The organism is Niallia yueguangensis (genome assembly GCF_052663115.1).
In genome coordinates this window covers 115,343-171,950 of record NZ_JBQTCX010000011.1, presented here as the reverse complement: position 1 = coordinate 171,950, position 56,608 = coordinate 115,343, and the positions used below count along the sequence as shown (strand labels likewise).

48 protein-coding genes and 1 other annotated feature (1 of these 49 only partly in view) are annotated in these 56,608 nt (G+C 36.4%); of the genes, 14 read left to right on the top strand and 34 right to left on the bottom strand.

All coding sequences use genetic code 11. The annotated features are described in order from the left end of the window. Positions 1–85: 85 nt before the first annotated feature. From cls to alsR, 6 genes are all read right to left on the bottom strand, one after another. On the bottom strand, positions 86–1,603 hold the full coding sequence (cls, locus tag ACTYA4_RS12510; protein ID WP_443481152.1) for a cardiolipin synthase: 1,518 nt from the start codon (positions 1,601–1,603) through the stop codon (positions 86–88). A gap of 148 nt (positions 1,604–1,751) precedes the next feature. After that, positions 1,752–2,408 carry an adaptor protein MecA gene (mecA, locus tag ACTYA4_RS12505; RefSeq protein WP_443481153.1) on the bottom strand — a complete coding sequence of 219 codons (657 nt, stop codon included), beginning with the start codon at positions 2,406–2,408 and terminating at the stop codon, positions 1,752–1,754. A gap of 433 nt (positions 2,409–2,841) precedes the next feature. Then, positions 2,842–3,237: a transcriptional regulator SpxA gene (gene spxA, locus ACTYA4_RS12500; protein WP_248560495.1), complete on the bottom strand. Its 396-nt coding sequence runs from the start codon at positions 3,235–3,237 to the stop codon at positions 2,842–2,844. Between the two features lie 492 nt (positions 3,238–3,729). Beyond that, complete coding sequence (locus ACTYA4_RS12495) at positions 3,730–4,305, bottom strand: GNAT family N-acetyltransferase (RefSeq protein ID WP_443481154.1); 576 nt, start codon at positions 4,303–4,305, stop codon at positions 3,730–3,732. Positions 4,306–4,329: 24 nt separating this feature from the next. Beyond that, positions 4,330–5,490, bottom strand: coding sequence for a putative glycoside hydrolase (locus ACTYA4_RS12490; protein ID WP_445505676.1), 1,161 nt, complete (start codon positions 5,488–5,490; stop codon positions 4,330–4,332). A 777-nt stretch (positions 5,491–6,267) separates the two neighbouring features. Then, the gene (gene alsR / locus ACTYA4_RS12485) at positions 6,268–7,155 is read right to left on the bottom strand and encodes an acetoin biosynthesis transcriptional regulator AlsR (protein ID WP_443481155.1); all 888 of its coding nucleotides are present in this window, start codon (positions 7,153–7,155) and stop codon (positions 6,268–6,270) included. Positions 7,156–7,303: 148 nt separating this feature from the next. Between alsR and alsS the strand changes: the two genes are divergently transcribed. From alsS to trpS, 3 genes are all read left to right on the top strand, one after another. Continuing rightward, a complete protein-coding gene (gene alsS / locus ACTYA4_RS12480; RefSeq protein ID WP_443481156.1) occupies positions 7,304–9,019 on the top strand; it encodes an acetolactate synthase AlsS in 1,716 nt (571 codons plus the stop codon). Positions 9,020–9,228: 209 nt separating this feature from the next. After that, entirely contained in the window at positions 9,229–9,996 is a 768-nt protein-coding gene (gene budA, locus ACTYA4_RS12475; protein WP_443481172.1) for an acetolactate decarboxylase, read from the top strand. A 238-nt stretch (positions 9,997–10,234) separates the two neighbouring features. Continuing rightward, positions 10,235–10,539 (top strand) — a binding site (T-box leader). A 566-nt stretch (positions 10,540–11,105) separates the two neighbouring features. Continuing rightward, positions 11,106–12,095 (top strand): tryptophan--tRNA ligase, encoded by a 990-nt coding sequence (gene trpS / locus ACTYA4_RS12470; protein WP_443481874.1) that lies wholly within the window; start codon positions 11,106–11,108, stop codon positions 12,093–12,095. Positions 12,096–12,287: 192 nt separating this feature from the next. On the opposite strand, the gene ACTYA4_RS12465 is transcribed toward trpS, so the two are convergent. From ACTYA4_RS12465 to ACTYA4_RS12450, 4 genes are all read right to left on the bottom strand, one after another. Further along, positions 12,288–13,034, bottom strand: coding sequence for a YjbA family protein (locus ACTYA4_RS12465; RefSeq protein ID WP_443481873.1), 747 nt, complete (start codon positions 13,032–13,034; stop codon positions 12,288–12,290). Positions 13,035–13,468: 434 nt separating this feature from the next. Then, positions 13,469–14,116 carry a DUF2268 domain-containing putative Zn-dependent protease gene (locus ACTYA4_RS12460; protein WP_443481872.1) on the bottom strand — a complete coding sequence of 216 codons (648 nt, stop codon included), beginning with the start codon at positions 14,114–14,116 and terminating at the stop codon, positions 13,469–13,471. 500 nt (positions 14,117–14,616) lie between these two features. Beyond that, positions 14,617–15,855: a beta-ketoacyl-ACP synthase II gene (gene fabF / locus ACTYA4_RS12455; RefSeq protein ID WP_443481871.1), complete on the bottom strand. Its 1,239-nt coding sequence runs from the start codon at positions 15,853–15,855 to the stop codon at positions 14,617–14,619. A 314-nt stretch (positions 15,856–16,169) separates the two neighbouring features. Then, a complete protein-coding gene (locus ACTYA4_RS12450; protein ID WP_443481870.1) occupies positions 16,170–17,102 on the bottom strand; it encodes a beta-ketoacyl-ACP synthase III in 933 nt (310 codons plus the stop codon). 394 nt (positions 17,103–17,496) lie between these two features. Here ACTYA4_RS12450 and ACTYA4_RS12445 point away from each other — a divergent pair, with 394 nt between their 5' ends. Beyond that, entirely contained in the window at positions 17,497–17,856 is a 360-nt protein-coding gene (locus ACTYA4_RS12445; protein WP_443481869.1) for a hypothetical protein, read from the top strand. An 85-nt stretch (positions 17,857–17,941) separates the two neighbouring features. Here the strand turns inward: ACTYA4_RS12445 and ACTYA4_RS12440 are convergent, their stop codons facing one another. From ACTYA4_RS12440 to ACTYA4_RS12425, 4 genes are all read right to left on the bottom strand, one after another. Continuing rightward, on the bottom strand, positions 17,942–18,136 hold the full coding sequence (locus ACTYA4_RS12440) for a ComZ family protein (protein ID WP_443481868.1): 195 nt from the start codon (positions 18,134–18,136) through the stop codon (positions 17,942–17,944). 16 nt (positions 18,137–18,152) lie between these two features. Beyond that, a complete protein-coding gene (locus ACTYA4_RS12435; RefSeq protein WP_443481867.1) occupies positions 18,153–19,034 on the bottom strand; it encodes a BMP family ABC transporter substrate-binding protein in 882 nt (293 codons plus the stop codon). Between the two features lie 223 nt (positions 19,035–19,257). Further along, positions 19,258–20,046 carry a hypothetical protein gene (locus ACTYA4_RS12430; RefSeq protein ID WP_443481866.1) on the bottom strand — a complete coding sequence of 263 codons (789 nt, stop codon included), beginning with the start codon at positions 20,044–20,046 and terminating at the stop codon, positions 19,258–19,260. A gap of 510 nt (positions 20,047–20,556) precedes the next feature. Continuing rightward, the gene (locus tag ACTYA4_RS12425) at positions 20,557–21,294 is read right to left on the bottom strand and encodes a lipase family protein (RefSeq protein WP_443481865.1); all 738 of its coding nucleotides are present in this window, start codon (positions 21,292–21,294) and stop codon (positions 20,557–20,559) included. A gap of 757 nt (positions 21,295–22,051) precedes the next feature. On the opposite strand from ACTYA4_RS12425, the gene ACTYA4_RS12420 reads away from it, so the two are divergent. Beyond that, complete coding sequence (locus tag ACTYA4_RS12420) at positions 22,052–22,243, top strand: YjzD family protein (protein ID WP_443481864.1); 192 nt, start codon at positions 22,052–22,054, stop codon at positions 22,241–22,243. 147 nt (positions 22,244–22,390) lie between these two features. Here ACTYA4_RS12420 and clpB read toward each other — a convergent pair whose 3' ends face one another. From clpB to ACTYA4_RS12355, 13 genes are all read right to left on the bottom strand, one after another. After that, positions 22,391–24,988 (bottom strand): ATP-dependent chaperone ClpB, encoded by a 2,598-nt coding sequence (clpB, locus tag ACTYA4_RS12415; protein WP_443481863.1) that lies wholly within the window; start codon positions 24,986–24,988, stop codon positions 22,391–22,393. Between the two features lie 363 nt (positions 24,989–25,351). Beyond that, the gene (locus tag ACTYA4_RS12410) at positions 25,352–25,531 is read right to left on the bottom strand and encodes a YjzC family protein (protein ID WP_443481862.1); all 180 of its coding nucleotides are present in this window, start codon (positions 25,529–25,531) and stop codon (positions 25,352–25,354) included. A gap of 483 nt (positions 25,532–26,014) precedes the next feature. Then, the gene (gene argF / locus ACTYA4_RS12405) at positions 26,015–26,962 is read right to left on the bottom strand and encodes an ornithine carbamoyltransferase (RefSeq protein WP_445505675.1); all 948 of its coding nucleotides are present in this window, start codon (positions 26,960–26,962) and stop codon (positions 26,015–26,017) included. Further along, positions 26,959–30,072, bottom strand: a complete 3,114-nt coding sequence (gene carB, locus ACTYA4_RS12400) for a carbamoyl-phosphate synthase (glutamine-hydrolyzing) large subunit (RefSeq protein WP_445505674.1) — start codon at positions 30,070–30,072, stop codon at positions 26,959–26,961. Before carB ends, argF begins: the two co-directional genes overlap by 4 nt. Then, complete coding sequence (locus tag ACTYA4_RS12395) at positions 30,065–31,147, bottom strand: carbamoyl phosphate synthase small subunit (RefSeq protein ID WP_443481859.1); 1,083 nt, start codon at positions 31,145–31,147, stop codon at positions 30,065–30,067. The genes carB and ACTYA4_RS12395 overlap by 8 nt, the downstream gene beginning before the upstream one ends. Positions 31,148–31,496: 349 nt before the next feature. Next, positions 31,497–32,654 (bottom strand): acetylornithine transaminase, encoded by a 1,158-nt coding sequence (gene argD, locus ACTYA4_RS12390; RefSeq protein ID WP_443481858.1) that lies wholly within the window; start codon positions 32,652–32,654, stop codon positions 31,497–31,499. Next, positions 32,651–33,424: an acetylglutamate kinase gene (gene argB / locus ACTYA4_RS12385; protein ID WP_445505673.1), complete on the bottom strand. Its 774-nt coding sequence runs from the start codon at positions 33,422–33,424 to the stop codon at positions 32,651–32,653. Before argB ends, argD begins: the two co-directional genes overlap by 4 nt. Positions 33,425–33,435: 11 nt before the next feature. Further along, positions 33,436–34,683 (bottom strand): bifunctional ornithine acetyltransferase/N-acetylglutamate synthase, encoded by a 1,248-nt coding sequence (argJ, locus tag ACTYA4_RS12380; RefSeq protein WP_443481856.1) that lies wholly within the window; start codon positions 34,681–34,683, stop codon positions 33,436–33,438. 15 nt (positions 34,684–34,698) lie between these two features. Continuing rightward, positions 34,699–35,733 carry an N-acetyl-gamma-glutamyl-phosphate reductase gene (argC, locus tag ACTYA4_RS12375; RefSeq protein WP_443481855.1) on the bottom strand — a complete coding sequence of 345 codons (1,035 nt, stop codon included), beginning with the start codon at positions 35,731–35,733 and terminating at the stop codon, positions 34,699–34,701. Between the two features lie 885 nt (positions 35,734–36,618). Further along, a complete protein-coding gene (locus ACTYA4_RS12370; RefSeq protein WP_445505672.1) occupies positions 36,619–37,887 on the bottom strand; it encodes a molybdopterin molybdotransferase MoeA in 1,269 nt (422 codons plus the stop codon). 165 nt (positions 37,888–38,052) lie between these two features. After that, positions 38,053–39,069 carry a GTP 3',8-cyclase MoaA gene (gene moaA, locus ACTYA4_RS12365; RefSeq protein WP_443481853.1) on the bottom strand — a complete coding sequence of 339 codons (1,017 nt, stop codon included), beginning with the start codon at positions 39,067–39,069 and terminating at the stop codon, positions 38,053–38,055. A gap of 176 nt (positions 39,070–39,245) precedes the next feature. Continuing rightward, positions 39,246–39,554 carry a metal-sulfur cluster assembly factor gene (locus tag ACTYA4_RS12360; RefSeq protein ID WP_443481852.1) on the bottom strand — a complete coding sequence of 103 codons (309 nt, stop codon included), beginning with the start codon at positions 39,552–39,554 and terminating at the stop codon, positions 39,246–39,248. A 512-nt stretch (positions 39,555–40,066) separates the two neighbouring features. Then, the gene (locus ACTYA4_RS12355) at positions 40,067–40,843 is read right to left on the bottom strand and encodes an alpha/beta fold hydrolase (RefSeq protein ID WP_445505671.1); all 777 of its coding nucleotides are present in this window, start codon (positions 40,841–40,843) and stop codon (positions 40,067–40,069) included. Between the two features lie 373 nt (positions 40,844–41,216). Here ACTYA4_RS12355 and ACTYA4_RS12350 point away from each other — a divergent pair, with 373 nt between their 5' ends. From ACTYA4_RS12350 to ACTYA4_RS12340, 3 genes are all read left to right on the top strand, one after another. Continuing rightward, positions 41,217–42,035 carry a Cof-type HAD-IIB family hydrolase gene (locus ACTYA4_RS12350; protein ID WP_443481850.1) on the top strand — a complete coding sequence of 273 codons (819 nt, stop codon included), beginning with the start codon at positions 41,217–41,219 and terminating at the stop codon, positions 42,033–42,035. Between the two features lie 121 nt (positions 42,036–42,156). Beyond that, positions 42,157–42,312, top strand: a complete 156-nt coding sequence (locus tag ACTYA4_RS12345; protein ID WP_443481849.1) for a hypothetical protein — start codon at positions 42,157–42,159, stop codon at positions 42,310–42,312. Continuing rightward, the gene (locus tag ACTYA4_RS12340) at positions 42,313–42,510 is read left to right on the top strand and encodes a DUF3813 domain-containing protein (RefSeq protein WP_443481848.1); all 198 of its coding nucleotides are present in this window, start codon (positions 42,313–42,315) and stop codon (positions 42,508–42,510) included. It abuts the gene before it with no gap. A gap of 272 nt (positions 42,511–42,782) precedes the next feature. On the opposite strand, the gene ACTYA4_RS12335 is transcribed toward ACTYA4_RS12340, so the two are convergent. Both ACTYA4_RS12335 and ACTYA4_RS12330 read right to left on the bottom strand, forming a co-directional pair. Next, positions 42,783–43,517, bottom strand: a complete 735-nt coding sequence (locus tag ACTYA4_RS12335; protein WP_443481847.1) for a BsuPI-related putative proteinase inhibitor — start codon at positions 43,515–43,517, stop codon at positions 42,783–42,785. Between the two features lie 18 nt (positions 43,518–43,535). Next, on the bottom strand, positions 43,536–44,360 hold the full coding sequence (locus ACTYA4_RS12330; RefSeq protein WP_443481846.1) for a YitT family protein: 825 nt from the start codon (positions 44,358–44,360) through the stop codon (positions 43,536–43,538). Positions 44,361–44,555: 195 nt separating this feature from the next. Between ACTYA4_RS12330 and ACTYA4_RS12325 the strand changes: the two genes are divergently transcribed. Both ACTYA4_RS12325 and ACTYA4_RS12320 read left to right on the top strand, forming a co-directional pair. After that, positions 44,556–45,416 carry a DegV family protein gene (locus ACTYA4_RS12325; protein ID WP_443481879.1) on the top strand — a complete coding sequence of 287 codons (861 nt, stop codon included), beginning with the start codon at positions 44,556–44,558 and terminating at the stop codon, positions 45,414–45,416. Between the two features lie 96 nt (positions 45,417–45,512). Next, a complete protein-coding gene (locus tag ACTYA4_RS12320; RefSeq protein ID WP_443481845.1) occupies positions 45,513–45,644 on the top strand; it encodes a DUF3941 domain-containing protein in 132 nt (43 codons plus the stop codon). A gap of 630 nt (positions 45,645–46,274) precedes the next feature. Here the strand turns inward: ACTYA4_RS12320 and ACTYA4_RS12315 are convergent. The 3 genes from ACTYA4_RS12315 to ACTYA4_RS12305 all read right to left on the bottom strand — a co-directional run bounded on the left by ACTYA4_RS12315 (position 46,275) and on the right by ACTYA4_RS12305 (position 48,608). Further along, positions 46,275–46,430, bottom strand: coding sequence for a transposase (locus ACTYA4_RS12315; protein ID WP_443481844.1), 156 nt, complete (start codon positions 46,428–46,430; stop codon positions 46,275–46,277). A gap of 317 nt (positions 46,431–46,747) precedes the next feature. Then, positions 46,748–47,353 (bottom strand): IS110 family transposase, encoded by a 606-nt coding sequence (locus ACTYA4_RS12310; protein WP_443481843.1) that lies wholly within the window; start codon positions 47,351–47,353, stop codon positions 46,748–46,750. A 385-nt stretch (positions 47,354–47,738) separates the two neighbouring features. Continuing rightward, entirely contained in the window at positions 47,739–48,608 is an 870-nt protein-coding gene (locus tag ACTYA4_RS12305; RefSeq protein ID WP_443481842.1) for a CvfB family protein, read from the bottom strand. Between the two features lie 149 nt (positions 48,609–48,757). Here ACTYA4_RS12305 and ACTYA4_RS12300 point away from each other — a divergent pair, with 149 nt between their 5' ends. The 4 genes from ACTYA4_RS12300 to ACTYA4_RS12285 all read left to right on the top strand — a co-directional run bounded on the left by ACTYA4_RS12300 (position 48,758) and on the right by ACTYA4_RS12285 (position 54,193). Continuing rightward, positions 48,758–49,249, top strand: coding sequence for a YajQ family cyclic di-GMP-binding protein (locus ACTYA4_RS12300; RefSeq protein WP_443481841.1), 492 nt, complete (start codon positions 48,758–48,760; stop codon positions 49,247–49,249). 158 nt (positions 49,250–49,407) lie between these two features. Next, on the top strand, positions 49,408–50,271 hold the full coding sequence (locus ACTYA4_RS12295; protein ID WP_443481840.1) for an SDR family oxidoreductase: 864 nt from the start codon (positions 49,408–49,410) through the stop codon (positions 50,269–50,271). Between the two features lie 672 nt (positions 50,272–50,943). After that, complete coding sequence (locus ACTYA4_RS12290; protein ID WP_445505670.1) at positions 50,944–52,704, top strand: alpha-glycosidase; 1,761 nt, start codon at positions 50,944–50,946, stop codon at positions 52,702–52,704. A 571-nt stretch (positions 52,705–53,275) separates the two neighbouring features. Continuing rightward, positions 53,276–54,193, top strand: coding sequence for a DMT family transporter (locus ACTYA4_RS12285; protein WP_443481838.1), 918 nt, complete (start codon positions 53,276–53,278; stop codon positions 54,191–54,193). A 216-nt stretch (positions 54,194–54,409) separates the two neighbouring features. Here ACTYA4_RS12285 and ACTYA4_RS12280 read toward each other — a convergent pair whose 3' ends face one another. Both ACTYA4_RS12280 and asnB read right to left on the bottom strand, forming a co-directional pair. Continuing rightward, positions 54,410–55,486: a DNA alkylation repair protein gene (locus ACTYA4_RS12280; RefSeq protein ID WP_443481837.1), complete on the bottom strand. Its 1,077-nt coding sequence runs from the start codon at positions 55,484–55,486 to the stop codon at positions 54,410–54,412. 257 nt (positions 55,487–55,743) lie between these two features. Next, a protein-coding gene (asnB, locus tag ACTYA4_RS12275) for an asparagine synthase (glutamine-hydrolyzing) (protein WP_443481836.1) crosses the window boundary here: on the bottom strand, positions 55,744–56,608 show its end. The gene runs 983 nt beyond the window's last position; the window shows 865 of its 1,848 coding nt (coding positions 984–1,848); its start codon lies beyond the right edge, outside the window; it ends in the stop codon at positions 55,744–55,746.

Genomic DNA, 56,608 nt, shown 5'->3' with positions numbered 1-56,608 from the left:
ATCAATCACCCTTTTCTAATTGCTCTAAACTAAGTTATGGCAATACATGAAGAGGAATTTATAACTGCGAAGTTTGAGTTACTATTTATAATAAAGGAGACAATAATCTTGAAGTAGATTCAAGAATCCGAAAGCCTACATGTCTTTTATTGAAAGATTCCGCTTTTAATTCTTTCGCATGGTCCATATCATTTACTAATTCATTTACTAGTTGTTTCGTGCTTTTCGTTTTATATAAAAATGCACTTACTTCAAAATTGAGATGGAAGCTGCGCATATCCATATTACAAGTCCCTATTGAAGCAATCTCTCCATCTACTACAACGATTTTGCTATGCATAAACCCTTTTTCATATTCATATATTTTCACACCAGCTTCTAGCAGTTCAGGAAAATAAGAACGAGATGCATGAAAAACAATTCTTTTATCTGGCTTATTTGGAACTAATAATCGCACATCTAAGCCACTTAATGCAGCAATGTTTATAGCAGAAAAAATATCTTCATCTGGAATAAAATAGGGAGTAGCAATCCAAATCGATTTTGTCGCAGATGTCATCATGCTAAAAAATATATTTTTAATTACGCTCCATTCATTATCAGGACCACCTGCAATTAACTGAACACCACCATGTGTATTCTCTTCTGAAATAGGTGATAAATATTCATTTGTTAAAAAACTGCTGTTTGTCATATAAAACCAATCTTGCAAAAAAATTAACTGCAGCGTTCGAACTGCTTCTCCTTTTACCATTAAATGCGTATCTCGCCAAAATCCAACTGATGCATTTCGACCTAAATATTCATCCCCTATATTTAATCCGCCAACAAAACCAATACTTCCGTCAATTACAATAATTTTACGATGGTTTCGGAAATTAAATTTGCTGTTTAAAACAGGCATTCTTACTGGACCAAATGCAACCATCTCTACCCCTGCATGCTTTAGCTGATTAATAAATTTTTTCGACAATTGCCAAGACCCAACTGCATCATAAAGAAATCGGATTTTCACCCCTTCTTTTGCCTTCTTTATTAACACAGATTTAATTTCTTCGCCAATCTTATCATGGCGCACAATATAATACTCTAAGTGAATATGATGTTTAGCCATATTTAGTGCTTGAATAATAGCGGAAAATGTTTCATCCCCATTTGTTAGTACATTCGTTGAGGTACCAAAAGAAATCGGAGTATTTCCTAATTTTTCAGCTAAACGAAAAAGATTCCGTTGGTGCACTTCTAATTTTTCTATTTTCTCTTCTGATCCATCACGCATTTCCGTTTCTATACGCAGAAACATTTCTTTATCTAAAAAATACTTTTCCCGGTAGATTCGTTCCTTTCGATAATTTCTTCCAAATAGTAAATAAAAAATAAAACCGACAATCGGAAAACTTCCTAAAACAATCAACCAAGTTAATGTTTGTGTTGGGTGTCTATTTTCAAAAAAAATAACAAACCCAATAAAAGTAACAGACAAGCTAATGACTAAGCTTAGCTGTCCATATACTCCACCTTTGATCGTAATAAAAAAGTTAGAAATATAAACAAAAAGTCCTGCTACTGCCAAAAAAATACTTAACCTAGCTGTATGATTCATTCAAAACACCCGCCCATACTTCTCTGTCTAATTTAAAAAGTTTTTTATCATCTCCAGTGAAATTATACCCGAATACAACGAATCCCACTCTACTTCACAAACTAATTTTTAGTTAAAAAATACCGATTTCAAATGAAATCGGCATTCTTTAATGAAAATACTTTTTTAATTCAGTAAATACTTCATTTTCAATTATTATATTCCCATATTCTTCTAATACATGGACCGTCATTTGTGTTTCATGACCATATTCTAAAAGAATACTTAATGCGTTATCCACATCGTCTTCTTCTATTGTTTCATCTAAGAATTCCACATATAAATAATACTGGTTTTCATAGCTGTATAATTTTGTATCCAGATCGTTTATTCCCTGAAGTTTAGAAAGGGAAATGATATCTTCAAAATCCTTAAATGCAATAATAAACTCTAATGGATCCTCAAAGTCACCATCACTATCATTTACCGTAAAATGCTCTTCCATTAATTCTTCAAAGCCATCTACCGGTAAATCTTTCAATTTTTCTTCTGGGATTGAAATTTCAAACTTTTGACCATCCTTTGATAGCTGTGCTCTAGTCACTAATATTTCTAGCCCTTTATCTAATGCTTGAACTTGTATCCATAATGGACCATCTAAAATAAAATCTTCTTCTTGATGTACTTCATCCATCATTTCCCAAAAAAGTTCTTCGCTTCTTTCCCTGTTATACCAAATTTCCTCACGCTTAAAACCGCGTTCTTCTATATCAATGTACGAAATATAAAACTTTACTGTATGATCATTAATACGTTCAATTTCCATTCTGTAACACTCCCTTCAGGCTATGATGGAAGGGACTAATACCCCCATACAGATACTCGTCTTATTGTTTACTCCTTGTACTTATATATTCTATGACAAAAGCGAATGAAATGGAATTAAAATATACTGAGAATTAGAAAAACCATTATATGCCTATTCAAAGATTTTTCACATTTGTACTTAGTAGTATTACCGCTAAAAAATATTTCAATCAAAAGAATAAGCATGCAATAAGTATTCTATTCCATTCTATATCCTGATGATAACAAAATGGATGATTACCCTGTATTTTACCATTATCCGTTTATCTGCACAAATTTTATCACTTTTTAAGCATTTTTATGCTAGTACTATATAAAAAGGTCTGACATCTCTATACCAATAATAAAAATAGGTATAGAAATAGTCAGACCTCTATAAAAATCAAGCTATATTAATTAACTAACCGCTGTGCTTCACGCAATTGGAAAGTACGTACTTTTCTTGGTAAGAAACGACGAATTTCATCTTCGTTATAGCCAACTTGAAGTCTTTTTTCATCAATAATAATTGGACGGCGTAAAAGCCCTGGATTATCTTTTATTAGTCCAAATAAATCTTGTAATGGCATTGTTTCTAAGTTAACATTCAGCTTTTGAAATGTTTTGCTTCGTGTTGAAATAATCTCGTCTGTACCATCCTCTGTCATGCGAAGTATTTCTTTAATTTCTTCGATGGAAAGTGGTTCAGAAAAAATATTTCTTTCTTTATAAGCTATATCATGTTCTTCTAACCATGCTTTTGCTTTTCTACAAGATGTACAACTTGGTGAAGTGTATAATGTGACCATTTTACAAATTCACACTCCCTTTATTTAGACATGTATTTAAGTTACTATTACAACTACTTGAGTTCATCAAATTCTTAAATTATAATTAGTTTAATCAAGTAATTTATATTGATTATTATACACTATATATTGATAATTTGGTATATGTTTTTTAAAATATCATTCTCTGTTGCATAAATTTTTTTTACTTCCTACATAATATGACTTTTTCGTACGAATCATGATTATTTTTTGTTGGTTTCTCCTCCTTTTTTTAGAATTCTTCCACAAAAGTTTAGGAATTCTATTATTTGTTGCAGGTTATTAATATAGACGATTGAAAAGCAAAAAGGTTTCATTTTTTTTATTTATTAACCATATTTCTTTTCTATTACAAGAAAATTTCAACCCGTTGCATCTTTATTTTACCTTCTATTTATTCTCAATTAAGACATTTTTATTGAAAATTCGATACAAACATACATACTATTTTTCATAAATCTACAAAATTGGTCAAATTTCATCAAAAATATTTTCTTTTTCAGGATCGTCATGTACAAAAATAACTTGTTCTGCAGGTTCATACGATTGACCATAAAATTGTTTATCATTATACGTATGTATTTTCTTATACGTTTTTATAAGAGCTTGATAAACAACTTCTTCCCCTTCATTATTTGGTGCCCAATATAAGATTTCCATTTTATTTACTGTGTTTGTAGCCAGCGATTTTCGTTTATATCCAATTGTTTTTGCATGTTGAAAACCTTCTCTTTGATAAAACTTTACCCTTTTTTGTGTATCCGTATCTTTATAGTCAACCGGCTCTACTTCTAAAATAATTGGTTTGCCTTTATCTTTTAGTTTTTGCAGCAATTTATGCCCTATTCCTTTTCCTCTTGCTTCTGTGGAAACATATAAATAATCAATAAAAATAAAATCATCTACCTCCACATACATCAAAACATGATACTTGCCTTCGTCTTTATGATAAGTATCTGGAAAATCTTTTAACAATGCTTCCATATGTTCTTGTGATTTCATTTCTTCTATTGGAAAATATTCATTTAATTTGTCATACCAATGCATATTTTTTATCACCTCAAGCTTTGTTTATTTTTTCCTTTCTGGTGTATAGTCAACATTTTTTGTATAATTGCTTGCTGCATTCCATAATAAAAACTCATTTACGCCATTATCTTGCAGTGCTCTAATTTGATCTTCCATTTGTTTTACACCATAATGCTGATAATTGCCTTCACCTAACCATGAGGCGGTAAAATCTTGCAGCCATGGTCTGGAAACAGGTGCATTTTTTCTTTTTCCTAACTTGTTTTTTTCTACTTTTATATACTCATTAACTAGTTGATATGGATGTAAATCCGGTTTATCTATACCAAAATACGCACTCCAGTGGCTAGGATAAATCATGGAGGAGATGACATCTACATGGTCGCTTATTTTTGAAAAATTCTGCCCAATCCCTGGTGCTTCCTTTAATGTTGCCGTATAACCAAAGATATCGACAGAGACTTTAACATCATATGGTTTTAATTTCTCTTTCGCATATTTTACGAAATCAGATACTGCCTTTACTCTTTTTTCCCCTTCATTACCATTTAAATGATCATAGTCGCCTTTTGAATAGCTTAACTTTGCTTCTTTTCCTTCAAACCCTTCAGGAAACCGAACATAATCAAATTGAATTTCCTGAAACCCCATTCTTGCTGCTTCTATTGCAATATTTACATTATAATCCCATACTTCTTTTTGAAATGGATTAACAAATGATTCTTGTCTGCCATTTTTCCAAACATTCTTTCCATTCATAAAGGACCATTCAGGCTTTTTTGCTGCCAATAAAGTATCTTTAAAAACGACTACCCTTGCAATTGGGTATATTTTTTCTTTTTCTAACTGCTGCAACATGAAAGGCATACTTGAAATATATGATTTCCCAATGGAATAAAAAGGCGATTCTTTTGCTGGTTTATACGTAAGATTTCCGAAATCGTCTTTAAAGTCAATCACCATTGCATTTAAATCCGTTTTATTAAGCAAGGAAATCAACTCGTTCCACTTTTCCCCTCCCGCAGAGTGTGCATTTACATATACTCCTCTTACTGCATCAGGATAGGTAAAAGAAAAGGCAGAATTTTTTAATCTCGGAAAACCATCTGGGATATTCTTTATTGACATGCTGACCTTTTTCTCTGGTTGTAAAGAATAGCTTCGCGCTCCTTCCACTCTCTTAACAAAAATGGAAGCAGGCATTATAAAAATAATCAGCAGCAAAAAAACCGTTAATCGATTGATTCTTTTTATCATAACTTTTCCCCCATTTACACAAATCTTTTTCCGTTCTATTTATCATTATTCACAAAATCAATCATTCACATTACAATTACCCGTTTCCTAATATTGTAACAAGATAATTTTATGTTGGGCATCCAATTTGCAGAAGTGGATTTAATTTTCTATTTTTTTCTTTAACTAAAGGCTATATTAAAGCTCATAGTTGATTTTGGCACGATATTGATTTTCGTCCCAGGCGTGAGACTCCTGCTGGAAAAGCGAGACCACTGAAGAAGTGTTTTATTATATAAATTATAGGTAAAACACTTATATTAAGTAGGATAAAAATGGTATAGAGTGTTTGAAAACGACCATCATGTTGGTTAGGAGAGGCGTCCCCACGACTCCTGCGGGATTAGCGAGACAGGCGAGACCCCACAGGAGCAAAGCGACGAGGAGGCTCGGCGCTCGCCCCGCGGAAAGCGTGTGGTAAGCCTCGGAAAACCGAACAAAAACATCTGATCTGATTGCTTGGATTTCCACTATCTATATTTCAGAGCATCCACTTTTTCAGTGACCTCCGTAAAGCGCCGAGGAGGCTCCCGAACCGCCCGCGGAAAGCGAACGCTATCGCTGAAATCAACAGGCAAGTTTAACAGCTCCTAACTAAAAAAAGGAGACAGAACTATTAAAAATTTACTGTCTCAGAAAATTTTTTTTACGCTCGCCTGCAAGATGTAACAACCAGCTATCTCGTTATGACGAGCTCATTTTATGTAATACATGATGAACAAAATGAAAGAGGGCTGGATTATGATTTTCCCTTTTATAAGAAATAATCCATTCCGCAATTAGTTCATCCTTTTCAATCTTTTTATAAACTACATCTAAGTTATGAGGATTTTTTGCTGTTGTTGGAATAACAGCAATACCTATTCCTGCTGTGACTAATCCAATCACCATTTGGCAGTCAGTCGACTCTTGTACAATATTCGGTTGAAATCCGTACTTTTCACATAGACTGACGAAATTGGTATACAAAGAAGGCCACGCACCTTTTGACAAAGAGATAATCGCCTCATCCTTTATATCCTTTATTGAAATGTTTTCTTGTTTAGCTAAACGATGATCTTTTGGTATAACAAAAATACTGTCACTTTGCATAAGGCTTTTGCTAATCAGCTCATCACTTGAGACTGGAGGGTGTAAAAAACCAATATCAATTTCCCCTTGTAATAATGCGGTTAATTGCTTAGGAATAGATAATTGACGAAGATCAATATCCACTGAAGGATACATACTTCTGAATTCCCTAATTGCTGGCGGTAAAATTTCATATGTAGCTGATCCAACAAATCCAATGACAATTTTCCCAAGCTCTCCCCTTGCTGTAAGACTTGCCGTTTCCACCGCCTTGTTCAGCTGATTCAAAACGGTACGGACTTGACTTAAAAACACATTTCCTGCTTCCGTCAATTCGACAAGTCGATTAGATCTATGAAACAACGGAAAACCCACCTCTTCCTCCAGATGCTTTATTTGCTGGCTAAGCGGTGGCTGCGTCATATTCAATCTTGCTGCAGCTCTTCCAAAATGAAGCTCCTCTGCTAAAGTGACAAAATATTGCAGCTGTCTAAGCTCCATAATAAGCAACTCCTTATTTATTCATTCGCAAAACATATCAAACACTCGTTAAATGTATATTGGAAATATTATCATGTTGCACGTATAGTAAATATTATCATGAAATCTACTATTTCATAAAGAATTACATTTTAAGGAGTGAAGGGTCATGAATCTTCATGAAGAAAGCTTTTATACAAAACGTGGTGCAGAGCTTGTTGTTGATACGTTGATAGCACAAGGTGTCACCCATGTATTCGCTATACCGGGTGCAAAGATTGACGCAGTATTTGATGCACTGGAGGATAGAGGCCCAGAACTAATCTTATGCAGACATGAACAAAATGCAGCATTTATGGCTGCTGCATTTGGGAGACTGACTGGCAAACCTGGCGTATGCCTTGTTACCTCAGGACCAGGAGCATCCAATCTTGCCACAGGATTATTAACCGCTAATTCAGAAGGAGATCCGGTAGTGGCAATTGCCGGAAATGTCATTAGAGCAGATCGATTAAAGCGGACTCATCAATCATTAGACAACGCTGCATTATTTAAGTCTGTTACTAAATATAGTGTAGAAGTCCAAGATGTAAACAATATACCCGAAGCATTGACCAATGCATTCCGAGCTGCTAAGTCTGGTCAATCTGGAGCAGCTTTTATTAGTTTTCCCCAAGATGTTATTACAGAAAAAACGACGGCAAAGGCTGTCTCTGCCCTTCCATCTCCAAAGCTAGGGCCAGCACAGGAAGACATCATTACTTCAGCAATCTCAAAAATTCAAAATGCTCATCTGCCGGTTGCGATTGTAGGCATGAAAGGAGGCAGACCAGCAGCAGTTAAAGCCACCCGAAAACTGCTTCACAAGCTCGGCTTGCCGTTTGTTGAAACTTATCAAGGTGCAGGCACTCTTTCGCGAGAGCTTGAAGATCAATATTTTGGCCGTATCGGTTTATTTCATAATCAACCGGGTGATCTGCTGATTGAACAGGCAGATGTTGTGCTTTCCATCGGTTATGACCCGATTGAGTATGATCCAAAATTTTGGAACGCAAACGGAAATCGAACGATTATTCACGTAGATGAAATACAGGCAGACATCGATCATTTTTATCAGCCAGAACTTGAACTAATAGGAGATATTGCATCGACAATTGAAAAGATGGAACATGATTGTTTCCATGTTAGCCTTGACAACGAGCAAAATCATTTCCTTTCAGAGCTAAAACAGCTTCTTCATGACATGGAACAGGTACCGCAAACCGACAATAAAGACCGCTCGCATCCTCTTCAGGTTATTAGTGAATTAAGAAAGCTGATCGCCGATGATGTAACGGTAACTTGCGATATCGGTTCACACGGCATTTGGATGTCACGCCATTTCCGCTCTTATGAACCGAACAAACTACTTATTAGCAATGGCATGCAAACGCTCGGTGTCGCTCTTCCATGGGCAATTGCAGCAGCTATCATTAACCCAAACGAAAAGGTCATCTCCGTATCTGGCGACGGCGGATTTCTTTTTTCTGCGATGGAACTGGAAACTGCTGTACGCATGAAGGCAAATATTGTTCATCTTGTTTGGAATGACAGCACGTACGATATGGTAGCCTTCCAGCAAATGATGAAGTATAAACGAAAATCATGTGTTGAATTCGGACAGATTGACCTCGTTAAATACGCAGAAAGCTTTGGTGCAACAGGGCTTAGAGTCGATTCTCCTGATCAGCTTTCAGAAGTGTTGAAAAAAGGGTTGGAACAAGAAGGACCGGTTATAATCGACATCCCTATTGATTACTCTGACAACAAAGATCTCGCAAGTCAAAAATGGCCAAAGCAATTTGAACAGAAATTAAGAGAGAAAACACTTTGGCATTCTAAATAAGAAAAGCAATGGCGCCCTGCTCAGCCCTGAAGAATAATGTTTTCTAAGCTCAACAAGTATTTATTGCTTATAGAGACGTTATTTTCCACAGGGGCTTGGCGACGCCGGCACTAGTACATCATGTACGTCGAAGCTAGACACTTGTCTAACTTCAAAAAGTTATACTCCCTTTAAATAAAGAATTGACAAAAGGAGTGATCATTTTGGGTATGTTAAACCCTTTACAAACAGGAATTAACCAAGATCAACAAAAAAATAACCAAGAAGTATATCAAGTTTCCACTATGACTTCATTGTTGGAAGCTGTCTATGACGGAGATTTTTCTTTAAGTGAAATACCAAAGCATGGGGACTTTGGCATTGGCACCTTTAATAAACTCGATGGAGAATTAATTGGCTTTGACGGCAGCTTTTATCGCCTTCGTTCAAACGGAACAGCCACTCCAGTAAAAGGAGAGGACAAATCACCGTTTTGCTCTCTCACTTTTTTCGAAGAAGATCTCGTCCATGAAATTAATCAGCAAATGACATTAGAAGAACTTGAGAAAGAAATAGATCGTATTTTGCCAAGTAAAAACCTATTCTACGCAATACGAATAGATGGTGTCTTCAAAAAAGTTCAGACAAGAACAGTGGAGCTTCAGGAAAAACCGTATGTACCAATGGTTGAAGCAGTAAAATCACAGCCGATTTTTGACTTCGAAGACATTAAAGGAACTATCGCAGGCTTCCGGACACCTCAATACGCACACGGAATAGCTGTTGCCGGCTATCACCTGCACTTTATTGATGACGGAAGAAAAGTTGGCGGTCATGTTTTTGATTATACAGTGGACCGAGTCACCATACGTATTTCTCAAAAGCTGAACATGAATCTACAGCTGCCTAACACAGAAGATTTTTTCATTGCTAATATTGATAACGCAGATCTTGCAAAGGAAATTGCAAATGCGGAGAGCAGTCCTACTCATAAATAAGAAAAAACAAGGCTAATCCCATGTAGATATGGAAGAGGCCTTGTTTTTTTATGATTTTTGTTATTGATATTCATATTTATATTTATGAATTTTATGACAAAATGTGATGTTAATATAGTAGTTTATTTTCATATTTCATCATCCATTCAGCAGTTCCTTTTCATTATTTTCTCAGAGTTTACTTGATTTTTTTTTTGAAATAGGATAATTTAAGACTATACTTATCCATAATATTTAAATAATTGCATTGATAAAGAGTAGTACTTATACACATGGTTTTTAGAGAGTTTGTGGCAGGTGAAAACAAACATCCATGAATAAGGAATGGACTTTTGAGCACTGAAGTGGAAATGCTTTTTTTGCAAACTATATTTCAGCGATTGCCTTTCGTTAACAAGGTGAAAGTGGCTTTTTAAGTGTGTGTTCAAAAAGGGAACAAATTAGAAGCAAGCGAACGAAGAGATTCGACGCTTATCATTTTGTGACTTTTGAACATCCTCTGTAAGCAATTTAGGGTGGCACCGCGGACCATTCGTCCCTATGTAACAGTAGAGACGTGTGGTCCTTTTTGCATTTATAAGAAAAGCGTAGGCAGGAGCTAGACAACCGTCAGACTTCAGAAGACTTATACTTTTTATCTTTTTAAAAAAGGCTGTTTTCTCAAAGTTTGTTGTTTTTTAAGTAAAAAAAGGGGAGAAAAAGTACTCATCAGACTGAATACACGTAGACTCCTATGGGAATGCGAGAAAGACGAGACCCCACAGGAGCGTATGCGACGAGGAGGCTCGACGCTCGCCCACGGAAAGCGTAGTGTATTCACGCTGCGGAACTTCTTTTCAGGGTAGACACCCATGCAACAAAATTTGCACCATGGCGCTTGGAAAGAAGCAGTCTCCACATTTATAGCGCAGAGCAGCGTGAATACACGAAGACTCCTGCGGGAAAGCGAGATAGACGAGACCCTGCAGGAGCGTAGCGACGAAGCGGCTCGGCGCTCGCCCGCGGAAAGCGTAGTGTATTCACGCTGCGGAATTTCTTTTCAGGGTAGCCATCTAAAAAAACACTGATGAACTTTTTTCAAAACATTTAATATCTGGAGGACATACTCAATGAAAACAATATTTTCTGGCATCCAGCCAAGTGGAACCATTACATTAGGAAATTATATTGGCGCATTAAGTCAATTTGTTGAATTGCAAAACGAATACAACTGTTATTTTTGCATTGTGGATCAACATGCTATTACCGTTCCACAAGATCGTCTAGTACTAAGAAATAATATTCGCAGTTTAGCAGCACTTTATTTAGCAGTTGGCATTGATCCAAGTAAGGCAACATTATTTATCCAATCGGAAGTGCCAGCACATGCACAAGGCGCTTGGATCATGCAATGCGTCTCATATATCGGTGAATTAGAAAGAATGACGCAGTTTAAAGATAAATCGGCTGGTAAAGATGCAGTTTCTTCTGCTTTATTAACGTACCCGCCATTAATGGCTGCAGATATTCTTTTATACAGCACTGATATTGTTCCTGTAGGAGAAGATCAAAAACAACACTTAGAATTAACTCGTGATTTAGCACAAAGATTTAACAATAAATACAATGACATTCTAACAATCCCAGAGGTGCGCATTCCAAAAGTTGGGGCACGTATTATGTCGCTGCAAGAACCGACAAAAAAAATGAGTAAATCAGATCCAAATAAAAAAGCAACCATTACTCTTTTAGATGAACCTTCTGTTATTGTGAAAAAAATTAAGAGTGCCGTTACTGATTCTGAAGGCATTGTAAAATATGATAAAGAAAATAAACCAGGTGTTTCCAACTTACTTTCTATTTATTCCATTCTTTCTGGAGAAAGCATCGAAAGTCTGGAAGCAAAATATGAAGGAAAAGGTTATGGAGACTTTAAAGCAGATTTAGCAAATGTAGTGGTTGAGAAGTTACAGCCAATTCAAGAAAAATATAAAGAATTAATGGCTTCCTCAGAGCTTGATGAAATTTTGGATATGGGCGCTGAAAAAGCAAATAAAGTAGCAGGCAAAATGGTGAAAAAGATGGAAAATGCAATGGGACTAGGCCGCAAACGAAGATAGTGAAGAAAAGCGGAAGCGCCTTGGTCAGCCCCGAAGAAAAATGTTCTCTTGTCTCAAAAAGTGTCTTTTACTTTTAGAGACAAGAAGTTATCTTTCACAGGGGCTAGGCGCTGAAGCTAGACAATAAAAAGCAGAAGCGCATTGCAAATCACTTTATAGACAAACTAAAAAGAGCTGGCAGCCAGCTCTTTTTTAATTTACTTTCGGACCATGCTCCATCTCCCATAGCTTTTCAAAAAATGGTTGTCCTTTAATAATCTTTTCGCAAAAATGCTCATGCTTTTCGGTCCAGCCATGTTTTGTACGTTCATATAGTTCATTCCAAGCATGTTCAAAGTTTAAATGCTGAATATCAAAATACCGCTCTGGACTCCACTCCGTGTACCAGTACCGAACTTCCGCTACGTTTTCTGAAGAATGCAGCTGATCCAGCGCCATAAAAAGCAATTGCTTGAGTTGCCTTTCTTTCCTTGTTAAGCCATTCATTATTAGAGGTTCCGGAGACAAAATATGAAATTCCTTTTTTTCTTCTTTCACAAGATAGTCATAATGAATTGTTTCTTGGTTTTCTACTAACTCATATGCTAATTGCTCTTGCCTAGGAATCATTCGGCTTTTTCTAATCGGAATGGAATATCCAATGGTGTCGACTACCAATATATCTACGCCATCTGATATCGCAAAACAATAATCAAGCTGTATTCTTTCATGGTTTTTTCGCAAATAAGCTTTTTGATAAATTTCATCCAGCAATTCTCGTGGCAATTCCGCTAAATCGTTTTCTATGTAGTTAAATAGAACAGAATCAATTTTCAACAACGGAACTTGATCTAACAACTCCACACTATCATCTTTCCGCCATTCATGAAAATGACAAATATTATAACCATTTTCTTCCCCTTCAAACCAATTTACCCAAACATCATGAAGATAATGCATATTTTAACCCCTCACTTCATCAACTGTTTGTCAATCAGTATGGGCAGACAGCAGTAAATTTATTCCTGTTTTTTGCTTATACTGTTAAATGTTTCTTTTGTGAAAAAAGGATGGAGCTTCACATATTGTAACTGCATCTGTATTGTTATATTGCTTATTCATTTTGTTTTCAAAAACAAGTATTTTTTGAAAGGCTGTTTTCTCAAAATTTGTTGTTTTTCACATAAAAAATTGGAGACGAAGTACTCAGCAGACTGAATACACGTAGACTCCTGTGGGAATGCGAGAAAGACGAGACCCCACAGGAGCGTATGCAACGAGGAGGCTCGACGCTCGCTAAACGGACGAAGTGTATTCAGGCTGCGAGTTTAAATGCAACATTCTATACGAAAACAGCCTTTTGAAAAGACTAGAACCCATCTAATACAAGGTTTCTAGTCTTTTGTTAGCGTGCTTTCACTTACAAAATTTTCGCTTTCCAATAGAAAATATGATTTTTCAGAAAAGTTATTTTGTTTGACGAAACTTTTAATAATATAATATCCACAACTATATCCCAGCATATATGGGTATCTGCCTAAACCATATAATAATACATCATGTAAATGTTCCGATTTTTTAATGTCTAAATTCTCCACTATGTCTTCCTTCCAAAACTTCCTTATTTCCTCTTCTTTATACAAATGACACCAGCTTGCATTATATTTTTCGCCACAATGTAATTTAACGGCATATTCGGCCAATCCTTCCATCACAATGGAATCTAGCAGTGTATATTCTTCCATGTTTTTCTTTTGATGATGAATGCGGCAAACATGATGGTATTCATGAATAAATAATGCTTCTAATTCTTTTGCATCTTCTATGTTTCCTACAAATAGAAATAGTTTGTCTGAAAAAGAAACTCCTGATTTATTTTCTGTTCTCTTTCTGGAAGGTTGAAATGGGAAGATATAAATAGGAATATCAGGACCTTTCCATTTTTTTTTGTATTTTTCATCATATTTACGAACGGTATTCCAAACATCCTTTTCTACTAATAAATCAAAGGTTTCTTTTGTGTTGCGAGACGGTTTATACATGCCATAACTCATTAAATATTGATAAATCCTTCTTGGATGATCATCATTAAATAATGATTGAAATTCTTTGCAAATTTTTACAGGAGATAAAAAATCTTCTTCTAACCATTTATTTGTATCGATTACCCCATTCCATGTTCACCCTTTACACGTATTATTCATATATTTGGTAAATTTTCATGTAAGTTCAGCTATGAGACCGGATTTAATAATTTATGTTGATTTTTATAAATGGTGAAGAGGAAGCATGATTTATTCCTATCCCGTATTTCCATAAAAAACTCCCATGGAGACTCGTCCCTCGTCTTCACCATCAAAATGAAAATAAAGGCAGATACAAACCTAATAAAGGCGGCGCGAGCGGAGCCACTCTACTCTTAATAAGGATTAAAACAAACTACGGAGCACTATCCATCTTATTATTCCATTAATATTGGCGAAGCTCCGACCCCTTCTCCATAAAAAAGAGCAGCCCCCCAAACGGAACTACTCTGCTAACATTATTGATATTTTTTAAAAATAATCGTTGCGTTATGGCCGCCAAATCCTAATGAATTGCTCATCGCCACATTTACTTCTTGTTTTCGATGTGTATTTACTACATAATCTAGATCACAATCTGGGTCTGGCGTTTCAAAATTAATGGTTGGAGGAAGTACACTGTCTTTAATCGCTAAAATACTAAAGATTGCTTCTACTCCTCCTGCTGCTCCTAATAGATGACCTGTCATCGATTTTGTACTGCTCATAGGTACTTTGTATGCATACTCGCCAAATACTGATTTCACTGCCATTGTTTCAAATTTATCGTTGTATGCTGTACTTGTTCCATGTGCATTAATGTAGGATACATCTTCCGGCTGCAAGCCAGCATCATCAATGGCCATTTTCATTGCTCTTGCGCCGCCTTCTCCTTCAGGTGCAGGGGAAGTGATATGATACGCATCTCCTGTTGCTCCGTAGCCTACGATTTCTGCGTAAATAGTTGCACCTCTATTTAAAGCATGCTCTAATTCTTCTAATACTAGGATTCCGGCTCCTTCTCCCATTACAAACCCATCACGATTCGCATCAAATGGTCTGCTTGCCGTTTTTGGATCTGGATTTGTTGATAAAGCAGTGTTAGCACAGAAGCCAGCAACTGACATTCTCGTAATTGGTGCTTCCGCTCCGCCAGTAATCATCGCATCTGCGTCTCCGCGTTGAATGACTTTAAACGCATCTCCAATTGAGTTTGTTCCTGTTGCACATGCAGTTACTGTACATGAGTTTACTCCTTTTGCACCAAGTGTAATAGATACTTGGCCAGTTGCCATATCAGGAATTAACATTGGTACAAAGAATGGACTTACACGCTTATAGCCTCTTTTTTGGAAAATTTCAAATTGATTTTCGAATGTTTCCATGCCACCAATACCAGACCCAATCCATACTCCAATACGAGGTGCATTTTCATCCGTAATTTTTAAATCAGCATCTTTTACTGCCATTAAGGAAGCTGCAAGTGCATATTGAGTAAAACGGTCCATTTTTCTTGCATCTTTTTTATCCATAAACTCTTCTGCATGAAAGTCTTTTAATTCCGCAGCAACTTTTGCCGGATATTCATCAGCATTAACCCTTGTTAATGGCCCAATACCAGAAACACCTTTAACAATGTTTTCCCATGTTGTTGTTGCATCATTCCCAAGGGGCGTTACTGCTCCTATTCCTGTAACTACAACTCTTCTTTTTGTCATGTCTCAATTCTCCTTTTTCTATCATTAGTATATATATGAAAAATCAAGTATTTCGGTTGAATTTACTATAATCATCATTTGTCATATCTTAATAAAAGACTCTTTTCGTATAGATTATTGTTATTTACCCCGCAGCCTGAATACACTTCACTTCTTGCTTAGCGAGTGCCGAGCCTCCTCGTCGCTATGCTCCTGCACAAGTCTCGTCTTTCTCGCTTTTCTAAGCAGAAGTCTTCAGGCTGCTCAGTACATCAACCATGGTTATTATTTTATTCAAAAATAACCAACTTTTAGAAAACAGCCTAAATAAAACATTATTTTCCCCAACGAATAGCAATTGCGCCCCATGTTAAGCCGCCGCCAAATCCAACCATAACAATTACATCATCATCTTTAATTTTTCCTGCTTCCAACTCCTCCACAAGAGAAATAGGAATGGATGCTGCACTTGTATTTCCGTATTTGTGAACGGTTTTTGATAATTTCTCTTCTGGCAGATTTAATCTTTGTCTAGACGCTTCCATGATGCGAATATTCGCTTGATGAGGAATGAGAAAATCAACATCTTCTTTTGATAGTCCTGCTTTAACTAGAACATTTTCACTGCTTTCTCCCATTTGACGAACAGCAAACTTAAACACTTCTCGTCCATTCATTTGAATAAACTCATCTTGATAAAGATGTTTGCCGCCAGAACCATCAGCGCCTAATTCAAATGAAAGAATTCCTCTGCCTTCTGATACTTTCCCTAATACAACTGCTCCTGCTCCATCTCCAAAAAGAACGGCTGTATTTCTGTCTTCCCAATTCGTAATTTTCGATAGTTTCTCAACACCAACAACTAAAACATGCTTATAAACATTATTATCAATAAATTGTTTAGCAGTTACCATACCATACATAAATCCTGCACATGCTGCACTAAGATCAAATGCTGCTGCTTTTGTTGCACCTAATCGTTCTTGAAGCATGCAAGCAACAGAAGGAAATGGCTGATCTGGTGTAATAGTGGCTACTAAAATAAGATCAATTTCATCAGGCGATATATTTGCGTCTTCTATCGCTTTTTTAGCTGCTTCATATCCAATATCCGACGTATTTGTCTGATCATCTGCAATTCTTCTTTCTTCGATTCCAGTTCTTGTACGAATCCATTCATCATTTGTGTCTACCATTTTTTCTAAATCAAAATTCGTTAATATTTTTTCAGGCAATGCGCGTCCAATGCCAATAATTCCTGTGCCCAAAGCTCTCAGCTCCTTTAATATGACCGATTATACGGTATAAACTTCCCTTTTCAAAATAATATGCAACTTCTTATATTATTGTTTTAGTTTAATCTACTACTTCTCCATTCATTCTCCGATTTCTTATAAGAAAGGCGCCGAAGCTAGACATTCATCTAACTTCAAAAATTTATGCTATCTTATCTTACTAAGAAAAACGTTAAAGCAAGTAGATTTTTTATAAAACAATTTGTTCTTATTATATTATTATCAAATATTATGACTTGGTACTAATTTTATCAAAAAATCATGAACTTTTGCAACATTTTTTAGTTTCACTACGCCATTGTCTAATCAACTACTATATTCGTACATAGGATAGTACTAACTAATTTTATGTATTGGAGGCGTAATCATGGACGAGGATCAAGAAAGACAGGAGGATCAAGAATCACTAGATCACAAGCAACATACAGATCGTCTTACCAATTTTATGTTTGGTACAAACTATCCTTCAAATCGAAGAAAAGAAGCAGATCAAGAAGAAATAACAACAAATAGAAACCGTGGAGATGCATGGATTTTAGGAAGTAATAGAGAGAGTAAAGAAGCAGATCAAGAACAAGAAGGAAAATTTGACGCCATAACAAATTTTCTAGATCAAATAGATATCAACTTATTAATGAAAAATGTGGATAGTTTCATGACATCTGCGAATGAACTGAAACCACTCATAAAAAAAATGTCGCCGCTCATTAAAAAATGGTTAAAATAATAGCCAGTTTTTTTCAAACAGTAAAAAAAGACTTATAGACATTTTTTTGATGCCTGTAAGTCTTTAATACCTTTTATTATAGAATTTAATTATCTTTCTTTTCAGCATCTAACTTCCCTAATTCATATGCTTCGTTCATTACTTTTGTAAATAAGCTCATAAATGGTTCAATCATTTCAAATGATAATTCCACTCCAGCTTTTTCTAGTTCCGCTTTTGCATCTGGTAAATATTTCATAGCAATTTGCATAAATTCCATTGTTTTATCTTGTGTTGTCATTGTGTTGTCCTCCAAATTATTTGTTTTTTTCTTCTGGCAATTCTCCTGTTTTTATATAATGGGATATTTCTTTTTGGATTCGATCCGTGAAGTTTTTATCAACTTTAGGACTAAATTTTCCTAATGAAATAAATCTATCCTTTATTCCAACATACAAGGAACCTGGCAGAAGTTTTCCTTCATTAAAGTCTTTTGCTATTTTATCATAAATTTCTGGAATATGCAGAATTGTACTCGTTAAAACAGTAAAATTTCCTAAGCTTGATTGTTCCGATGTATAGCCAATCGCATATATGCCTTTTTCCTTCAACTTCTCTATCACAGCTATATTAAAGCCGTTTCCTGCTGAATAAATAATATCCGCATTTTGTTCTAACTGCTCATTTAATAACAATAGAGCATTTTCTTGATCATCCCAATCATAAACATAGGATGTTTTAACTGTTACATTTCTGTTTTCATATTTTGCTCCATCAATAAATCCTTGTATTTCAGACTGCGACTCAAATGCAGCTAAACTCGCTATCGTATTTGTTGTCGTCATATGTCCAGCTACCATCCCTGCAAAGAAGCCAATAGGATAGCCTTCTAATATAACAGTCGTCGTATTGTTTTTTGTTGCTTCTCCATTAAAACTGACAAAATGAATCGATGGATATTTATCTGCTATCGTATTAAAGTATTCTGCAAATAATTGGCCTTGACCAAATATTATGTTTATTCCTTTGCCTTCAAATTCCTTTATCGCTCTATCTGTAATGGCCTTAGAATTAATCCCTTCCTTGTAATACGCTTCCACATTGTATTGTGACTGGATTGTCAGTAATCCTTTATACCCTTTTGTACCCAACATTTGATCACTTATGCTTCCTTCAACAAGCAATCCTACTTTTTTCATCTTCCCTTCCCGATCAGCTTGTCCACAGGAAACAAGAAAAAAGGAAGATAAAAGAAACAAAACTGTTATAATTATTTTTATCTTTTGCATCTTTTTTTGCCTTTCTAGTCGTACTATTTCTCTTTTATAAAGGCTGTTTTGGTATAGATTGTTGTAATTTACCCCGTAGCCATGTTTATTATTTTATTCAATAACAACAAACTTTTAGAAAACAGCCAAAATATTAGTCTATATACATCTTAATATGCTTTCTTTGTACTTCCAAGTTTTCAGATATGTTTTTTTTATTATTTACAGCAATAGTTGAAATCGTATCTTGGAAAGGGATGTTGTTGTTTTCATTGCGTTCTTGATGCCATTGAAGATAATCTAGGCATTTATGCCAATGATTTTCCACTTTGCTTTTTAATAAAAAGTCATTATCCTTTCCTTGCAATATTTGATTAACTAATTCTTCCATCGCATCTTCGATATAAATAGCATCTTTTGTATATTCCTTTTTATGCTGTCGAATCGCCTTTTCTTCCGTACCTGTTAAAATTTGTTGAAATAAAAAATTTTCTGGCTGCCAAGGACCATATACAGTTGGTAAATAGAACACCTGAGACCGAATTTGATGTACATCCAGCAAATGTTTACATTCATTTATAATGCCCTCTTCTATATTATTTGGACATATTATCACTATCTTTTTCTTTTTTCTTTTTTCTCCTATTAATATGAATTCCATTTGATCAGCTGAAAGCAGCGACACTAATTGATCTTCTTTTTCTAAAGTATAGAAATCAAAAATAATCAGCATCTCGTCCTGATTTATCTCGTTAACGAAAGATGACCATTTAGTTTCCATAAAGTTTGAATTTCTCCCAAAAACCATTTTTTTATCTTCCAATTTGTCTATTTCCACATTAGGATAGGAAATACCTATTATGTTGTAACCTTTCTCTAATAAAACAGAACAAAGGTGAATTCCAATAAAATGATATGGTCCAACGATAACTGCTTTCTCCATTATAATGCCTCCTAAAAATCTTCATTAGTGTATACTATGCAATAACCGCCCAATTATTTCGTCCTGATGTAAACACCAAAAATCCTTCTTATAAAAGAACAAGCTTTTCTTAAACAGAGGACTCTGTTAAATCTCAGTGTTGATTTATAATGGTCAGGAAATTTACTCGCTTTCCGAGGAAGAAGCTTTTAACAGGCTTTTTTTCAGGGTAGACACCCATGCTAATAAAATTCGCACCATGGCGCATGAAAAGAAGCAGTATCCCTATTTTTTAGCGCAGAGCAGCCGGCATACACGAAGACTCCTATGGGATTAGCGGGACAGCCGAGACCCCGCAGGAGCGCTAGCGACGAGGAGGCTCGACGCCCGCCCCATGGAAAGCGAAGTGTATGCCGGCTGCGGACTACTCACAAGAACACCACACTTTTCAGAGTAGCCTAAACAGAAAAAAATCCCTCTAGGATTAACCCATGAAGAGATTTCTGAAAATATTAACATATAAATACGCACTTATAAGTCTTTTTCATATTCTTGAAAAAAAACAACGACTTGATTAGGTATCGCACTTCGCTTTTCTGGCAATACATAGGAAACAAATATCGGTAAACTTTTCTTTTCCCACTTTACAGATGTTTTTTTTAAGAAGTTGGATTGATAATACGATTTCCCATCATGAAGAATATGAATAATTTTTACAGGCGTATTTGCTTCTTCTATTTGAGATTCTTTATATCCTTGTAAAAAAGAAAATAATTCATCCTCATGAAGATGAAATGCAATCGAAATTTCATTACACAGTTTTTTGAAAAAGAATTTATGCTCTTTCTCCCTTTCAACATGCTCGATTAAAGATAAAATCGGATTAAAAAGAACAACAGAGCGAATATTTCCCTTCATTTCTTTCATTAATTTTATTGCAATTAACGCTCCCATTCCTTCTGCAATAATATGAATTTTTTGATTAAGTATTTCTGTACGAATAATAAATTCATATAGACGCTTTGCTAATTGACATGCTTTGTTGCTTCCCCAGTTTTTCCCGTATAAATTCGAATAAAAGATCGTATAGCCTTTTTTTAGCAGCGATTCTACTAGTTGTTTTTTCCCTTCATTTTGGATCCAAAAGCTGTTTGATTTATTAACATAATGCCTGTCGTCTCCAATAATTAAGACACCGAAACCATTTGGTTGAGGAGGATAGTGTATCATATTCCATTCGGTATCCAATTGGAAGGTTCGGTTCTTCATCACTAATACTCCTTTTTTACAATTTCTTTTTATAGAGATAAGTCCGGTCGATTTTTTGCGTCATCTTGCTTTCCTCTCCTCACGTATTAAATAAATAGGTTCTGTTAAACGATCATGTTGTTTATAGAAAGGGAATCTACGATACTCCTGTGGAAAAACGGGCTGGCAAGACCCCCGATTAGAAGTACAAGCTAGAAGACTTGCCAGTTCGTCCTCGGAAGGGAGTGGATTCCCTGACCTTTTGAAAATCAATAACGGCATTTAACAGAGCCAAGAACAAAAGCGCAAGCGCCTTGAACAGCTCTGAAGAAAAATGTTCACATGACTCAAAAAGTTCTTTTTACTTTTAGAGGCATGAGGTTATGTTTCACAAGAGCTAGGCGCTGGAGCTGGATGTGGACACAACCGCCAAGTTATCCACAATCCCATTTCGTTTATAATTTCCTAGACGATAAATAGAGAATTATCAACGGGGCTCCACGTCCTTAAACTTCTCGGCTCTTGTTGTCCTCTTTTTTGAATACATACTATAATGTATGAGTAACTTATTAAAATGTAAGGGAATCTGCCTATATTTCACTATTTGTTTTGGGGATGCATGTAAACGTAGCCATTAAAGGCTAGGATAATAATTCGTATAATTGTAAAGCATATGACGAATCATTTAAAAAATTGCTTCTGTCAATGAATAGACATTTATTATTTATATCCGTTGTGATAAGATGAAAAAGAATTGAAATTATATGAGGTGATTAATATGCGTTTGATCGTAACATTCTTTTGGGCATTCTTACTTTCTCAAATGTTAACATACGTTATTAGCTCTATGAGTGGGATTCCATTTAACTTTAATACTGGCGTTATACTAAGTGTTATTTTTACTGTTCTAGTTAGTTTGCTAGCGTCCATTTTTCCAAATGATGATGCTCATGAAAAAGGTGTTCATTAATTTATATTATAGAACGTTTGAGCAATCAAAACTAGAATAATTTAACTTATTTTTATTCGGCTACATAGTATAGTTCTATAATCGAATTAGGAAAAGAGAGGGATAATGTTTCATCGTCCCTCTCTTTTTTATAGGACATTTTCGTAATCATCGATGTGTTAATACTATTTTATTGTCTTTTACATCAATAATGACATTATCATCCTCTTTTATTTTTTCCGCAATAATTTCTCTTGCTAACGCTGTTTCAACAGATCTTTGTAAAAACCTTTTAAGCGGTCTTGCTCCAAACACTGGGTCGAATCCATTAACTGCTATATATTCTTTTGCATCATCTGAAATAGCAATCGTAATTTGCTGATCACTCAGTCTTGTTTGTAAACTCGCCACTAACTTAGAGACAATTTCTTTGATTTCCGTTAATGCCAACGGCTTAAACAGAATAATTTCATCAATCCTGTTTAAAAACTCTGGACGAAAATGAGCCTTTAATTGAGACATTACCCCTGCTCTCGTTTCCTCCGCTATTTCTTCTTGATCTGTTTGCTCTAATAAAAGATGAGATCCAATATTGGAAGTCATAATGATGACCGTATTTTTAAAATCAACAGTTCGACCTTGTGAATCCGTTATTCTCCCATCATCCAATACTTGTAATAAAATATTAAAAACTTCCGGATGGGCTTTTTCTACTTCATCCAGCAGTACTACAGAATATGGTTTTCTTCTAATTGCTTCTGTTAATTGGCCTCCCTCTTCGTATCCTATATATCCTGGAGGTGCTCCAATTAGTCGAGAAACAGCATGCTTTTCCATATATTCAGACATATCAATACGAATAATCTGGTCTTCGCTGTCAAATAAACTAGTTGCTAATGCTTTTGCCAATTCAGTTTTCCCTACACCAGTTGGTCCTAAAAATAGAAATGATCCAATTGGTCTATTCGGGTCCTTTATGCCCGCTCTTGCTCTTAATACCGCATCACTGACTAATTTAACGGCCTCTGTTTGCCCAACTACTCTTTCATGGAGAATATTTTCCAGCCTCAGTAGTTTCTCACGCTCTTTTTCGACCAATTTGGAAACCGGTATTCCTGTCCATCTTGCTACTATATTGGCAATTTCATCTTCTGTTACTTCCTCGCGCAATAATCGTTGTTCTTTCGTTTCATTTACATTTCCCTCTAAATTTTGCAGTTCTTTTTCTAATAATGGAATTGTTCCATGTCTTAATTCTGCGGCTTTATTTAAATCGTAATTGTTTTCTGCCTCTTCCAGCTCTCTTTTTTTCTTTTCTAATTCTTCTTTTTTCTCTTGAATCTTCTGCAACCCTTCTTTTTCTAATTGCCATTTCGCTTTTAATGCATTAGCTTTTTCACGAAGATTTGCCAGTTCTTTCCCAATGATGCTTAGTCTCTCTTGACTTAAAGTATCCTCTTCCCTTTGAAGAGCTGCATCTTCAATTTCCAATTGCATAATTTTTCTCGTTAATTCATCGATTTCAATTGGCATAGAATCAATTTCTGTCCGAATCATCGCACATGCTTCATCTATTAAATCAATTGCTTTATCCGGTAGAAAACGATCAGTGATATATCGGTCAGACATCGTTGCTGCAGCAATTATTGCTCGGTCTTGTATTGCGACACCATGGTGTATTTCAAACCGTTCTTTTAATCCCCTTAAGATAGAAACTGTATCTTCTACCGTAGGCTCCGATACAAGCACCTGCTGAAAACGGCGCTCCAAAGCTGGATCTTTTTCAATATATTGACGGTGTTCATCCAATGTGGTTGCACCAATGCAGTGCAACTCCCCACGCGCTAACATCGGCTTTAGCATATTGCCAGCATCCATTGCTCCATCCGTTTTTCCCGCACCAACGATTGTATGGAGTTCATCAATAAATAAAAGAATCTGTCCATTGCTGTTTTTTACTTCATGCAGCACAGCTTTTAAACGTTCTTCAAATTCTCCTCTAAACTTTGCTCCAGCAATTAAAGCACCCATATCAAGAGAAAAAATCGTTTTATCTTTTAAGCCTTCTGGCACATCTTTGCGGACAATTCGTTGGGCAAGTCCCTCGACTATAGCTGTTTTCCCAACGCCTGGTTCGCCAATCAATACAGGATTATTTTTTGTTTTTCTTGATAAAATACGAATAACATGCCGGATTTCATTATCTCTTCCAATAACAGGATCTACTTTTCCCGCACGAACATCTGCAACAAGATCCCTTCCATACTTTGTTAATGCTTCATATGTTGCCTCCGGATTTTTGGATGTCACCTTTTGATTCCCCCTTATTTCCATCATTACATTCACTAATTTTTCTCTGCTTATATCCATCTCATTCAGGATTTTTCCAACGGTGGAGTTTTTTTCTGAATAGACGGCGAGTATAAAATGTTCAACGGAAAGATACTCATCCTCCAACTTTTTTCTTTCCTCGTCTGCTTGAACGATTATTTTTTGCAGCGTACTTGTAATATAAATGTTCCCTTGGTTTGTACTGCTTAATGTAACTTCTGGCTTTTTGTCTAATTCTTTCGTTAATTTCTTGATCAATATTTCATGGTTAATGCCCAATTTATTTAATATAGATCGTAATATATTATCTTGCTGCTCGATGATTGCTAGAAATAAATGGATATCATCGACTTCTTGATGCTTTGCTTTGATTGCATTTGCTTGGGCTTCACTAAAAGCTAATTGAACTTTTTCTGTCATTTGATCTATGTTCATAAATAATAGCCCCCTTTGACCTTTATTGACCTTTAATTATATTATAGGCTTTTTTATCCATATGTAAAGCCATCCGTTTGTTACTCCGGATGGCTTCAAAGTGTAGACAAAGTGATTTTAGCAAAAACTTTCAGGCTGATCGACAACGTTTGTCTTTCGAGGCGTGAAGCCTTGGGAGGAGCGGCGGGCAACAGGATGTTGGTCAGAACGACGTTGCCACAGGACGTGGCGTAGTTAGTCGTTCATCCTCTGTTACCCAGTAATGAGCATCCGAGCAAGGCGAACAACGAAGAAAGCGAGCGTTTGTCGACAGCCTGAAGCTATCCGTTTGTTACTCCGGATGGCTTTTGGGAAAGTTATATCTTAAGGTTTTCTTTGGTAAGTCCATACTCTATTATGGTTAGAAGTTTCAGGAAAACGGTCTCCAGCTTTCATCTTTAATCTTTGCGGATTATTCACATTGCTGCCTGTTTCACCAATTTCTATATATAAACCATTATTAGGAGCCTTTTGCCCTGAACGAAACTGTCTACTTTGTCCCATTGTATGCCTCCTTAAAAAACTGTCAATGAAACTTTATACAGTTTTATTAACTGCTTTTTTATTATCTCCTTTTTTTTCACTTACATGATGGGAATTTTTATTTATTTTTTTCAGAAGGCTGTTTTCTAAAAGTTGGTTGTTTTTGAATGAAATAATAAACATGGCTGAAGCACTGAGCAGCCTGAATACACGTAGACTCCTGCGGAAAAAGCGAGACAGACGAGACCCCACAGGAGCAAAGCGACGAGGAGGCTCGGCGCTCGCCCCGTGGAAAGCGAGCGGTAAGCCTCGGAGAACAGAACGGAAACCCTTACTTCCTATTTAGTTGCTTATTTTCCTTTTTTTGAATCCTAGCTTAATGACATTGGGCTCCGTCCGCGGAAAGCGAAGTGTATTCAGGCTGCGGGGTAAATAACAACAATCTATACGGAAAGAGCGTTTTTCAGAAACAAACAAAAAAACCCCCTAAAGGAGGTTTTTTTGTTACTTCAGAATTTCAACTAATAATGCTTTTTGAGCATGCAGTCTATTTCCTGCTTGTTGGAATACTGCTGAATTGCTGCCATCAATGATTTCCGCTGTTACTTCTTCTTCACGGTGTGCAGGCAGGCAATGTAGAAAAATATAGTCATCTTTTGCATGTTTTACTAGTTCACTGTTGATTTGGAAGCCTTGGAAGTCTTTTAAACGTTGTTCGTTTTCTTCCTCTTGGCCCATACTTGTCCAAACATCTGAATAGATAACATCTGCATTTTCTACTGCTTCAACAGGATTTGTTGTTAATAAAATGCTGCTGCCGCTTTCCTTCGCAAACTTTTCAGCTAATGCTACTATTTCTTTATTTGCTTCATAATTTACTGGAGTAGCAACAGCGATATCGATTCCTACTTTTGCACATGCAATTAATAAAGAATGTACGACATTATTTCCGTCACCAATATAAGCAAGCTTCAGACCTTTTAATGTCCCTTTAATTTCTTGAATGGTTAATAAATCAGCTAATGCCTGGCATGGATGGTGAAGATCTGTTAACCCATTGATAACAGGAATCGCAGCGTGTTCTGCTAATTCTATAACTGTATCATGGGAGAAAGTACGAATCATAATAGCATCCACATATTCTGATAGTACTTTTGCTGTATCAGAAATTGGTTCTCCTCTGCCGATTTGAAGATCACGACTGCTTAAAAATAGTGCATGTCCGCCTAATTGCATCATCCCAGCTTCAAAAGATACTCTTGTTCTTGTAGACGATTTTTCAAAAATCATCCCTAACGTTTTTCCTTTTAATGGAGTATATTCTTTTCCGCTTAATTTCGCTTCCTTAATTTTTTCCGCTTTTTTAAGCAGCTCTAAAATTCCTTCAGGTGATACCTCTGTTAATGTCAACAGATCCTTTCCTTTTAAATCTAATGCTGAAGTTGTAATCATACGATACTCACGTCCTTTTTTAACATATTGTGCCAATCATTTATCGAATGAACGGAAAATGCATTTACGTTAAAAGAAGAAATAAATGCTTCTGCACTTTCTTCTTGTGTAAAAGTGATAATTCTGTTTCTTGTTGCCAATTCACGCAAGAATTGATCCTTTTCATCGTCCGTATTATTATAAAAAGCAACTGTTTCCGGCTGTGCCAGCAGTTCTTCTAAACCTTCAGAAGCTTCTTTCACAATTAAACCGGCCGCTTCTGCCTTACTGCGAAGCAAATTATTGTTTTTGTCTGATTTAATGACAATTTGTTTATTGTCTACTTTCTTTAAAGCAGGATGGAATACTTTCTTTAATGCCTCTTCCTGTGAATCAGCAAGCGCAATTCCTTCTCCTGTTGATCTCATTTCTGGACCAAGTTTCGAATCAAGGCCTTTTAAAGCATAGTTTGAATAAACAGGATATTTTATACATGTAAATGGAATATCATCTGTAAATGTTTTTTCTTGCTCCGTTAATTTATAGTTTCCAAACATTATTTTTGTCGCAATTTGTACAAGTGGAACACTTGTTACTTTACTAATAATCGGAGCCGTTCTGCTTGCACGCGGATTAACTTCTAATACATAAACATCTTCCCCGTTAATAATGTATTGAATATTCATTAATCCTTTATATTTTGTGTTTCTGACAATTTTTTGCCCATAATCCAGCATTTTTTCTTTTACAGTTTTTGATAAATTTTTTGCAGGCAAAATGGATAAACTATCACCAGAATGAACACCTGTTTTTTCAATATGCTCCATAATAGCTGGTACACATATATCATAGCCATCTGCTGCAATATCTAATTCTGCTTCAGAAGCATGCATAAATTGATCGACAAGCACCGGATATGGAATATCGGTAGTTAAGTACTTTTTCAAGTCATCGTTGTTTTCGATGCGTTCCATCCCTTTTCCGCCAATTACATAAGATGGTCTAATTAACACAGGATATCCTAGCTTTTCAACAGCATCCAACAGCTGACCTTCTTCAAAAACAATATCCCCTGAAATATGAGGAATATTCTCTTCGTCTAATAGTTTATAGAATAAATCTCTATCTTCAAGCAAATCAATCGTATGACTGCTGTTTCCAAGAATTTCAACACCATATTCCTCTAGTGCTTTCGCAACATTCAGGGCAGTTTGTCCCCCTAATTGAACAATTACTTCTTTTATTCCTTCTGATTCAATCACGTTCATAATATCTTCTGTTACTAACGGTTCAAAATATAATTTGTCCGCAGTGGCAAAATCCGTACTAACTGTTTCAGGATTATTATTAATAATGATTGTTTCAATATTTTCTTGTTTAAGGGCAAAAACACCATGAACGGAGCAATAATCAAATTCAATTCCTTGACCAATTCTAATCGGTCCGCTGCCAATAACAAGAATTTTTCTTTTATTGCTTTCTGTTTGTTCATTTTCCCCGTAATAACTGGAGTAATAGTAGTTTGTTTTAGCTTCAAATTCTGCTGCACAAGTATCAACCATTTTGTAAATTGGCAGAATACCGAATTCTTTGCGTTTTTCCCGGACTTGCTTTTCTGAACATCCCCACTCACTTGCAATAAAAGCATCACTAAATCCTTTTTCTTTCCATTTAAGCAGTGATTCATTCGTTGCAGCTTGTAAATTAGACTGGGAAATTTCTAATTCCATGTTAATCAGTCTTTGGAATATATGCAAATAAAACAAATCAATTTTTGTTAAAGCATGCAGTTCATCAAGTGTTACATTTCTTCTAATAAGCTCTAAAAGAATAAAAAATCTTTCATCTGTTTGTTCTTTTAGCTTTCCAAATAATGTGTCCATTGACTCGTCAGCAAGATTTGGGTATTTCAAATCATTGGCGCTGATTTCTAATGAACGAATTGCTTTTAAAAGGGCACGTTCAATATTTCGGTCAATCCCCATTACTTCACCGGTTGCCTTCATTTGCGTACCAAGATTTCTCGAAACCGTTGGGAATTTATCAAATGGCCATTTCGGGAATTTCACTACTACATAATCCAGTGCTGGTTCAAAGCTTGCATAAGTATCACCAGTTACCGGATTGATAATTTCATTCAATGTATAGCCAACTGCTAATTTCGCTGCCATTCTTGCAATCGGATAACCAGTTGCTTTTGAAGCAAGTGCAGAAGAACGGCTAACCCTTGGGTTCACTTCGATTAAATAATATTTTTTACTTTGAGGATCTAGTGCAAATTGAATGTTGCATCCTCCAATAATCCCTAAAGCCGAGATTATTTTTATCGATGCTGAACGCAGCATTTGATATTCTACATCTGTTAACGTTTGTGATGGAGCCAAAACAATACTGTCACCAGTATGAACGCCAACTGGGTCAATATTTTCCATATTACAAATCGTGATGCATGTATTCATGCTATCGCGCATTACTTCATATTCGACTTCTTTAAATCCAGCAATACTTCGTTCTACTAAACATTGTCCGATAGCACTTTCTTGTAAACCACCCGATACAAGCTTCGTAAACTCTTCCATATTTGCTGCAATTCCCCCGCCGGTTCCACCTAATGTATAAGCTGGACGAACGATAATTGGAAAACCAATTTCTTCCGCAAACTGGACCGCTTCCTCTACCTTATGCACAATTTTACTTTCAGGTACAGGTTCATTTAATTCATACATCAGCTGACGAAACGCTTCACGGTCTTCTCCTTTTTTAATCGATTCAATCGAACTTCCAAGCAGTTTCACATTATATTTTTGTAAAATTCCTTGTTCACTTAATTGGAAAGCAAGATTTAAGCCTGTTTGTCCACCTAATGTAGCAAGCAGTCCATCTGGCTTTTCTTTTTGAATGATCATTTCTAATACATCGACTGTCAATGGTTCAAAATAAATAGAATCCGCAAATGTTTGATCTGTCATAATTGTTGCTGGGTTATTATTTACAAGGATTACTTTGTATCCTTCTTCTTTTAAAGCCATGCATGCTTGTGTCCCAGCATAGTCAAATTCTGCCGCTTGCCCGATTACAATTGGACCTGATCCGATTACGAGTATCGTTTGTATTGTTGTGTCTTTAGGCATATGCAATAACTCTCCCATAATTTGCTTTCACATTTTCAATAAATTCGTCAAATATATAATGGCTTTCTGAAGGTCCTGGATTTGCTTCTGGATGGAATTGAACCGTTAGCAAAGGATAATCAGCATGTGTCAGTCCTTCAACAGACTCATCATGCAGGTTGTAAAAACGTGCAGTACAGCCTGTATCTTGTAAACTTTCTTCGACCACTACGTAACTATGGTTTTGAGAGGACATAAACACTTTTTGATTCTTTTTATCTATTACAGGATGGTTTGCTCCTCGATGTCCAAAGGATAATTTAGACGTTTCTCCTCCAAGTGATAATGCTGCTAGCTGATGTCCTAAACAAATTCCAAGAGTAGGATAATGTTTAATTAATGCTTTCACAGTAGGCAGCACTTCTACAATATCTTTTGGATCTCCAGGTCCGTTCGATAATAAAATTCCATTTGGATCTAACTGTTTAATTTCCTCAAAAGACGTATTATATGGAACAACTGTCACTTTGCAGCCTCGTTCGATTAATGCATCCAACATTGACTCTTTTTTGCCAAAGTCCATTAGCACGATATGGTAATCGCCTTTTCCGTATGTTTGCGAATTACTTTCTGAAACATTGGCGACCTTCACATCTTTTTTTAGAGAAATTTCTGCCGATTCCACCGTATCTTTTGTTGTCATCATAGCTGGCATAGAACCCTCTTGGCGAATATTTTTTACAATAGCTCTCGTATCAACATGTGCTAATAACGGGATATCCCATTTTTGTAAATACTCTACAATGGTATGCTGTGATTGATAATGAAACGCCTCTTGATTCGCCTCATAAACAATGACACCTGCCACATGCGGTTTTTTGCTTTCAAAATCTTCATTGTTAATCCCATAGTTGCCTATTAAAGGGTACGTAAAAACAATAATTTGATCTTTATAGGAAGGATCTGTTAGCACTTCTTGATACCCTGTCATTCCTGTAAAAAAAACAATTTCTCCACTTACGGATGTTTCCGCTGTGTTTGTCAGAAATGTTCCGTTATATTTCGCTCCGTTCTTTAAGTGTAAATATCCTTCCATTTTGTACACCTCTATATTCTTAATTTCTAGTGCTCGACATCCTAGAAATAACGCCGAACATTCTCCTTATTTTTTAGGCTTTGTTATTTTTATTGTTGATTTTAAAAGAAGGTCCACAGCAGGAATACACTTCGCTTTCCACGGGCGAATGCCGAGCCTCCTCGTCACTTCGCTCCTGCGGGGTCTCGCCTATTTCGCTTTTCCCGTAGGAGTCTTCGTGTATTCCTGCTGCTCAGTGCTTAAAATATAGACAAAAACAACAATATCGTTTAAGCCATTTTTATACAAATCTCTGTATATTTATTATTAATTTCTTATAATTATACATCATCTTGCAAAAAAATACATCTTAAACTGTTACTTTTGTATAAAAATTTATGCGTGTTTCTAATATTGCAACAGCTACATCTATTTCTTCTATCGTACATGTTAAGCTCGGTAATAAACGAATCACATTATTACCTGCTGGCAATGCAATTAAACCATCTTTTCTTAAATCACTTAATAGATTGCCAATTGGCTGATCCATTTCAATTCCGATCATTAGCCCTTTGCCACGAACCTCTTTTACATGTCCATTATGTTCAAATTTCTCTTTTAGAGCATTCATTAAATACTCGCTTTTTTTATTCACTTCTTGTAAAAAAGCTTCCTGAAAAATAATTTCCATTGTTTTAATCGCAGCCGCCATTGCAAGTGGGTTTCCACCAAATGTCGTACCGTGGCTTCCTGGACCAAAAAATTCTTTTAACTCTTCTTTTGCAGCAATAGCACCTACCGGCATTCCGTTTGCCAGTCCTTTTGCAGAAGAAATAATATCTGGTTTTATATCGAATTGCTGATAAGCAAATGGTGTTCCAGTCCGGCCAATTCCTGTTTGAATTTCATCAATAATAAGCAGGGTACCTTTTTCTTTGCATAATGCGTCTACTTTTTGAAGAAATTCGTTTGTCCCGACATGAATGCCGCCTTCTCCTTGAATCACTTCAAGCATAACAGCCGCTACATCATCTGTTAACTGACTTTCCAATGCCTCAATATCATTAAATGGAACATACTCAAATTTTTCTAACATCGGTCCAAAACCATGTTTAATTTTATCTTGTCCCGTTGCTGACATTGTCGCAAACGTTCTGCCGTGGAAAGAAGATAAAAAAGTAATAATTTTTGTTTTTCCAGTTGCTTTTCTAGCTAATTTAATCGCCGCTTCGTTCGCTTCTGCACCACTATTCGCAAAAAAGACAACATCCATTCCACTTGCATCTGCTAGTAATTTTGCCGCCTTCTCTTGTGCACCGATTGGAAAAAGATTAGAAACATGCCAAAATTTATTTAACTGTTCTTCAATAGCCGCTTTTACTTCGTCATGGCAATGTCCTAAGTTGCATACACCAATTCCTGAAGTGAAATCCAGATATTTTTTTCCATCTGTACCGATTAAATAGCTGCCTTTTGCTGATTCTGGTTCAATCTCCCATTTTGCATAAGTTGGAAATAAATGACTCATTTGATTACCTCCTGCTTTTTTACAATTTGTGTACCTTTTAACGTTTCTTCTTGATAAAAAGCTTTTTTCCCTGAAACAATCATGACACTTTTTAATCCGCTTTCCAGTGCTGAAAGAGCTGATGTTAGTTTCGGAATCATACCGCCAGTAATTTGACCTTCTGCAATATAATGATGAACCGCTTCTTCTTCTAATTGAGCAGCTACTTTTCCATCAATAATGATACCTTCCACATCGGTAACAAATAAACAATGCTCTACATCTAAACTTTTCGCTACTGCAGCAGCAGCATAATCTGCATTTATATTTAGTGTCACACCTTCTTCAGTGCTTCCAAGTGGTGTTATCACTGGTATATAGTTTTTTTCTAATAAAAGATGAATAATTTGGTTGTTTACTTGTTGAACATTGCCAACTAGCCCAAGATTTTCTTCATCAATTAATGATGCTTGAATAAGATGGTCATCTGTACCATTGATTCCGATTGAAGGAAGACCATTTTTACTTAATAACTGAACAAGCTTTCTATTCGTTTTTCCAGAAAGAACCATTTCGACAATATTCAACGTTTCCGTTGTTGTTTTGCGGAGTCCATTATGGAACTCCGGTTCAACGCCAACTACTTCAAGCATTTCATTAATGTCGGGTCCGCCGCCATGAACAAATACTAATTGATAGCCACTTTTCTTTAATTCTTTTAAACTAGTAAAAAAATCGTCTGAAAGCTGGTCTATTACACTTCCGCCACATTTTATCAGAATTGTTTTCATTCGGCTCACTCCTACGTTCTATAACTTGCGTTTATTTTGACATAATCATAAGATAAATCGCATCCCCAAGCTTTTCCTTTCGCTTCTCCGTTATGAAGATGAACAGATATCTTAATAAAATCTTGATTCAAATAGTTAATTGCTTCTTCCTCTGAAAATACTTGTGGTTCGCTCATTTTTAACATGACGATATTTCCAATCGCAATATCGACTGTATTAGGATTTACATCAGCATTTGTCTGACCAATAGCCCCGATGATTCTTCCCCAGTTTGCATCGGATCCATAAACAGCAGTTTTTACTAAACTAGATCCTACTATTTGTTTCGCAATCATTCTTGCTTCTTCCTCTGATTTACAGCCTGAAACTTCTGCTTCAATTAATTTTGTTGCCCCTTCTCCATCTTTTGCAATTTGCTTAGCCAAGTTTTCGCAAGTTTTAGCTAATAATTCTAAAAAAGCTGAATAATCAGGGTGGTCTTTAGTTAATGCACTGTTATTTGCTAAACCGTTTGCCATTACTAATACCGTATCATTTGTGGAAGTATCTCCATCCACTGTTATTTGGTTAAACGTCGTTGGGATAACCGCGCTAAGTGACTCTTGCAATAAATCAGAATCGATATTCGCATCTGTTGTGATAAATCCAAGCATTGTCGCCATATTTGGATGAATCATGCCTGATCCTTTTGCTGTACCGCCCATTGTTACCGTTACACCGTCAATCGTAGCCGCGTAGCAACATTTTTTCATAACCGTATCCGTTGTTAATATTGCTTCTTGAAATGCATCCGCATGGCTTGAAGTATTCCCGCTATTTAACTGCTTTATTCCGTCACTAATTTTATCCATTTTCAAATATTCGCCGATTACACCTGTAGAAGAAACAGCAACATATTCTTTTTTAATATTCAGTTGATCTGCTGCTAACTGGCGCATCTTGTAGGCATCTTCCAACCCTTTTTCTCCTGTACAAGCATTTGCACATCCACTATTTACAACAACCGCTTGAATAAGCTTTTCCGCTGCAATAGAATCCTGCGTCACCTTTAATGGAGCTGCTTGAAAATGACTTGTTGTATACACTGCTGCACTATTAGCTGGCACTTCACTTATAATTAAACCTAAATCTTTTTTACTGTATCTTATTCCAGCATGCACTCCTGCTGCTTTAAACCCGATCGGCGATACAATACTTCCATCCGCTATTTCTTTAATAAGGGATGACTCTTCTTCATTAATGTTCGATATTACCTGCACTTGTTGCTCCTCCTCTTATGGGTACAGTGGTAAAAAGTTTAATCCAGTCGTTTCATGCAACCCATTCATGATGTTTGCATTTTGAACTGCCTGCCCTGCTGCACCTTTCATTAAATTATCAATTACAGAAATAATCGTTAATCTTCCTGTTCTTTCGTCTACATGAACACCAATATCACAATAGTTGGATCCGCTGACTTCCTTAATAGTCGGGAATGTATCAATTGGTCGGACACGGACGAAAGGATGATCTTTATACGCTTCTTTATACAGTTCATGGATAGCGGCAGTTGTATATTCTTCTTTTAAAGATGCATACATCGTTGCCATGATGCCTCTGTTTGTTGGCAGCAAGTGAGTTGAAAAAGTGATTGGCTGAATGTCGCCATTCCAGTCAGTTAGCTGTTGTTCAATCTCTGGAATATGCTGATGTTGATTCACTTTGTATATTTTAAAGTTTTCATTCATTTCCGCAAGCATTGTACCTCTTGATGGGCTTCTCCCCGCACCTGAAATACCTGACTTTGCATCGATGATAATGCTGTCTGGTTTAATGATTCCCTCTTGTACTACTGGGGCCAACCCTAATAAGGATGCTGTCGGATAACAGCCCGGATTAGAAATCCACGTTGCTTTTTCTATTTCTTCCTTATTCCACTCGGAAAGTCCATAAACAAATTTGTTTATTAAATCTGCTTTTGCGGGCTCTTTTTTATACCATTTTTTATAGTCATCTGTATTACGCAGCCTTAGATCACCAGATAAATCAACCAGTTTAATAGATGTTTCTGCAAAATCTTCTACTAATTTACTAGAAACACCAGAAGGAGTTGCAAAAAATACGATGTCACATTCTTCTGCAATTTTATGTGGATGTATTTTCTCTAATTTATTTTCTATTATGTTATATAAATGAGGATATTCGTTCCAAACTGGAACTTCTTCTCTTGTTGTATGAACAGATTGTATATTAATTTCAGGATGAGTATGCAAAATTCTAATTAACTCTACCCCGCCGTAGCCTGTTGTACCGATAATTGCCGCTTTCATAATTTCCTCCTTCAATTAGGAAATGATGTATATTTAATCATTTATTTTTATATTTATTAATATTCGATTCTCTTATTATAAAAACTTAGTATTATAAAATCAACCAGTTTTTCTTAAAAGTATTAGTTTTCTAACTTTTTCGGAATTTAAAAGTGGAAGAATTAAGGGGAAAAGAAAAATCGGGTAATTGGGGTGATTTTTTCAGAAGAAGAAATGCGCATAAACCAGATGAAAGCTTTCATTGGAACGTAAATATTTAGTGGTGAGCAGTTTATTACGTTTCACTCTTTTTTACACCCCACTCCTTTTTATTCTTTAGCTGTTTTCGTATAGATTGTAGATTGTTGCTTTTAAACTCGCGAGCATCGAGCCTCCTCGTCGCATACGCTGAGGTCACTGAAAAAGTGACTGCTATGAAATAAAGATAATAAAAATCTAAGCACTCAGAGATTTTCGTTCGGTTTTCCGAGGCTTACCACACGCTTTCCGCGGGGCGAGCGCCGAGCCTCCTCGTCGCTTTGCTCCTGTGGGGTCTCGCCTATCTCGCTAATCCCGCAGGAGTCGTGCGGACGCCTCTCCTAACCAACATGATGGGCTTTTTCAAACTCTCTATACCATTTTCATCCTACTAAATATATGGGTTTTACCTATAATTTATATAATAAAACACTTCTCAGCGGCCACGCATACGCTCCTATGGGGTTTTGTCTTTCGCGCATTCCCACAGAAGTCTACGTGTATGCAGACTGCTAAGAAACGCTTTTCCAAATGTATTATGTAAAAAACAACAAACTTTGAGAAATTAAGTGTATATAAAAACAAGGAATAATGAAGCTAACAAGGAAAGTCTTACTTGTTGTAAGGGGAAATGTCCCCTCTCTTTTTTCACCAAGGCCTTTCGCTGCCAAATTCCTCTTCAAGCAGGATAACCCTCACTTGCTCTCCTTTTTTATAGCCTTTATCACCGCCTGGTAAAATGGTTAAAGCATTGGCAAATGCAAGGCTGCTTACAATGGTCGATTTATCTACACCGCTTGTAGTTGTTTCTAATATTCCGTCGACGGTTGTTACTCTGCTTCTAATCATTCTCGTAAACGAATTAGTGGTTAAGAAATTTTCTTTTAAAACAGCCTTTGCTATTTGCAAATGAGGTTTTTGCGAATATAGCATCGATTTAATGATTGGATTTGTAAATAACTCAAAACCGACATAACATGCAGAAGGATTCCCAGATAGACCAAATAACATTTTTCCATTAAAATGTGCTACTGTTGTCACACTTCCTGGCCGCATTGCTATTTTGTTAAAAAGCACTTCTGCCCCGAGCTTTTGGTATATGTCCGGAAGCAAATCATAATCTCCAACGGAAACCCCGCCCGTAGTGATCAATAAATCGACCTTGTTTACCGCTTCACGTATCGCTTCATAGCTTGTATCCAATACATCTGCAAGTTTTCCGAAATATAAAGGGGTTGCACCTGCTCTTTCAACTTGAGCCATTACCATGTAGGCATTGCTATTTCTAATTTTTCCTTCTTCTAGTTCTTCATCTACTTCTAGCAGTTCTGTTCCAGTTGCAAAAACACCAACAACAGGCTTTTTGGCAACTGGCACCTTCTCATACCCAAAAGTTGCTAAAAGTGCTAAAATCCCTGGATTAATTTTTGTACCTTTTTCTACTAATACCGTTCCACTTTTGACATCTTCTCCTTGAAAGGAAATATTTTCTCCTTTTTGAAGACCATGTGTTAACGTAATGTACGTATGCTGATTATTTTTATAAGCGTACACCTTTTCAAACATTACGACTGCATCACAGTCTGCTGGAAGCATCGCCCCTGTCATAATACGAACCGCCTGATTTTTGCCAATTTTTTTGCGGCAAACTTGACCGGCACCTATTTCGTCGATCACTTCTAAACTAATTGGCTGTTGTGTTGATGCGCCGATTGTATCAATGGAACGCAAGGCAAAACCGTCATATGCGGAACGATCAAAACGCGGCACATCATGACTTGCAGTTAAATCTTCGCATAAATAGCGGCCGTTGCTTTCCACTATTGAGACAAATTCCTTTAATCCCTCTTTTTTATATTCCATCACTTTTTTAATAGCATCATCTATTTGAATTGGCGTTCTTTTTTCAACAAGCATTCGTCTATTCCCTCCAATCTTGTTACAAAACCCACCACCTAACAAGGAAACGGCAGATTCTAACCTAATAAAGGCAGTGTGAGCGGAGACACTCCATCCTTTCTAAGGAAAAAAACAATCAATTGAGCACTATTGTTCTTTTTTTCCCATTAAAGTTAACACAGCTTATCCACCAATATATGACATTTCCATTTTTTTGCGGGTTGCCGCTGTTTCTTCTGTTCGTTCATCTGAATATCGGTCTGTTCTTTTTTCCCAGATGCCCTGAATATAGTTCGTTAATTCTTTATCCGTCGCCCCTGCTCTCATATAATCTCGAATATCATGGCCTTTTCCATTAAATAGGCATGTATAAAGCTTGCCATTTGCTGAGAGACGGGCTCTTGTACAATTGGAACAGAAAGATTCCGATACGGATGTAATAAAGCCAACATGAATTGGTTCATCTTCGTAACGATACTTTTTAGCAACTTCTCCATAATAATCTGCGTCTGTTGGTACTAAAGAAAAATGCTCCTGCAAAACGCTGTACATTTCTTTTTTTGTTACTACTTGATCCATTTTCCATCCATTTGTACTGCCAACATCCATATATTCAATAAACCGAAGTTCAAGCCCCTCTGCTTTACAGTATTTTGCCATCGGAATGATTTCCTGCTCATTTAACCCTTTTTTAACAACCATATTAATTTTCACACCAAGTCCAGCCTGTTTTGCTGCTTGAATTCCCTTTTTCACTGGTGCAACGCCGACATTCCTGCCGTTAATTTTTCCAAAAAGCTCATCATTTAAGCTGTCGATGCTTATATTTACCCTTTTTAATCCTGCTTCTTTTAACATTTTTGCATATTTCGGCAGGAAAATACCATTGGTTGTTAGTGCTATATCATGAAGACCTTTAATTTCAGTTAATTTTTTCACTAAGATGTGGAGATCTTTCCGCATCAGCGGTTCTCCCCCAGTCAGCCTGATTTTTTCTACCCCTAATGAAACAAATAGTTTTGCCAACCTTTCTAGTTCATCAAACGAGAGCAGCTCCTCTTTTGATAAAAAAGGGTAGTCTGGTCCAAAAATTTCTGCAGGCATACAATACTGACAACGAAAATTACACTGATCTGTTACACTTATTCTTAAATCTCTTAATGGTCTATTCCATTTATCCTTTATTCCTGTTGCTGTCATTATTATTCAACTCCATATAGAGACTTGCTATATATATCCATATACTACTTTTTCATCATAAAAATAGTAAAAATATTCTGATAAAAATCCCGATCGTTTTGCAGTTTCAATTGTCACATATGGTCATGCCTCACTTCCCCCATTTTATTGTGAGGCATGACCTAATATAGTAATTTTTATTGAACGCCTAAAGCGATTTTGGCATAACGCGACATTTTATCTTTTGTCCATGCTGGAGTCCAAACAATATTTACTTCCGTATCTTTAATTTCTGGAATATCTGCAAGCGCGGATTTTACTTGATCGACAATGACGCCTGCTAAAGGACAACCCATTGCTGTTAAGGTCATAGTGACAACTAACGTCTCATCTTCTTTTAATTCTAAATCATAGATTAAACCTAGATTTACTATATCAACCCCTAACTCTGGGTCAATAACCATTTCTAGTGCTCCCATAATGCTTTCTTTTAACTCTTCATTCATTTAGACCACTCCCGTTTATTATTTTTAAATTGGCTGTTTTCTCAAAGTTTGTTGTTTTTCACATACAAAATGGGAAAAGAAATACTCAGCAGGCTGAATACACGTAGACTCCTATGGGAATGAGAGAAAGACGAGACCACACAGGAGCGTATGCGACGAGGAGGCTCGACGCTCGCCCATGGAAAGCGAAGTTCATTCAGCCTGCGAGTTTAAAAGCAACAATCTATACGAAAACAGCCTTTAAATTTCATCTTTTAAATACATGTATAATAAGTAATGTACTTATCATAACAAAAATAAGCGGCAATGAAAAAGAACAAGATTTACCTGCTGTTAAGAAAAGCGCAGGCGCCTTGCTCAGCCCCGAAGAAAAATGTTCTCTTGACTCAAAAAGTGTTTTTTACTTTTAGAGGCAAGAGGTTATCTTTCACAGGGGCTAGGCGCTGGAGCTAGACACTAAACTAGGTTCGAAATTTTTTGCTTTCTTATCTTAAATAAAAGCCTTTGCACCTTTAAGTTTGTTGTAGGTGCGTTGCAAACCAATCCACTGTTTTTGTCATCGCCAATTTGCTGACTTTATGACCCGAGTTCTCATCACTTATATAAACAAGATTTTCGGGTGTTCTATCATACAAAGGCTTTATTGTTTCGAAAAATTGATAGGAATAATTATATGGAACAATTTCATCTTGTTTACTATGCCAAAACATTAACGGTCTATTATTTAACGTCTCCGGAGCTTCGCTTAAATCCCATTGCTCTAAACGACGGATTAAGTGAGCAATCTCTTCCTCTTTAATGGGGGGTTGATAGCCACTTTTCTTCACTTTGTCGATTTTATATTGCGTAAATTTCTGATAATAAGGCATACCCATTAAACTGACTGCAGCATTGATCCAAGGATATTTTCTAAGCGCCCCTAAAGTAACAATGCCACCCATACTCGCACCAACTAGTCCAATATGATTATTATTCACTAATCCTTTTTCTTTAAAATAATCTTTAATCATTTGAATTTCATCAATTGTCTTTAATACAATATCCCAAAAGCGAATATCCAAATCCATGTTTCTATATCCTTCGTCTCGTTCTCCATGGTATAAGCAATCAGGCAAAACAACTCGGAATCCCTTTTCCGCTAAGTTGTATGCAATATAAAGATTATCCTCTTTTGCATTCGTAAAGCCATGAATAAACAAGATGAAAGGAAGTTTTTGGTCGTAATATTTCTTTTTCATAATATGTAATAACGGAATTTCATTTACAAATACTTTTTCAATAACAATCATCAAAGAAACACCTTCAACTCTTATTTTTTTGAAAAATCATAAAAATAGGTTACCATATATAATACGATGCATTTTCTGTTTATAAAACTCGTCAATATGTTGGATAGATGTATATTTAACCCATTTAACAAACCTTTACAGAAATAAGCTAGAAATGATGCATATATTATAATAAAATTTTATATGTATGTATTGGATAGTAAATTAAGTGTATCATGAAGTGTTTAATTTTTCTAAATTTTGCCCTTATAATGCAAAAGGGAACAACAAGTTAAAAGCAAGCCACCGAAGAGATTCATCACATATCATGTGGTGACTTTTTAAACAACCACTTATAACTAATACTATTATAACCATACAAGAAGGAGAAACTATGACAGAAAAACATTTAATAGCACTTGACCTTGATGGAACATTATTAAAAAATGATAAAACGATTTCTCCCCTAACCAAAAATGTTATTCAAAAAGCACGGGAAGCCGGACATATTGTGATGATTGCTACCGGGAGACCTTATCGTGCAAGTGAAGCTATCTACAAAGAATTAAATTTAGATACACCTATCGTTAACTTTAATGGGGCATTTATTCATCATCCAAAAGATAAAAACTGGGGCTTTTACCATTCTCCGTTAGAAATGAAAACGGCAAAAAACATTGTTGAAGCATGTCATGATTTTTCTTTCCACAATATTGTAGCAGAAGTAATTGATGACGTGTACTTTCATTATCATGATGAGAAGCTAATTGATATTTTTTCATTAGGAAATCCGAGAACAACAACCGGAAATCTTCTTAATTTTTTAGAAGCTGCTCCTACATGTTTATTAATTCATACAGAAGAAGAACATGTTAAAAATATTCGCAATCATTTATCAGATGTACATGCTGATTTAATCGACCACCGCCGCTGGGCTGATCCGTTTCACGTGATTGAAATTGTAAAATCTGGCCTAAATAAAGCGGTTGGATTAAAAAAAGTGTCCGACTATTATCAAATTCCACAACAAAATATTATTGCTTTCGGGGACGAGGATAATGATTTTGAAATGATTGAATATGCAGGAAAAGGAATTGCGATGAGCAATGGCATAAGTCAACTAAAATCTCTCGCCAATGAAGTTACTCTAAGCAATGAAGAAGATGGCATTGCTGTTTATTTAAACGAAGCGTTAAATTTAAAAGCTATGTAATGAAAGTGGTTAACTTTACCGCCATTAAATCCTTTATGCTTGTTCCATACTATAGGAGAACAGTAATAATCTTTATTACTTTTATTACTGTTCATACCACTTATATTTGGAGGGATTACCTATGGGAGGAAAACGTAATAAATCAAAACGCTTTGTACAAAAGGGTGTAGACTCTGTATCTAAGCATGCTGAACGTATCCCTTATCACATGACCTATGCAGAAGCAGAAAGTTATAAAATGGCCAATGTGAAGGAATCTGCTCATGGAGGAATATAAATGGGAAATAGACTATTTCAAGAAGCAAGAGAAGCAGTTGAATCAGTGAAGTCCGCTCAAGGACAAGATGTTCAAGATTTAATTGCAAAAGCCAAAAATGCAATTAGTTCAGCATATGCCAATACAACTAGTGCTGAACAACAACAATTAGCACAGCTGCAAAAAGAACTGGAACAAAGTGAAGGCAGCTTATCGTAAAAGTAAGATTGCAACAAAATTTTCAGGCTGAATGAAAACGTTTATCTATCGAGGAACGACCCTTTTTGAGAAGCGGCGGCTAACAGGAAGTTAGTCAGAACGACGTTGCAACAGGACGTTGTATATTTAGTCATTCATCCACTTTTACCTGGTAATGAGCATCGCAAAAAATGGGAGTGACGAAGAGAGCGAACGTTTTTCAACAGCCTGTAGCTCCACTTACAGTAATCATTGCATTACTGTAAGTGGAGCTTTTTGTTTTATCTGCAGCATTATGATGGGAAAACCTCTAACTTCACCGGAAATGGTTTCGTATAATTTTCCGCTTGCTCAATAATATATAAAATAAGTGTTCCGTTCATTGGAAGGTCTGCCTTAGGAATCTTAATATGTATGCGAAAATACCCATCTGCAGATTTTTCTACTACTTGGTTGGAAAGCAGCTCATAATGGCCATCTTCTACCGTGTATAGCAGTTTATTTGCTGTATTAGCAATTCCTGTTACCGTATAAACTCCTTTCGTTCCTATCACTTTTATGTTTTTATACACCATATTTTCTTCTGGAACAGCAACTGTTGAGAATGCCTTAATACTATCTTTCGGATTATTTAACATCGGAATAAATGCAGCTTCTATAGAGTAGTCGCCTGGCTCTACTTTTTCCCCCTCGCATTTGTAATCCCATATTTCTTTCCATACATACGTTTCATGCGGATTAATCGTCTTATTCTGAATAGCCTGTAAGAAATCTTTATGAAGAGAGTATCTGAATACTTCTTCTCCGTTTTCCGATTTAATGACAATTTCATATTTCTGGGAGGAAGCAAATCGTAATTTTTTAGGTTGATCGCTGAGATTGCTTACTTTTACTTGCATTTCCACTTCATCTGTTCTAGGCAATGCGTTGACGGAAAAACGTATACTTGTACTTCCTTTTGCTTGAACATCACCGAAAAAAGAGAAACAGTATAACAAAACGGCAACGATTATACAAACTCGCTTCACTAAAAAAACACCTCAAATCTACTCTTTTCTGAAAAAACCAAAAATCGCTGTTGTTTGCACAATATTAGTAAACGCATTAGGATCTACTTCTTTTATAATACGTTCTAAATCAAATAACTCATAACGAGTGATGACAATCATCATCATATTCCGTTCTTCATTGGAAAAAGCTCCCTTAGCAGGAATCATCGTAATTCCTCTAACTAGCTTTTCATGAATGGCTATTTTTAATTCATCTGATTTTTTCGTCACAATCATAACAGTCAGTTTTTGATGTCGTGTATGAATAGCATCAATCACCCTTGTTGCTGCATATAAAGTAACTAGTGTATACAATGCTTTTTCCCATCCATATAAATAGCCTGCCGTTAAAATAATGATGCTGTTTAGTGTAAAAAAGTATGTGCCAACAGGCTTATCTTGTACCCTCGAAAGGATCATCGCTACAATATCCATCCCACCGGATGAAGCCCCCCATTTCAATGTAAATCCAACTCCTACTGCTGAAATAACACCGCCAAAAACAGCATTTAACAAGATATCGTCTGCATAGGCATTCACTGGTATTATTTCAAGAAAAAAGGACATAAAAACTACACTTAAAAAACTATATAAGGTGAATGATTTCCCTACTTTCATCCATCCTAATATGGCAACAGGTATGTTTAAAAGAAAGAGTAAAATCCCTGTTGATAATGGTGTAATTCTGGCGATAAGCTGGGCAACACCTGCGAAGCCACTAGCATAAACGTCTGCTGGAATTAAAAAACAATTCATCGCAATGGCATTCAACAATGCCCCCATAATAACAACACTTAACTTTTTGAACGGCAACCAATACATATTAATCCTCCATTTATAGTAATTTTTACTATATTGCTTTTCCTATTCGTTGTTTTTTCAACCCAAAAAATATACACTATGTATGCACCTATTTTTCAACAATCACATAGCAAACATACATACCAGCAATCAATATATCATAAAGTTAACGATACGAATTGTTTTTTAAATATTCAAGAAAGAGGATGAACAATGATGACGTTTAAAATCATGGCTGACAGTGCTTGTGATTTACCTTTAAACTATTATGAAGAAAATGATGTTACCCTTTTTCCATTAAAGGTCTATCTCGCTGAAGAAGAATATGAGGATTTAAAAACGATTACGCCCGAAACTGTTTATGATGCTATTCGAAATGGACAAATACCAAAAACATCACAAGTTTCACCAAATGTTTTTAAAGAAGTATTTACAGCAATGGCAGAAAACAAAGAATCAGGCATATACATCGCTTTTTCTTCCCAATTATCAGGTACTTACCAAACAGCAGTGATGGTATATGAACAAGTGAAGGAAGACTATCCTGACCTGGAATTGACCATCCTAGACAGTAAATGCGCTTCTTTAGGATGCGGATTAATCGTTCAAGAAGCTGTTAAACAACGAAGCCTTTTCAAAAAGCTGACAGAAGTTATTCCAACTCTGCAATTTTATTGCAACCATATGGAGCATTTATTTACAGTGGAAGATTTGGATTATTTAGCACAAGGCGGACGTGTTTCCAAAGCTTCTGCATTTATAGGAGGCCTTTTACAAATCAAACCGCTTCTTCATGTAGAAGACGGCAAGCTTGTTCCTTTAGAAAAAATTCGCGGAAAGAAAAAACTAATTCGTCGAATGCTGGAGCTAATGGAAGAAAGAGGAACAAACCTTTCGAATCAAACGGTTGCCATCAGTCATGCTGACGACGAAAAAACGGCACTCGAGTTAAAAGACATGATAAATGAAAAGTTTCATCCTAATGATGTATATATTTCATCGATTGGAGCTGCTATTGGTTCCCATACTGGTGCAGGAACGATTGCTTTGTTCTTTTTAAATCAAACGGCAGAATAGTACAGGATAAAGCATTCGTACATATTCTAGTCGCTTTCCAACCATACTAATATTGTTCACCTTATAATAAAGCAGAACAATGAAAGGAGTATTTTCATGCCACATACTTCTGATAATGATAAAAAAGCGAAAGATAAAAATGCATTGCGTCATGAAAAGAATATGATGCGAGAAAAAAATCGCCAAAAAGGGAAGCACCAATACAGCAAAAAAACAGATCATTTATAATAACATCAGCGTCATCATGAAAATAATCTGTTTAAAAAAATTACTTAAAGCTGCACTCCAATTGTTTCAATTGGAGTGCAGCTTTTTCATCGTCTAGCGTACAATGTCAAATACTTTTTCAAGTTTTTTGGGTAACTTAAACACACTTACTGTAATTTCCTTTTTTTACAAGTAACAATTAACCAAGTTTCTTATAAAATAGACGCCATTTTCTTGATTCAGAAAATGGGTATACACTCGCTTCTTGGTCTGCATGGATGCATTCTGGCATAGAGTACAAATTAAAATTAACGTACTAATCCGCATTTACAGGACGAGTGGGATAAAGCTAGACATCGAGGTCAGAGGCCTCAGGAAATTAGATACGATCTCCACTCGAACCAAAAGAATGGCGTCTATTTGTTTTATGTTTTTTAAGCTGAAATCGGAAGTGTTAGCTTTTTCATCATTTCCTGTTTGTAATGAAAGCTTGCGTTATTACATTCAAATGGTTTTTGTTTTTTTAGCATCGCAAAAGCTATTCTGATGAACTTGTTTCCCATAGCGATATATATTTTTCCAGCTCTTTTCCCTTTTTCTTTTAAACGAGTATAAAAAGGTTTGAGTGTATCGTTGTGGACGGAAAGAGTGTTAACCATCTTCTGATCCAGATTGCTTTATGGTTGGATTCGTCCCTGCTTTTTTAATAAGCTGACTAGCACTTGTATAATGCGAGAGATCTCCCATTTCACAATAGATCTCGGCAGCTGTTACAAGGCCAATACCTGGAACGGTTAGAAGAAGCAAGCCCTCTGTTTGGATGAAAATACGCTCTATTTCTTGTTCGTAAGCTTTAATGTTTTGGGTATGCCATTCGTAATCCCTAAGTTTTTGTTTTAAGATATAGAGCTCGCTAGAAACATCCTCAAGGGGTTTAGAAACACTTTTACTGGCTGCGTAGAGAAGTTTTTCAATCGTTGTTTTTCGTATTTTTAAATTGTGTTCTTTAGATAATCTGCGTAACCCTGTCTCTCCTAGCTCTAATAGTTGAGAAGCATGTGGGAAGTGAGTTAAAAGATGTAAACTTGCTTTTCCCCAAAAGTCACTAAAGATTTTTCTAGTCTTTATTTTTTGTCTACCAATACGCTAAAGCCTTGGTACTCACGAAAAATGTGATCATGGATGGAACGAATCTCTACTTTCATTCGAGAACGCTTATTGATTTCGCTTCTTCGAGCCCTGGTAAGGTGTTGAAGCTGTTTATAAACTCCTGTCGTCAGTTTAGCATTTGTCGCTTTATTACCAATTAAGGCTTCCGCAATTAAATAAAGATCTATATCATCTGTTTTGGTATAAGTAAGATGTTGTTTCCGTTCCTCGTGTGTAGAAGCAGGGTTGATAATGTGAACAGAATAGCCCTCCTTCGTTAGGATGCGAACAATGTCTTCATAATAATGACCAGTTGCTTCTATTCCAATAAACACTCTTTCTGCTTCACAGGAGATCTTGGTGTTCTCTATTTTATCCAAAAGGTGCTTTATTCCTGTTTGGCTAACCATAAACGAGAAGGGGGCTTCGAACACTTCTCCGTAGTAATTCAAAATCATTGCTTTTTGTAGTACCTTTGAAACATCGATTGAAACCAGTAAAACTTTTTCTAAATTAGCACCACGAATTTCTTGTGCGAATTGACTTCTTCTTAATCCTTGTTTACCATTAAGTAGTCTCATTGACTATGTCCTCCTTGTCGGGTGGGTGATTGAGTAAACTTGGTTAAGTACTTCAATCGTAACACAGTCACTGGGGCTTTTTTGTGTCTAAAAAGATTATTTCATACACCAGGAAATTATAAATGAAATGAGATTGTGGATAACTTGGCGGTTGTGTCCGCATCCAGCTTCGACGTACAGGACGTACTAGTGCCGATGTTGCCACAGACGTGGCGCCTTTAATCGGCCAGCGCCTAGCTCTTGTGAAAAATAACCCATGCCTCTAAAAGTAAAAAGCACTTTTTGAGTCATGTGAACATTTTTCTTCAGAGCTGTTCAAGGCGCTTGCGCATTTGTTTTTTATGGTGCTTCTTGTTGGAAAAGCTGGTTTCACTTTCTTCGTCCATCAATCTTTTTTAAGATAAGTCCAGCCTTCTTCTTGATACACTTTATTTTCTTTCATTAACTTTCCTAGTGCACGTTTAAAAGAGCCTTTACTTATGCCAAATCGTTCTTGAATATCTTCTGGCATGCTTTTGTCGCCATAAGGCATCGCACCTTTTCTCATTTCTAAATAATCTAGAATATTTTTCGCATCGACATCTAATGCTTCTTCTTTTCTTGGCAATAACGATACATTGATTGTCCCATCTTCTTTGACATCAATAATTCTTCCATTTACTTTTTCGCCTAGTCTTGGCTCTCTGCCTCGCTCTGTTTCATGGATAAACCCTTTAAAACCTTCTGCTGTATAAATCCAGCTTCCTACCTTTGCCGTGCGGTAAATATGACCGTGAATATTCTTGTTAAAATCTTTTCTTACCGCTTTTGTGGAAATGCTTTCTATCACTGGATCTGTTGCAGGCTTTACATATAAGAAGTTATTACGGTTTACTTTTAATGTAATATAAAGCATATCACCAACTTCGGGCCATATATCATCATGGACAGGAAGATCATCTTCCCCAAGCAGCATATCTTTTTTTAAACCGATATCAAAAAAACAGCCTACTCCTGATTTGATATCTGTAACCTTTACCCAATCGTATTTACCAACTGCAATCGTTGGAATAACCGTACTAGAGCATGCTCTTCCTTGCGAGTCTGTATAAACAAATACGCGGACATCATCCCCTATTTCCCATTTTGTATCTGTTTCGTTAAAATGAAGCAGAATATCTTCCTCTCCAGCTTCCACTTGTAAAAAATATCCGAATGATGCTTCTCTAACAACGGTTGCTACTACTTCTTGCCCTATATAATCTCTTAAAGACACTGTTTTGTCCTCCTTGATAAATCCATCTATTTTCATTGCAAAAATACACATAGTTGTGACAACTGCTATATTTTACTATAATACAAACATAAAAGAAATGGGGGCCGTTCTCTCTAGCAGAGATGGCCCTGCCAAACAGGAGGTAAATGATGGCGAAAGAAAGCTCATTTGATATTGTATCAAAAGTAGATATGGCGGAAGTTGCCAATGCGATTCAAATTGCGAAAAAGGAAATTCAAAACCGTTATGATTTTAAAGGAAGCAAAAGTGATATTACACTCGATAAAGAAGAACTAGTACTAGTTTCTGATGATGAGTATAAACTAGAACAATTAAAAGATGTATTAATCAGTAAAATGATTAAGCGTGGAATTCCTATTAAAAACCTTGATTACAGCAAAGTGGAAGGTGCATCAGGCGGCACCGTTCGTCAGCGTGCGAAGCTTGTGCAAGGAATCGATAAAGACAATGCAAAAATTATCAACATGCTTATTAAAAACAGCGGTTTAAAAGTAAAAAGCCAATTACAGGATGATCAAATTCGTGTTACAGCAAAAAGCCGCGATGATCTTCAAAGTATTATCGCTACTGTAAGAGAATCTAAAATTACAGTCGATGTTCAATTTGTTAATTACCGCTAATAAAGTATTTCAGGCTGATTACGAATTCTTTTCTATGAACTCTCCTTTTTTAACATGGGAGAGTTTTTTATATCTTTTTCAAACCCTTATTTTTCCATGTTTAATTATTTTTTCAAGGAGAAAATAATTAAATAGGAAAACGAAAAGGAGTGAAAAAAATGAGCAACAATCAAAATCAAACGTTTCCCCCACAACATCAGAATCACCAACCTGGCATCCAAACAGAAATGAATCCTGCACCTGTAGAAGTAAATCCAAATTATAAAGGTTCTGGCAAGCTGCAAGGAAAAATTGCCATTATTACAGGCGGCGATAGCGGAATCGGCCGCTCTGTCAGCATTTATTTTGCAAAGGAAGGAGCAAATATTGTCATCGTTTATTTAAATGAACATGACGATGCTAAAAAAACAAAACAGTTAGTGGAAGCAGAAGGCGTAAAATGCTTAGTGCTTGCTGGTGATATAGGGGATGAGAATTTCTGCAAATCCGTTGTCGAAAAGACTATCACTGAATTTAGCACCATAAATATTTTAGTAAATAATGCAGCAGAACAGCATCCACAGCAAAGCTTGCTCGATATCACAGCGGAGCAGCTGCAAAAAACATTCCGTACGAATATTTTTTCGATGTTTTATTTATCCAAAGCAGCACTGCCTCATCTAAATACAGGAGACAGCATTATCAATACCACCTCTATTACTGCTTATAAAGGAAATGATACACTGCTTGATTATGCTTCTACAAAAGGAGCTATTACATCCTTTACTCGTTCTTTATCTCAATCACTTGCCAAACAAGGGATTCGTGTAAATGGTGTAGCCCCTGGACCTATATGGACGCCATTAATTCCATCGACATTTGACAGCGGAAAAGTGTCAACATTCGGTGCTGATACACCATTTGGCCGGGCAGGGCAACCGAATGAACTAGCGCCAGCATATGTTTACTTAGCAAGTGAAGACGCTGCTTATGTAAGCGGACAAGTAATTCATGTAAATGGTGGAACAATCGTTAACGGATAGTACGAACAAAAGCGCAAGCGCCTTGAACAGCTCTGAAGAAAAATGTTCACATGACTCAAAAAGTGCTTTTTACTTTTAGAGGCATGGGGTTATTTTTCACAAGAGCTAGGCGCTGGCCGATTAAAGGCGCCACGTCCTGTGGCAACATCGGCACTAGTACGTCCTGTACGTCGAAGCTGGATGCGGACACTACCGCCAAGTTATCCACAATCCCATTTCGTTTATAATTTCCTGACGATAAAAAAAGAAGGTAGGACACAAAACAAAAATGCCCCACCTTCGTTTTTTTTGAGTCTGCATATAAGCACTCTCTTTTCAATTTCATCAATAGCCTACCTATTTGGCGGAATTATTGCTCGGTTTCACAGGATTTCCTCTATAATATGGAGAATACAAATTAGATAAGCTGTTTTCTCAAAGTTTGTTGTTTTATACGTAAAAAAATGGGAGAAGAAGTACTCAGCAGACTGAATACACGTAGACTCCTGTGGGAATGCGAGAAAGACGAGACCCCACAGGAGCGTATGCGACGAGGAGGCTCGACGCTCGCTAAACGGACGAAGTGTATTCGGGCTGCGGGTTTAAAAGCAACACTCTATACGAAAACAGCCATTAGATAAGTATTGTTTTGGTTATGCTAGTGAAAAATTTTTTAAGGGAGAGAAAATAACGATGATCGATTTAACCTCCATTTATCATAGAGCAGCAGATAATTATTGCTATCTTTTTGACGAAGAAACGCTTCATATTCGCATCCGTACAAAACGGGATAATGTTTTGGAGATAGTTTTATTATATGGAGATCAATATGAAATAGTCGACCATCAATGGATAACATCCCTTCAACCTTTAGAAAAAATAGGATCAGACTCTTTATTTGATTATTGGCAAGTCGCAATTAAAGCCGAGCATAAACGAATACGCTATGGCTTTATTTTAAAAAACACGGAGCAGGAAATGACGTTAACGGAAAAAGGATTTTTTTCATTTATTCCAGAAGATTCCGGCTTTTTCTTTTGTTTTCCATATATGCATAAAAGCGATGTGTTCTCCTCGCCAGATTGGGTTCAGCAAACGATATGGTATCAAATTTTCCCAGAACGTTTTCGTAATGGAGACCCACTTTTAAACCCAGCTCATACAGTCGAATGGGGGCAGGAAGAACCTAGTTTAACGAATTTTTTCGGAGGAGATTTTCAAGGGATCATCGATTCCCTTGATTATCTTCAAGATTTAGGAATTAATGGAATCTATCTTACACCTATTTTTTTAGCAAATTCCAACCATAAATACGACACGATTGATTATTTTACTATCGATCCTCAATTTGGAAATATCAACCTTTTGAAAAAGCTTGTGGAAGAGTGTCATAACCGAGGAATCCGCGTTATGCTTGATGCCGTTTTTAATCACTGCAGTGTCGAATTCCTTCCTTTTCAAGATGTATTGGACAAAGGAGAAAAATCGCTGTATAAAGACTGGTTTCATATTCATAAATTCCCGCTTAAAGACGGCGACACGATCAATTATGAGACATTCGGTTTTTATGAATATATGCCAAAGCTTAATACAGCTAATGAAGAAGTGAAACAATATTTATTAAAAGCTGCAGCTTATTGGATTGCAGAATGCCAGATTGACGGCTGGAGATTAGATGTAGCCAACGAAATTGATCATCAATTTTGGCGTGATTTCCGCACTACTGTTAAAGCAATAAAACCCGACCTTTTTATTTTAGGAGAGGTTTGGCATGACTCTGTTTCTTGGCTTAGAGGGGATCAATTTGATTCCGTTATGAACTATCCTTTTTTACACAAATCGTTGCAGTTTTTTGCCTACGATATAATTTCTGCTCATCAATTTACCGAAGATTTAACAACGATTCTTCATTCCTATTCGGATAATATCAACCAAGTTTTATTTAATATCCTCGGCAGTCATGATACACCTCGTGTATTAAATGAATGTCGTTTTCGCAAAGAACGAGTCAGGCTATTGTTTACCTTTTTATTCACATTTCCTGGAACACCATGCATTTACTACGGAGATGAAATCGGTTTAGATGGCGGCAATGACCCAGGATGCCGTAAATGCATGCCCTGGCAAGAGGAACAGCAAGATCTAGAGCTTAAAGACTATATAAAAACATTAATCTCTATACGTAAAGAAACTTCATTATTAACGAGCAAAGGTACTTTGTATTTTTTGCCTGCTGTTAATAATTGTTTAGCCTACTATAAACAAAAAGACAATCAAGTTGTATTTGTCTTAATTAACAATAGCGATACTGAAATCGACTATGTTCTGCCCTTTTCTTTAAGTGGAAAAAAAATAAACTTGCTGCTGACCCAGCAGGAATATGCAGCAGAATCAGATGAACTTTCTGTTACGTTAGCTCCTTATGAAAGCAATATATTATCTTTTTATATTTAGGCTCTGTTAAAGCCTGTTGATTTCCACTCCAGGCATTCGCTTTTCCGCGGGCGGTCCGGGAGCCTCCTCGGCGCTTTACGGAGGTCACTGAAAAAGTGGATGCTATGAAATATAGATAGGGAAAATCAAGCATTTAGAGGTTTTCGTTCGGTTTTCCGAGGCTTACCACACGCTTTCCGCGGGGCGAGCGCCGAGCCTCCTCGTCGCTTTGCTCCTGTGGGGTCTCGCCTGTCTCGCTAATCCCGCAGGAGTCGTGCGGACGCCTCTCCTAACCAACATAATGGTCGTTTTCAAACTCTCTATACCATTTTTATCCTACTAAATATAAGGGTTTTATCTGTAATTTATATAATAAAACATTTCTTCAGTTGCCTCGCTTTACGCCTGTGGGGTCTCCCTTTGACTTGCTTTTCCCACAGGAGTCTCACGCTTTCCGCTCCAATCAACAAAGTGTCTATATCAACAATCAGCTTTAACACAGCCAATATTTAAAATATCATAAAAACTCTTCTTGTCTAACCCTTAATCTAGTACTATGGTAGTGTATGAATTATTAGACAGGGGGAATACCATGAAGCAAACAGACAGCTCCAAATCAATTGGGCTACCTTTAGTTATTTCGATAATTGCTATTTCTTTTTCTGCTATTTTTGTTAAATGGTCTGATGCGCCTGCAGCCATTATAAGCATGTACCGGATGTGGCTGGCATGTATATTAATGCTTCCAATGGTTTATATAAACAGACAGGATTTCAAAAAATTATCAAAGAAAGACTGGTATTTATTATTTTTTTCTGGAACGTTTTTAGCCTTGCATTTTGCTTTATGGTTCAGTTCGTTAAAATTAACGACCGTTGCAAGTTCAACGATTATCCTTGCATTGCAGCCAATTATTTCTTTAATCGGTGGATTTATTTTTTTTAAAGAACGGACTACCTCTTCTACCATCATGACGATGGGGATTGCCATTATTGGAGCGATGATGATTGGCTGGGGAGATATCGGTTTAGATAACAAAGCTTTACTTGGGGACTTTTGTTCTTTTCTCAGCGTCATTGCAGTGGTAGGCTATTTATTAATCGGACAAAATATTATAAAAAAAATGTCTCACTGGGTCTACACTAGTTGTGTGTTCTTTTTCGCAGCATGTTTATTAACTGTATACAATCTTTTAATCGGTGAATCTTTAACAGGTTATTCTGCAAAAGAATGGGGCATCTTCCTTCTTCTTGCCATTGTTCCTTCTCTTGCACATGTCATCAATAATTGGCTTCTTAATTATGTGAATGCCACTACCATTTCGATGAGTATTTTAGGAGAGCCAGTAGGTGCTAGTATATTAGCCGTAATGTTGCTAGGTGAACGATTAATTGGCTGGCAAATTGTCGGCGGATTATTTGTATTAGCAGGTGTGTTCTTTTTTCTATCTGGAAAAAGGAACGGAGCGACGCCTACTTTAATGGATAAAAATAGTGATAGTGCTGTGTAGTTTATTTTTTAGGCTGTTTTCGTATAGATTGTTGCTTTTAAACCCGCAGCCTGAATACACTTCGCTTTCCGTGGGCGAGAGTCGAGCCTCCTCGTCGCATACGCTCCTGTGGGGTCTCGTCTTTCTCGCATTCCCACAGGAGTCTTCGTGTATTCAGTCTGCTGAGTACTTCTTCTCCCATTTTTTTACATAAAAAAACAAGTTTCTATTTTTCATTCATTCTGTTACATCAAAGTCAATTGAAGCTTTTTCTACGCCATTAATGATAATGTATAAAGTATGCTGTCCGGGATAATGCTTTCTTGTTGATAAATCTTTAAAAGAATGTGTTTTGGAATAAAGTTTTCTTTCTTCCTCTTTCAACACCGTTTCCGATAAATGAAATACCTTTCTACTGCGGTTTCCATTTGCCTTTACATAATCTATTGCATATTCTACTCTTATTTTTTTTCGAATCGGAGCGAACACTTCAAAGGAAAACGACATGCTTTCTCCAATAGATAATTGGGTTTGCTCACAATGAACCGCTGTCATTTCTATCGATTCCCCTTCATTATATCCAAAAATTTCAAGCACTCGGCTATCCCCTTTTTTTAACAACGTTCTACACGCATGCTTTACAATCCAATTAGTATATGTATTATCTCCGTACCACGATGTTGCTAGCTCTACAGCTAAATTTGGATGCGTTTTGGAAATATCATTAAGATTATTTGCGACACTTTTTCGAACATATAAAGATTCATCCGCCTTTAATGCTTGTAAAATTGGCAAAATGGTCTGTGGATCTTTTTTTAGCTTTGGTATAGACATTCCCCATGGCAATCTTGGACGACAGCCTTCACTTGCCAGCCTGCGCACATGTTCATTATCACTTTGTGCCCAAATTTGCATTTGCTGCAGCATCGATTCCTGATCTTGTAAAAGAAATGGTCGTACTGCAAATTCTGAAGTCGAATATTCGGTTAAAAACTCTAATGCTGCAAGCGATTGTTCCCAGTATTCTAACCCATACACTTCTACATAATCAGGAAAAATAATTCCCTTTAGCCCACTAAAAGCGGGCGCAATTTTATAAAAACAAGCCAAGACGTCCTCATAGTCTATTGTAAACGTTGCATGTAAAGAAACCGTTATTCTTCTCATTCGTTCTTTTAATGCTAACTGTTCCCAATCTTCCTGAAAGACAGAAACAAAAAACTGCTGCTCATCAAAAGAACTGCATTCCTGCTTAATTGCTTGTCCTAAGTTCTTTACAAAGGTTTGATTGTATATATTTTTTAACGGCTCCATTCCGACTCCTTCTTCTACTTTGACCTTCTTTCATTATAAACGAACAAACGTTCTTTCGAAAGTAATAAACCTAGTTCTGTTTAGGAACTAGGTTCAGAATGTCGAAAAAGTAAGACTGCAAAATTTCAGGCTGATTGAAAACGTTTGTCTATCGAGGAACGACCCTTTTTGAGGAGCGGAGTTACCGTTTTTGGGTAATGAGCACCGCAAAAAACGGGGAGTGACGAAGAGAGCGAACGTTTTTCAACAGTCTGAAATCAATCTACCACATTAATATTATAATCCTTAAACCAATAATGCATTTGTGCCAAATGGGCAAGTAATTGCGGTCCTGTCATCAATTGGCCAAACCATGGTTCTTTAAAAGCAGAGCCTTCTGTTTCAATAATTTGCGTTAGACGTTCTTTTTCAAAGAATTCGTATAAAGCAGAGCTTTTATCTGCTAATATATCCGTTAACATATTTTTTACCGTTTTCGTATAAACTGGGTTATGCGTTTTCGGATACGGACTTTTCTTGCGATATAGAATTTCTTCCGGAAGAATTCCTTCCAATGCTTTACGCAATAAGCCTTTCTCTCTATTTTGATAATTTTTCATTTCCCAAGGTACATTCCATACATATTCTACTAGACGGTGATCGGCAAATGGCACACGCACTTCTAAGCTTGCTCCCATACTCATCCGGTCTTTTCTTTCTAATAATGTGGTCATAAACCAGAGCTGATTCAGATAAAATAATTCTCTTCGTTTTGCATCTTCCTTGCTCTCTCCGTCTAATTTTGGCGTTTCTGCCAATGTCTGATTATACTTATCCAGCATATACTCTTCTAATTTTAATTTTTTGCCCCAATCACCTTTTAATAAACTTTGTCTTTCCTGAATAGATCTCATCCAAGGAAATCCGCCGCGAGCTAAGTCAGCTTCTCTTCTAAACCATGGATAGCCGCCAAAGATTTCATCTGCACATTCGCCAGATAAACTCACAACAAAGTCCTTTTTTATTTCCCTGCAGAACCATAAAAGTGAGGAATCAACATCAGCCATGCCAGGTACATCTCTGACAATAACGGCTTCATGTAAATATTCAGCCAATGTTTCCTGAGTAATCACACAATTATGG

Bases quoted from the DNA above. Each gene is read 5' to 3' on its own strand.
- cls (WP_443481152.1), bottom strand. From the start codon at position 1,603: ATGAATCATACAGCTAGGTTAAGTATTTTTTTGGCAGTAGCAGGACTT.
- mecA (WP_443481153.1), bottom strand. From the start codon at position 2,408: ATGGAAATTGAACGTATTAATGATCATACAGTAAAGTTTTATATTTCG.
- spxA (WP_248560495.1), bottom strand. From the start codon at position 3,237: ATGGTCACATTATACACTTCACCAAGTTGTACATCTTGTAGAAAAGCA.
- ACTYA4_RS12495 (WP_443481154.1), bottom strand. From the start codon at position 4,305: ATGCATTGGTATGACAAATTAAATGAATATTTTCCAATAGAAGAAATG.
- ACTYA4_RS12490 (WP_445505676.1), bottom strand. From the start codon at position 5,490: ATGCCTGCTTCCATTTTTGTTAAGAGAGTGGAAGGAGCGCGAAGCTAT.
- alsR (WP_443481155.1), bottom strand. From the start codon at position 7,155: ATGGAGCTTAGACAGCTGCAATATTTTGTCACTTTAGCAGAGGAGCTT.
- alsS (WP_443481156.1), top strand. From the start codon at position 7,304: ATGAATCTTCATGAAGAAAGCTTTTATACAAAACGTGGTGCAGAGCTT.
- budA (WP_443481172.1), top strand. From the start codon at position 9,229: ATGTTAAACCCTTTACAAACAGGAATTAACCAAGATCAACAAAAAAAT.
- trpS (WP_443481874.1), top strand. From the start codon at position 11,106: ATGAAAACAATATTTTCTGGCATCCAGCCAAGTGGAACCATTACATTA.
- ACTYA4_RS12465 (WP_443481873.1), bottom strand. From the start codon at position 13,034: ATGCATTATCTTCATGATGTTTGGGTAAATTGGTTTGAAGGGGAAGAA.
- ACTYA4_RS12460 (WP_443481872.1), bottom strand. From the start codon at position 14,116: ATGTATAAACCGTCTCGCAACACAAAAGAAACCTTTGATTTATTAGTA.
- fabF (WP_443481871.1), bottom strand. From the start codon at position 15,855: ATGACAAAAAGAAGAGTTGTAGTTACAGGAATAGGAGCAGTAACGCCC.
- ACTYA4_RS12445 (WP_443481869.1), top strand. From the start codon at position 17,497: ATGGACGAGGATCAAGAAAGACAGGAGGATCAAGAATCACTAGATCAC.
- ACTYA4_RS12440 (WP_443481868.1), bottom strand. From the start codon at position 18,136: ATGACAACACAAGATAAAACAATGGAATTTATGCAAATTGCTATGAAA.
- ACTYA4_RS12435 (WP_443481867.1), bottom strand. From the start codon at position 19,034: ATGAAAAAAGTAGGATTGCTTGTTGAAGGAAGCATAAGTGATCAAATG.
- ACTYA4_RS12430 (WP_443481866.1), bottom strand. From the start codon at position 20,046: ATGGAGAAAGCAGTTATCGTTGGACCATATCATTTTATTGGAATTCAC.
- ACTYA4_RS12425 (WP_443481865.1), bottom strand. From the start codon at position 21,294: ATGAAGAACCGAACCTTCCAATTGGATACCGAATGGAATATGATACAC.
- ACTYA4_RS12420 (WP_443481864.1), top strand. From the start codon at position 22,052: ATGCGTTTGATCGTAACATTCTTTTGGGCATTCTTACTTTCTCAAATG.
- clpB (WP_443481863.1), bottom strand. From the start codon at position 24,988: ATGAACATAGATCAAATGACAGAAAAAGTTCAATTAGCTTTTAGTGAA.
- ACTYA4_RS12410 (WP_443481862.1), bottom strand. From the start codon at position 25,531: ATGGGACAAAGTAGACAGTTTCGTTCAGGGCAAAAGGCTCCTAATAAT.
- argF (WP_445505675.1), bottom strand. From the start codon at position 26,962: ATGATTACAACTTCAGCATTAGATTTAAAAGGAAAGGATCTGTTGACA.
- carB (WP_445505674.1), bottom strand. From the start codon at position 30,072: ATGCCTAAAGACACAACAATACAAACGATACTCGTAATCGGATCAGGT.
- ACTYA4_RS12395 (WP_443481859.1), bottom strand. From the start codon at position 31,147: ATGGAAGGATATTTACACTTAAAGAACGGAGCGAAATATAACGGAACA.
- argD (WP_443481858.1), bottom strand. From the start codon at position 32,654: ATGAGTCATTTATTTCCAACTTATGCAAAATGGGAGATTGAACCAGAA.
- argB (WP_445505673.1), bottom strand. From the start codon at position 33,424: ATGAAAACAATTCTGATAAAATGTGGCGGAAGTGTAATAGACCAGCTT.
- argC (WP_443481855.1), bottom strand. From the start codon at position 35,733: ATGAAAGCGGCAATTATCGGTACAACAGGCTACGGCGGGGTAGAGTTA.
- ACTYA4_RS12370 (WP_445505672.1), bottom strand. From the start codon at position 37,887: ATGCTTGTTGAAAAAAGAACGCCAATTCAAATAGATGATGCTATTAAA.
- moaA (WP_443481853.1), bottom strand. From the start codon at position 39,069: ATGACAGCAACAGGAATAAAGGATAAATGGAATAGACCATTAAGAGAT.
- ACTYA4_RS12360 (WP_443481852.1), bottom strand. From the start codon at position 39,554: ATGAATGAAGAGTTAAAAGAAAGCATTATGGGAGCACTAGAAATGGTT.
- ACTYA4_RS12355 (WP_445505671.1), bottom strand. From the start codon at position 40,843: ATGATTGTTATTGAAAAAGTATTTGTAAATGAAATTCCGTTATTACAT.
- ACTYA4_RS12350 (WP_443481850.1), top strand. From the start codon at position 41,217: ATGACAGAAAAACATTTAATAGCACTTGACCTTGATGGAACATTATTA.
- ACTYA4_RS12345 (WP_443481849.1), top strand. From the start codon at position 42,157: ATGGGAGGAAAACGTAATAAATCAAAACGCTTTGTACAAAAGGGTGTA.
- ACTYA4_RS12340 (WP_443481848.1), top strand. From the start codon at position 42,313: ATGGGAAATAGACTATTTCAAGAAGCAAGAGAAGCAGTTGAATCAGTG.
- ACTYA4_RS12330 (WP_443481846.1), bottom strand. From the start codon at position 44,360: ATGTATTGGTTGCCGTTCAAAAAGTTAAGTGTTGTTATTATGGGGGCA.
- ACTYA4_RS12325 (WP_443481879.1), top strand. From the start codon at position 44,556: ATGACGTTTAAAATCATGGCTGACAGTGCTTGTGATTTACCTTTAAAC.
- ACTYA4_RS12320 (WP_443481845.1), top strand. From the start codon at position 45,513: ATGCCACATACTTCTGATAATGATAAAAAAGCGAAAGATAAAAATGCA.
- ACTYA4_RS12310 (WP_443481843.1), bottom strand. From the start codon at position 47,353: ATGAGACTACTTAATGGTAAACAAGGATTAAGAAGAAGTCAATTCGCA.
- ACTYA4_RS12300 (WP_443481841.1), top strand. From the start codon at position 48,758: ATGGCGAAAGAAAGCTCATTTGATATTGTATCAAAAGTAGATATGGCG.
- ACTYA4_RS12295 (WP_443481840.1), top strand. From the start codon at position 49,408: ATGAGCAACAATCAAAATCAAACGTTTCCCCCACAACATCAGAATCAC.
- ACTYA4_RS12290 (WP_445505670.1), top strand. From the start codon at position 50,944: ATGATCGATTTAACCTCCATTTATCATAGAGCAGCAGATAATTATTGC.
- ACTYA4_RS12285 (WP_443481838.1), top strand. From the start codon at position 53,276: ATGAAGCAAACAGACAGCTCCAAATCAATTGGGCTACCTTTAGTTATT.
- ACTYA4_RS12280 (WP_443481837.1), bottom strand. From the start codon at position 55,486: ATGGAGCCGTTAAAAAATATATACAATCAAACCTTTGTAAAGAACTTA.